Annotated in this window: 44 protein-coding genes and 2 pseudogenes (1 of these 46 cut by a window edge); 15 read left to right on the top strand and 31 right to left on the bottom strand. The window is 73.3% G+C overall.

Features of this window, described 5'->3' with window-relative positions; genetic code table 11:
* Positions 1-412: the start of an argininosuccinate synthase gene (locus tag ACZ6BG_RS26135; protein ID WP_469005649.1), read on the bottom strand. 782 nt of this gene lie to the left of the window's left edge; only the first 412 of its 1,194 coding nucleotides appear in the window; the start codon lies at positions 410-412; its stop codon lies beyond the left edge, outside the window.
* A gap of 186 nt (positions 413-598) precedes the next feature.
* Between ACZ6BG_RS26135 and ACZ6BG_RS26140 the strand changes: the two genes are divergently transcribed.
* From ACZ6BG_RS26140 to ACZ6BG_RS26165, 6 genes and pseudogenes are all read left to right on the top strand, one after another.
* Positions 599-1,186 (top strand): pyridoxamine 5'-phosphate oxidase family protein, encoded by a 588-nt coding sequence (locus ACZ6BG_RS26140; RefSeq protein ID WP_469005651.1) that lies wholly within the window; start codon positions 599-601, stop codon positions 1,184-1,186.
* A 66-nt stretch (positions 1,187-1,252) separates the two neighbouring features.
* Positions 1,253-6,232: an HD domain-containing protein gene (locus tag ACZ6BG_RS26145; RefSeq protein WP_469005653.1), complete on the top strand. Its 4,980-nt coding sequence runs from the start codon at positions 1,253-1,255 to the stop codon at positions 6,230-6,232.
* Positions 6,229-6,606, top strand: coding sequence for a hypothetical protein (locus ACZ6BG_RS26150; protein ID WP_469005655.1), 378 nt, complete (start codon positions 6,229-6,231; stop codon positions 6,604-6,606). Before ACZ6BG_RS26145 ends, ACZ6BG_RS26150 begins: the two co-directional genes overlap by 4 nt.
* Positions 6,603-7,223, top strand: coding sequence for a hypothetical protein (locus tag ACZ6BG_RS26155; protein WP_469005657.1), 621 nt, complete (start codon positions 6,603-6,605; stop codon positions 7,221-7,223). Before ACZ6BG_RS26150 ends, ACZ6BG_RS26155 begins: the two co-directional genes overlap by 4 nt.
* 48 nt (positions 7,224-7,271) lie before the next feature.
* Positions 7,272-8,190: pseudogene (locus ACZ6BG_RS26160) on the top strand (bile acid:sodium symporter family protein).
* A gap of 138 nt (positions 8,191-8,328) precedes the next feature.
* Positions 8,329-13,431, top strand: a complete 5,103-nt coding sequence (locus ACZ6BG_RS26165; protein ID WP_469005659.1) for an HD domain-containing protein — start codon at positions 8,329-8,331, stop codon at positions 13,429-13,431.
* On the opposite strand, the gene ACZ6BG_RS26170 is transcribed toward ACZ6BG_RS26165, so the two are convergent.
* The 7 genes from ACZ6BG_RS26170 to ACZ6BG_RS26200 all read right to left on the bottom strand — a co-directional run bounded on the left by ACZ6BG_RS26170 (position 13,428) and on the right by ACZ6BG_RS26200 (position 21,584).
* A complete protein-coding gene (locus ACZ6BG_RS26170) occupies positions 13,428-13,973 on the bottom strand; it encodes an arginine repressor (RefSeq protein WP_030356315.1) in 546 nt (181 codons plus the stop codon). The two genes, ACZ6BG_RS26165 and ACZ6BG_RS26170, sit on opposite strands and share 4 nt — an antisense overlap.
* 7 nt (positions 13,974-13,980) lie before the next feature.
* Positions 13,981-15,198, bottom strand: a complete 1,218-nt coding sequence (locus ACZ6BG_RS26175) for an acetylornithine transaminase (protein WP_469005662.1) — start codon at positions 15,196-15,198, stop codon at positions 13,981-13,983.
* A 13-nt stretch (positions 15,199-15,211) separates the two neighbouring features.
* The gene (argB, locus tag ACZ6BG_RS26180; RefSeq protein WP_469005664.1) at positions 15,212-16,120 is read right to left on the bottom strand and encodes an acetylglutamate kinase; all 909 of its coding nucleotides are present in this window, start codon (positions 16,118-16,120) and stop codon (positions 15,212-15,214) included.
* A gap of 63 nt (positions 16,121-16,183) precedes the next feature.
* Complete coding sequence (gene argJ, locus ACZ6BG_RS26185) at positions 16,184-17,335, bottom strand: bifunctional glutamate N-acetyltransferase/amino-acid acetyltransferase ArgJ (RefSeq protein ID WP_469005666.1); 1,152 nt, start codon at positions 17,333-17,335, stop codon at positions 16,184-16,186.
* Positions 17,336-17,390: 55 nt separating this feature from the next.
* Entirely contained in the window at positions 17,391-18,419 is a 1,029-nt protein-coding gene (gene argC, locus ACZ6BG_RS26190) for an N-acetyl-gamma-glutamyl-phosphate reductase (protein WP_469005668.1), read from the bottom strand.
* A gap of 367 nt (positions 18,420-18,786) precedes the next feature.
* A complete protein-coding gene (locus tag ACZ6BG_RS26195; RefSeq protein WP_469005670.1) occupies positions 18,787-21,006 on the bottom strand; it encodes an NADP-dependent isocitrate dehydrogenase in 2,220 nt (739 codons plus the stop codon).
* 122 nt (positions 21,007-21,128) lie between these two features.
* Positions 21,129-21,584 carry a MerR family transcriptional regulator gene (locus ACZ6BG_RS26200; RefSeq protein WP_469005672.1) on the bottom strand — a complete coding sequence of 152 codons (456 nt, stop codon included), beginning with the start codon at positions 21,582-21,584 and terminating at the stop codon, positions 21,129-21,131.
* A 140-nt stretch (positions 21,585-21,724) separates the two neighbouring features.
* Between ACZ6BG_RS26200 and ACZ6BG_RS26205 the strand changes: the two genes are divergently transcribed.
* Positions 21,725-22,693 (top strand): oxidoreductase, encoded by a 969-nt coding sequence (locus ACZ6BG_RS26205; protein ID WP_469005674.1) that lies wholly within the window; start codon positions 21,725-21,727, stop codon positions 22,691-22,693.
* 10 nt (positions 22,694-22,703) lie between these two features.
* Here the strand turns inward: ACZ6BG_RS26205 and ACZ6BG_RS26210 are convergent, their stop codons facing one another.
* Entirely contained in the window at positions 22,704-24,356 is a 1,653-nt protein-coding gene (locus ACZ6BG_RS26210) for an alpha/beta fold hydrolase (protein WP_469005677.1), read from the bottom strand.
* Between the two features lie 234 nt (positions 24,357-24,590).
* Between ACZ6BG_RS26210 and ACZ6BG_RS26215 the strand changes: the two genes are divergently transcribed.
* The gene (locus tag ACZ6BG_RS26215) at positions 24,591-25,580 is read left to right on the top strand and encodes an aldo/keto reductase (RefSeq protein WP_469005679.1); all 990 of its coding nucleotides are present in this window, start codon (positions 24,591-24,593) and stop codon (positions 25,578-25,580) included.
* Between the two features lie 101 nt (positions 25,581-25,681).
* A complete protein-coding gene (locus ACZ6BG_RS26220; RefSeq protein ID WP_469006202.1) occupies positions 25,682-26,164 on the top strand; it encodes a DUF6314 family protein in 483 nt (160 codons plus the stop codon).
* Here the strand turns inward: ACZ6BG_RS26220 and ACZ6BG_RS26225 are convergent.
* The 3 genes and pseudogenes from ACZ6BG_RS26225 to ACZ6BG_RS26235 all read right to left on the bottom strand — a co-directional run bounded on the left by ACZ6BG_RS26225 (position 26,146) and on the right by ACZ6BG_RS26235 (position 28,888).
* Positions 26,146-26,810, bottom strand: a pseudogene (locus ACZ6BG_RS26225) (histidine phosphatase family protein). The gene ACZ6BG_RS26220 and the pseudogene ACZ6BG_RS26225 overlap by 19 nt on opposite strands.
* A 51-nt stretch (positions 26,811-26,861) precedes the next feature.
* Positions 26,862-27,323 (bottom strand): GNAT family N-acetyltransferase, encoded by a 462-nt coding sequence (locus tag ACZ6BG_RS26230; RefSeq protein ID WP_469005681.1) that lies wholly within the window; start codon positions 27,321-27,323, stop codon positions 26,862-26,864.
* A gap of 125 nt (positions 27,324-27,448) precedes the next feature.
* A complete protein-coding gene (locus tag ACZ6BG_RS26235) occupies positions 27,449-28,888 on the bottom strand; it encodes an aminotransferase-like domain-containing protein (RefSeq protein WP_469005683.1) in 1,440 nt (479 codons plus the stop codon).
* Here ACZ6BG_RS26235 and ACZ6BG_RS26240 point away from each other — a divergent pair.
* Together ACZ6BG_RS26240 and ACZ6BG_RS26245 are read left to right on the top strand one after the other, a co-directional pair.
* Complete coding sequence (locus ACZ6BG_RS26240; RefSeq protein ID WP_469005688.1) at positions 28,887-29,936, top strand: DMT family transporter; 1,050 nt, start codon at positions 28,887-28,889, stop codon at positions 29,934-29,936. The two genes, ACZ6BG_RS26235 and ACZ6BG_RS26240, sit on opposite strands and share 2 nt — an antisense overlap.
* Before the next feature lie 79 nt (positions 29,937-30,015).
* The gene (locus tag ACZ6BG_RS26245) at positions 30,016-30,213 is read left to right on the top strand and encodes a DUF1918 domain-containing protein (protein ID WP_469005691.1); all 198 of its coding nucleotides are present in this window, start codon (positions 30,016-30,018) and stop codon (positions 30,211-30,213) included.
* A 74-nt stretch (positions 30,214-30,287) separates the two neighbouring features.
* Here the strand turns inward: ACZ6BG_RS26245 and ACZ6BG_RS26250 are convergent, their stop codons facing one another.
* On the bottom strand, positions 30,288-31,550 hold the full coding sequence (locus tag ACZ6BG_RS26250; protein ID WP_469005693.1) for a glycoside hydrolase family 10-like protein: 1,263 nt from the start codon (positions 31,548-31,550) through the stop codon (positions 30,288-30,290).
* Between the two features lie 182 nt (positions 31,551-31,732).
* Between ACZ6BG_RS26250 and ACZ6BG_RS26255 the strand changes: the two genes are divergently transcribed.
* Both ACZ6BG_RS26255 and ACZ6BG_RS26260 read left to right on the top strand, forming a co-directional pair.
* A complete protein-coding gene (locus ACZ6BG_RS26255; protein WP_469005695.1) occupies positions 31,733-32,593 on the top strand; it encodes a 3-hydroxybutyryl-CoA dehydrogenase in 861 nt (286 codons plus the stop codon).
* A 281-nt stretch (positions 32,594-32,874) separates the two neighbouring features.
* The gene (locus ACZ6BG_RS26260; protein WP_030356297.1) at positions 32,875-33,132 is read left to right on the top strand and encodes a hypothetical protein; all 258 of its coding nucleotides are present in this window, start codon (positions 32,875-32,877) and stop codon (positions 33,130-33,132) included.
* Positions 33,133-33,162: 30 nt separating this feature from the next.
* Here the strand turns inward: ACZ6BG_RS26260 and ACZ6BG_RS26265 are convergent, their stop codons facing one another.
* From ACZ6BG_RS26265 to infC, 10 genes are all read right to left on the bottom strand, one after another.
* Complete coding sequence (locus tag ACZ6BG_RS26265) at positions 33,163-33,705, bottom strand: NUDIX hydrolase (RefSeq protein WP_380852834.1); 543 nt, start codon at positions 33,703-33,705, stop codon at positions 33,163-33,165.
* A 155-nt stretch (positions 33,706-33,860) separates the two neighbouring features.
* Complete coding sequence (locus tag ACZ6BG_RS26270; RefSeq protein ID WP_030356295.1) at positions 33,861-35,210, bottom strand: hypothetical protein; 1,350 nt, start codon at positions 35,208-35,210, stop codon at positions 33,861-33,863.
* A 271-nt stretch (positions 35,211-35,481) separates the two neighbouring features.
* Positions 35,482-36,636: a PP2C family protein-serine/threonine phosphatase gene (locus ACZ6BG_RS26275; protein WP_469005699.1), complete on the bottom strand. Its 1,155-nt coding sequence runs from the start codon at positions 36,634-36,636 to the stop codon at positions 35,482-35,484.
* Between the two features lie 248 nt (positions 36,637-36,884).
* On the bottom strand, positions 36,885-39,461 hold the full coding sequence (pheT, locus tag ACZ6BG_RS26280; RefSeq protein ID WP_469005701.1) for a phenylalanine--tRNA ligase subunit beta: 2,577 nt from the start codon (positions 39,459-39,461) through the stop codon (positions 36,885-36,887).
* On the bottom strand, positions 39,461-40,606 hold the full coding sequence (gene pheS / locus ACZ6BG_RS26285; RefSeq protein WP_469005704.1) for a phenylalanine--tRNA ligase subunit alpha: 1,146 nt from the start codon (positions 40,604-40,606) through the stop codon (positions 39,461-39,463). The genes pheT and pheS overlap by 1 nt, the downstream gene beginning before the upstream one ends.
* 159 nt (positions 40,607-40,765) lie before the next feature.
* Positions 40,766-41,914 carry a sensor histidine kinase gene (locus ACZ6BG_RS26290; protein WP_469005706.1) on the bottom strand — a complete coding sequence of 383 codons (1,149 nt, stop codon included), beginning with the start codon at positions 41,912-41,914 and terminating at the stop codon, positions 40,766-40,768.
* A 57-nt stretch (positions 41,915-41,971) separates the two neighbouring features.
* On the bottom strand, positions 41,972-42,829 hold the full coding sequence (locus ACZ6BG_RS26295; protein ID WP_469005709.1) for a TrmH family RNA methyltransferase: 858 nt from the start codon (positions 42,827-42,829) through the stop codon (positions 41,972-41,974).
* A gap of 165 nt (positions 42,830-42,994) precedes the next feature.
* Positions 42,995-43,378: a 50S ribosomal protein L20 gene (gene rplT / locus ACZ6BG_RS26300; RefSeq protein ID WP_016642495.1), complete on the bottom strand. Its 384-nt coding sequence runs from the start codon at positions 43,376-43,378 to the stop codon at positions 42,995-42,997.
* A gap of 101 nt (positions 43,379-43,479) precedes the next feature.
* Positions 43,480-43,674 (bottom strand): 50S ribosomal protein L35, encoded by a 195-nt coding sequence (gene rpmI, locus ACZ6BG_RS26305; RefSeq protein ID WP_018848956.1) that lies wholly within the window; start codon positions 43,672-43,674, stop codon positions 43,480-43,482.
* A gap of 105 nt (positions 43,675-43,779) precedes the next feature.
* Positions 43,780-44,439: a translation initiation factor IF-3 gene (infC, locus tag ACZ6BG_RS26310; protein ID WP_469006204.1), complete on the bottom strand. Its 660-nt coding sequence runs from the start codon at positions 44,437-44,439 to the stop codon at positions 43,780-43,782.
* 360 nt (positions 44,440-44,799) lie between these two features.
* Here infC and ACZ6BG_RS26315 point away from each other — a divergent pair, with 360 nt between their 5' ends.
* Entirely contained in the window at positions 44,800-45,186 is a 387-nt protein-coding gene (locus ACZ6BG_RS26315; RefSeq protein WP_469005712.1) for a DUF1844 domain-containing protein, read from the top strand.
* A 25-nt stretch (positions 45,187-45,211) separates the two neighbouring features.
* Here ACZ6BG_RS26315 and ACZ6BG_RS26320 read toward each other — a convergent pair whose 3' ends face one another.
* From ACZ6BG_RS26320 to ACZ6BG_RS26330, 3 genes are all read right to left on the bottom strand, one after another.
* Positions 45,212-45,937 carry an SseB family protein gene (locus ACZ6BG_RS26320; RefSeq protein WP_469005714.1) on the bottom strand — a complete coding sequence of 242 codons (726 nt, stop codon included), beginning with the start codon at positions 45,935-45,937 and terminating at the stop codon, positions 45,212-45,214.
* A gap of 326 nt (positions 45,938-46,263) precedes the next feature.
* Positions 46,264-47,439 (bottom strand): type VII secretion-associated serine protease mycosin, encoded by a 1,176-nt coding sequence (mycP, locus tag ACZ6BG_RS26325; RefSeq protein ID WP_469005717.1) that lies wholly within the window; start codon positions 47,437-47,439, stop codon positions 46,264-46,266.
* Positions 47,436-48,803 (bottom strand): hypothetical protein, encoded by a 1,368-nt coding sequence (locus ACZ6BG_RS26330; protein WP_469005719.1) that lies wholly within the window; start codon positions 48,801-48,803, stop codon positions 47,436-47,438. Before ACZ6BG_RS26330 ends, mycP begins: the two co-directional genes overlap by 4 nt.
* A 1,706-nt stretch (positions 48,804-50,509) precedes the next feature.
* Here ACZ6BG_RS26330 and ACZ6BG_RS26335 point away from each other — a divergent pair.
* Positions 50,510-51,712 (top strand): amino acid deaminase/aldolase, encoded by a 1,203-nt coding sequence (locus ACZ6BG_RS26335; RefSeq protein ID WP_469005722.1) that lies wholly within the window; start codon positions 50,510-50,512, stop codon positions 51,710-51,712.
* A gap of 37 nt (positions 51,713-51,749) precedes the next feature.
* On the opposite strand, the gene ACZ6BG_RS26340 is transcribed toward ACZ6BG_RS26335, so the two are convergent.
* The 5 genes from ACZ6BG_RS26340 to ACZ6BG_RS26360 all read right to left on the bottom strand — a co-directional run bounded on the left by ACZ6BG_RS26340 (position 51,750) and on the right by ACZ6BG_RS26360 (position 57,670).
* The gene (locus ACZ6BG_RS26340) at positions 51,750-52,697 is read right to left on the bottom strand and encodes a DUF2510 domain-containing protein (RefSeq protein ID WP_469005724.1); all 948 of its coding nucleotides are present in this window, start codon (positions 52,695-52,697) and stop codon (positions 51,750-51,752) included.
* Positions 52,698-52,787: 90 nt separating this feature from the next.
* The gene (locus tag ACZ6BG_RS26345; protein ID WP_469005726.1) at positions 52,788-54,095 is read right to left on the bottom strand and encodes a haloacid dehalogenase-like hydrolase; all 1,308 of its coding nucleotides are present in this window, start codon (positions 54,093-54,095) and stop codon (positions 52,788-52,790) included.
* A gap of 22 nt (positions 54,096-54,117) precedes the next feature.
* Positions 54,118-55,410, bottom strand: a complete 1,293-nt coding sequence (locus ACZ6BG_RS26350; protein ID WP_469005729.1) for an HAD family hydrolase — start codon at positions 55,408-55,410, stop codon at positions 54,118-54,120.
* Positions 55,411-55,487: 77 nt separating this feature from the next.
* The gene (locus ACZ6BG_RS26355) at positions 55,488-56,303 is read right to left on the bottom strand and encodes a 3-oxoacyl-ACP reductase (protein ID WP_469005731.1); all 816 of its coding nucleotides are present in this window, start codon (positions 56,301-56,303) and stop codon (positions 55,488-55,490) included.
* Complete coding sequence (locus tag ACZ6BG_RS26360; protein ID WP_469005733.1) at positions 56,300-57,670, bottom strand: aldehyde dehydrogenase family protein; 1,371 nt, start codon at positions 57,668-57,670, stop codon at positions 56,300-56,302. The genes ACZ6BG_RS26355 and ACZ6BG_RS26360 overlap by 4 nt, the downstream gene beginning before the upstream one ends.
* Between the last annotated feature and the right edge of the window lies 1 nt (position 57,671).

Raw genomic sequence — 57,671 nt, forward strand, 5'->3', positions numbered from 1 at the left:
CGGGGCCGAGGGCCTGGATGCCGGCCTCGAACCGCACCTGGTCGTTGCCCTTGCCGGTGCAGCCGTGGGCCACGATGCCGGCGCCGTGCTTGTTCGCGGCGGCGACGAGGTGCTTGACGATGGTGGGCCGGGAGAGGGCCGAGACCAGCGGATACCGGTCCATGTACAGGGCGTTGGCCTTGATCGCCGGGAGGCAGTACCCCTCGGCGAACTCGTCCTTGGCGTCGGCGACCTCCGCCTCCACGGCACCGCAGGCGAGCGCGCGCTTGCGGATGACGTCCAGGTCCTCGCCGCCCTGGCCGACGTCCACGGCAACGGCGATGACCTCGGCGCCCGTCTCCTCGGCGATCCAGCCGATGGCGACGGAGGTGTCCAGGCCGCCCGAGTAGGCGAGTACGACGCGCTCGGTCACGGGTTTCTCCTCACAGTGCATTCGCTCGCTCAGTGCAGTGCAGTCACTGACATGCATGAGTATGCATTGCTCTGCATGCTTCGTCAATCCAGCCCCGGAGTGAACTGGAGGGCGACCGCCCGACAGGGCGGGGCTGCGCCCGGAATAGTTAGACAGGCGAACTAAAGGAGTCCATAATCCTTAGCCATGGGAAAGACCTATGAGCGCATCGACGGCAGACTCCGCACCTTCATCGAGTCCCAGCCGATCTTCTTCACCGCCACGTCCCCCCTCGCCGAGGACGGCACGATCAACCTCTCCCCCAAGGGCGTCACCGGCTCCTTCGCCGTACTCGACGACCTCACCCTCGCCTACCTGGACTTCGCGGGCAGCAACGCGGAAACCGTCGCCCACCTGCGAGAGAACGGCCGCATCACGCTCATGTGGTGCGCCTTCCAGGGCCCGCCCAACATCGTCCGCGTGCACGGCCGCGGCGAGCCCGTCTTCCGCGACGACCCGCGCTTCCCCGAACTCCTCGCCCGCTTCCCCGGCGTCGACACGTCCCGGCACGGCCTGCGCGCGATCATCGTCGTGAGCGCCGAACTGATCCGCGACACCTGCGGCTACGCGGTGCCCTTCATGACGTACGACGAGGACCGCGATCTGCACGCCAAGCGGTTCGCGCGCGAGGACGACGCCTCGCTGGACGCGTACTTCACGAAGAAGGAGCACGTGGCGACGAGCATCGACGGGCTGCCGGGGCTGCCGCTGCCGTTGCCTCCGACGCCCGCCTGAGCGGGCTCGCGCGGTGCCAGAATGGTGCTCCGGCCCGGAGGCGCGGCCGGTGGGAGGGACCACGACATGGCACCGGCGCGCACGGCGCTGCTGATCGGAGTCGGGCACGTGCCCGCGGCGGACGGGCTGCTGGAGCCCCTCGACGACGCGGTCGACGCCGACCTGCGGCTGATGAACTCGGCGCTCGCGGCGGCGCGTTACGACGTCACCACCCTGCACAACGCCGGGATCAGCCAGATCAGGGCACGCATACACGAGACCGCGTGCGCCGTCCCCGAGGGCGGGACGCTGCTGCTCTACTTCAGCGGGCACGGCGTCCGCGTCCGCGGCACCGACTACCTGGTGCCGTTCGACGCCGTGCCGCCGCCCGACGGCGACTGGCAGGAGCCGTACCTGGACTCCCTGCTGCCCACCGCCATCAGTCCCTGGCTGAAGTCGTCCAGGGCGGGCACCGTGCTGTGGGCCATCGACGCCTGCCGCACCGAACTCCCCGGCGACGGCGTGCCGTTCGGCAACAGCGTCGACAACGGCCCGCCCGGCGGCGGCTTCGCCGTCCTCACGGGCTGCAAGGAGGGCGAGCGCAGCGGCTACACCGGCGAGGGCAGCTTCTTCACCCGCGGCCTCGCCGAGGCACTCGGCCCGCTGGCGCCCGCCCGCACGGTCGAGGACGTGTTCGCCAAGGCCGCCGCGCGGGCCAAGGCGGTGGCGCACCGGCAGGGGCACACGCAGAACGCGCACATCCGCTACGGCACCAACTTCGAGGAGCGGACCAGGGCCACGGAGATCTGCGAGGGGCGGCCGCTCCTTGAGGCCTGGCAGGACGCCGTGCGGACCACGCCCCTGTGGGAGCGCGTGGAGCCCCGCGACGAGGACGGCGTCCAGCGCTTCCAGGACTGCCTGAGCGCGTTCGTGGAGCGCTGCGCCCACACGCTGCACCTCGCCCAGATCCGCCTGCCGTTCGAGGACCCGTGGGCCGACGACACCTACCCGGTGCGGCTGCTCTGCGACCGGCTGCCGTCGCTGCTGCCGGACGGGGCGAAGCTGTCCGCGGTGGAGGTGGCCGCGCTCGTGGCGGCGCCGTTCCTGCGGGAGGCGGCCTGGGCGGAGCGGCTGAGCCAGGCGGCCGAGTTCGGCCCCGAGTCGCTGGAGCGCGTGCCGGGCGCGGACGCCCACCGCAGGCACTACGAACAGGTCGGCGACCAGTACGCGCGCGTGGCGCGGAAGGTCGCGGAGTGCCACGCCCGCGAGCGGCCCCAGGACGCCGTCGCCGTCACGATGTGGCTGGTGCACCGGTGGGTGGCCGACCGGTTCGAGACGGACGACGAGGCGGTGCCCGCCCCGTGCGCGGACGCCCTGGCCACCGCCCTGCTCGGCGGCGCCGCGCCCGCGCAGGACCGGGTCGTCGAGCTGTCCGGCCTGATGCGGACGGCCGCCGCGGGCATCGGCCTCGACGAGCCGCTCGACGACTCCGGCGCCCCGCGCGACGTCGAACGGGGTTCCGCGAAGGTCCTGCTGCCGGGCGGCTACCAACCCCTGCGGACGCGCCCGCTGGCCGCGCTCCTGCGGCTCGCGGGCGTGCTGTCCCTTGACGTGCGCGCCTTCCCGGAGGTCGTGGCCGAGCACCTGGCCGTGTCCGACCCGGTCCTGCCGCAGGAGATCGTCGGCCTCGTCTCGCACCCCGACCTGCTCAGCTGGCAGCCCGAGGGCAGCGCCCTGCACCTGGACGTGCCCTGCCCGCACCAGGCGGTGCACGCCGCGCTCGTCGAAGTGGCGCACCAGGCCGACCAGTTGGCCGCGCAGGTCGCCGACCTGGCGAGCACGCTGCCCGAGGCGGAGGCCTGCCTCCTGTCCGCCGTGCCCACGCGGGTGACCGACCGCGACCTGAGGGCGAGCCAGCGCGGCGGCCAGGCCACGTACGAAGTGCCGCTGCTGCGCTTCCACCTGGCGCAGACCGAGGTCCGTGAACTGCTCATGGGCGAGCAGTTGTACGGCGGCGAACCCCACCTGGCGCTGCGGGAGCTGTACCAGAACGCCATGGACGCCTGCCGGTACCGGCAGATGCGCTGGGACTACCTGGACAGCGCGGGCCCGCAGCCCGCGCCCTGGCGCGGCCGGATCTCGATCACCATGGGCGAGGACGCGCGCGGCCGGTACGTGGAGTGCCGCGACAACGGCGTCGGCATGAGCGCCGAGCAGCTGAAGTACACCTTCACACGGGCCGGCAGCCGGTTCGAGCAGTCCAAGGCGTTCCGGCGCGAGCAGTCCCGCTGGCTGCGGCACGACCAGAAGCTGCGCCTGTTCCCCAACAGCCGCTTCGGCATCGGCGTGTTCAGCTACTTCATGCTCGCCGACGAGATGACGATCGTGACGCGGCAGGTCAGCCCCGACGGCATTCCGGCCGCGCAGGCGCTGAGCGTCGAGATCCCGAGCAGCGGCAGCCTGTTCCGCATCCAGCGGCACGAGGGCGCGGGCGACGGCCTCCCGGAGGGCGGCACGCGCGTGCGCCTCTACCTGCGGGCGGACGGCACGGCCGACGGCCTGTCCTGCGTGGGCACGCTGCGGCCGCTGGTGCGGGTGAGCGAGTTCGAGCTGGAGGTGCGGGACCTGGTGGGGCCTCCGCACGAGTGGCGGCCGGGGGTGCTGCAGTCGGGGGCGGGCCTCGACCTCCTCGAACCGCTGGAGGCCGTGCCCGGAGTGCTGTGGTGGGTGGGCGGGAAGGGCGGTGTGCTGTGCGACGGCATCGCCACGAACGTGGCGCCCTACGGCTACGTACTGAACCTGACCGGACTGCACGCGGGCCAGCTGAGCGTCAGCCGCAAGGAGTTGCAGGCGTACGACCGGGGCTGGGAGGAGCACAACTGGCGCGCGGGCGCCGTGCCGCTGGCCCAGTGGCCGGGGCTCTCGATGGAGTGGCTCTGGGAGCTGGAGCGGCAGAACCTGCCGGTGGCGCGGGTGCTGTGGCAGGAGTGGCGGGGCAAGGGTGTCACTCCGGTGCGCGAGGTGGACGGGCGGCACCCACTCGACTCCGAGGGCTGGTTCCACCCCGACCAGGGCATCGCGACCCGCAGGAGCCACAGCTCCGACGCCGGGCTCCTCGCCCCCTGGCGGGCGGCCGCGCTGCGCCTCGCGCGCAGCGTCCACACGGAGTCGTCCCCCAAGAGCCTCGTGGGTCATCCCGTGCCCGAACCGGGAGACGCCGCGCTGCACGGCTCCAACAGGAGGTGGTGGCACACCGTCGACCAGGCCGCCGCGCTGGGCATGCCCGTGACCGAGGCGCTGCGGCGCAAGCGGCGGCTGCGCATCGCGCACCCCACCGGGGCCCCTCCGGCGGTGCTCGATGGCGATCTCGACCGGGTGCCCGACGCCCAGGACAGGAACCTGGCGCAGATCCTGGCGGGCGCCGGCCGATTCATCGCCGTGGAGGGCAACAGCAAGGTCAGTCACGGCCGCGGCAGCCTGGTCCTGGCGTCCGAGGCGTTCGGCGAACCGCTCGGTGACGTCGTCGCCCGCCATGCGCGCTGGATGCCGCTCCACGGTGAGCCCCTGCCCCCGGTCCCCCCGCACCACCAGCACTATGTGTGCACTCAAGAGGACGTCGATGTGCTCTTCCTGCGCTCCAACAACGTGTACGAGGACAAGCTCAGGCCCGTGACGGACCCGTCGCAGGTCCTCCGGGTGCAGCGGACCACCGACAGACAACCGGCGGACATCCTGCGGGTACTGGCCGACTTCGCCTGGCTCGGCTGGACGGTACCCGCCACGGACGTGGTCAAGGCCTGGGCGGACCTCGACAGGGAACTCCGGCTCGTCCTGCCCGAGTTCGCTCCTCCGGCCCCGGACGGCAGCCGGACGCTGCGCTGGGGTGCGACCGTGGCCATGGCCGCGCATTGGGAGACCGATCTCGCGGACGCGTCGGAGCACCTGGCGCGCGCGGCGGCGGCGACGGGTCTCTCGTACGAGCGACGGTACGCGGACGGCGACGGCCGCGTCGTGCCCTGCGCCGACACGGGCGCGCTCGTGCGCAAGCTGAACCGCTTCGGCGCCCACCTCGAGGACGGCATCGGGTACGAGGCACTGGGGCGGGCCGCCAAGGCCCTGCAGCACCGGGCCGACGTCGTCCAGGTCGCGGCCGACCTGCGGGCCGCCGGGGTGCGCCTGCCCGACCGGGTGGACCTCGTCGCCGAGTGGCCCACGCTGCCGCTGCGCAGCCGCATCGCGCTCTCGGGCAAGGAGGCCGTCTACGCCAGGGAGGACGACCCGGCCGACGAACTGACCGGCTCCGGGCTGTACTACACCGCGGAGCGCCTCCGCGAGACCCTGGCCGACATGTGGTCGCTCGCCCGCCAGGACGCCGACCGGTTCGGTCTGACGGTGCCGCCCCTGCCCGACGACCTCGCCTCCCACCGGCCCGGTTCACGCGAAGTCTCGGCCCTCGTCGAGCAGCACGCCCTCGACTTCACCCACGACATGGACATCGAGACGCAGTACTCGGCCGCCGTCTGGAAACACCTGACGCCCTGCGCCCTCGCGGAATACGCCGACAGCCTGGAGATCACCCCCGCCGCCGCCTACGCCGCGCTCGCGGCCCTTCGCCCCCTCGGCGCCCTGGTGCCCGAACTCACCGAGGCCGCCCAGGAGTCCCTGCCGGCCACCCCCCTCTCCGCCCGCGACCTGGTGGCCCTCAACACGGACCAGTGGCTGTCCCCGGCCGACGAGGCCTTCGGCCCCCTCGACCTGGTGAGCATCGCGGGCCGCCTCGGCGAGCCCGTCCCCCGCACGCTCGCCCGCGTCGCCCCCTTCCTCCCCCTGCTCCCCGAATCGCCGCCCCTGCCCGCCCCGCCGGACACCGTCCCCCTCTGGCAGGACCTGGCGCTCCTCTCCGTGGGCCTCGACGGCCGGCTCCCCGCGCTCACCGGCAAGGTGGGCGCCCGGCACATCGGACGGGCCGCCGACGCCACCGGCGAGTCCGAGGCCTGGGTCACCGAGCGCCTGCGCCTGTACGCCACCCTCTTCGACCTCGATCTCGACCTGGACGACGCCTCATGACGCAGCCCCCGCCGCCCTCGCACCAGTTCGACACCGCCTACGCGGACGCGGACCTGGGCGAGGTGAGCGACACGTTCACAGTGAGCCCCTCGCCCGAAGGGCACACCCTGGTGCGGGGGCACTGCCCTCGCTGCCGCGGCCTGACGGCCACCGAGTACCGGCACGGCGTGCCCGGGACCGGGACGGGCGCCGGGACCAAGGGGCCGCTTGCCGGGGACGCCGCGCTGCTCGCCCAGGAGCGGCACTTCTGCGAGTGCGGGCACCCGCATCCGCAGCTCCCGGCGAACGCCGTGTTCGTCGGGTGCGGAGCCAGCTGGCGCGTACAGGCGCTGGTGACGCCCGCCCCGAGCGGCACGTCGAACGGCACGCCGTGACCGCCCAGTCCGACCGCCGCTGGGCGGAACTGGCGCGTGAGCTGGAGTTCACGCAGCTCGACGAGTTGCGGCGGCAGGCGGAGGGCTGGCGCACGGGCCTGACCGGTCTGACGGCACTCCTTGCCGTACTGGTCGTGCTCAAGGGCCGCGATGATCTGAACGGCCTGCCGGACACCGCCCGACTGGTGGCGTCCGGCCTGGTCGCCGTCGCGTTCCTGCTGCTCGTCGCCGGGTCCGTGCTCGCCGTGCGGGCGGCGCACGGGCGGCTCGGCGACCGCACCCTGCTCGCCGGGCAGGCGCTGCGGCGCTGGACGGAGGACGAGGTCCGGCGCGTCGTCAGGTCGCTGTGGTGGGCGTCGGTGTGCTGCTTGGCCGGCGTCGTGTGCGCCGCCCTCGCCGTCGGGGTCGCCTGGGTCGAGACGGAGTCCCCGAAGGACCATCTGGTGCGGGTGAGCACGACGTCCGGGGAGCGGTGCGGGGAGTTCCTGGGATCGGGGCGGGACGGGGTGTCGCTGCGGGCCGAGAGCGGGGAGGGCGCGAAGGAGAAGCGGGTGACGCTGCCCGCCCGTACCGTCATCTCCGTGACGCCGGTGGGGAGTTGCGACGCCGCCAAATGAGGGCGGCGCCACCGACGCGCCGCCCGCCGCGCCGTCACCGTCTTCCCCGTGCTCGTCCTCGCCGCGGGTGCCGTCGGCCTCGCGACGCCCGGCACCTTCGGGGGCTGGAAGGAGAGCGTGCCGTACCTGCTCGGCGTGGTCATGTTCTGCATGGGCCTGACGATGACGCCGCAGGACTTCCAGGGCGTCGCGCGCCGCCCCTGGGCCGTGGCGCTCGGCCTGGTCGCCTTCCCCAAGCCCTTGATGAGCAGGGGAGACCCCATCCGTGATCATGTCGGGCCTCGGCTGGCTGATCACCCACGCCCTGGACCTCTCGCCCCAGTTGGCCGCCGGAGTGATCCTCGTAGGGTGCGCGCCGAGCGGCACCGCCTCCAACGTCGTCACCTACCTCACGCGCGGCGACGTGACCCTTTCCGTGTCCGTCGCCACCGTGTCGACCGTGCTCGCGCCGCTCGTGACGCCGCCGCTCACCCTGCTGCTCGCCGGTGAGTACCTGCCGGTGGACGCGGGCTCGATGGTGACGGACATCCTCAAGACCGTGCTCCTGCCCGTCATCGGCGGCCTCGCCGTACGGCTGCTCTTCGGCCGCTACGTCGATCGCGTGCTCGGCGCGCTGCCGTGGCTGTCGGCCGTGACCATCGCCGTCATCGTGGCCGTGGTCGTCGCAGGCAGCGCGGCGGCCATCAAGTCGGCGGCGGCGCCCGTGCTCGTCACGGTCGTCCCGCACAACGGGCTCGGGCTCGCGCTCGGTTACGGCGCGGGGAAGCCGGCCCGGCTCGGCCCGCCCGCCTCCCGGGCGATGGCCTTCGAGGTCGGCACGCAGAACTCCGGGCTCGCCGCGTCCCTCGCGACCGCCCACTTCAGCCCGCTGGCCGCGCTGCCCGCCGTCGTGTTCTCCGTGTGGCACAACGTGTCGGGGGCGGCGGTGGCGGCGTGGATGGCGCATCGGGCGCGACGGGCGGAGTGACGGGGTGGCGGGGGCGAGGTCCACGTCCACAAGGCCGATGCCAAGTCCGGCTCCGCGCCGTCCCGTTCACCGTCGGGGTTCCGTCCGCCACCCTCGCCCGGAAATGCGACGATAAGGCCTCGCACAGAGGGAGAGGGCATGGCACAAGCACGTACCGCACTGCTCATCGGCGTCGGTGACACGCCGGACGCCGCGCACCGCTTCGACTCGCTCGACGCCCCGGTCACCGCCGACCTGCGGGCCCTCGGCGCCGCGCTCAAGGCCGCCGGGTACGACGTGCGGACGGTGCCGGGTGCCACCCGCGCCCAGATCATCACGACCGTCGACGAGGTCTCGCGGGACGTCCCGGCGGACGGCACCCTCCTGATCCACTTCACCGGGCACGGCATCCGCGTCGGCGACACCGACCACCTGGTCCCGGCCGACGCGCGCGCCCCGCACGCCCCCGACACCGAGTGGACCCAGCCGTACCTGGACACGCTCGTGCCCGCCGACATCAGCCCTTACCTCACCCACTGCCGGGCGGGCACCGTGCTGTGGCTCATCGACGCCTGCCGGGGCGAGTCGGCCGACGGAGTGTTCGGCAGCAGCGTCCTGAAGGGGCAGCCCTCGGGGCGGTTCGCGCTGATGACGGCCTGCGCGGCCGGGCAGCGGTCGGGGTACTCGGCGGAGGGCAGCTTCTTCACGCTCGGGCTCGCGGAGGCCTTCCGGCCGCTGACGCGGGCGCGGACCGTGCGGGAGGTCTTCGAGACGGCGCGGCAGCACACCCTGCGCGCCGCCCGCCTGCACGGCGCCGCGGCGCAGGAGCCCAGGCTCCAGTGCGGCGCGGAGCTCGACGCCGAGGCCAGGTCGGCGGTCGTGTGCGAGGGCCGACGGCTCCTGGAGGCCTGGCGGGAGGCCGTCGCCGACACCGCGCTGTGGGAGCGGGTCGCCGAGGACGACGCGGGGAGCGTGCCCCGGCTCCGGGACTGCCTGGGGGACCTGGTCGAGACGTGCGCGCAGGTCGTGCATCTGGCCCAGGAGCGGATGCCCGACCCGTGGGCCGACGACGACTTCGTGGTCCGGGTCGTCCGCGACCAGTTGCCCCGCCTCGTCCCCAAGACCCAGACCCTGTCGGCGCTCGAAGCCGCCGCGCTGGTCGCCGCGCCGCTGCTGCACGAGGCCGCGTGGGCGCGGCGCCTGAGCCACGCGCGCGACATCAGGCCGTACACCGTCTGGCACCAGAAGGACGGCGACGCGTGGCGCCGCCACTACGAACAGGTCGCCGAGCACCACCCGCACATCAAGAAGAAGCTCTCCGACTGCTGGCGGACCGCCCGCCCCCACGAGGCGCGCTGGGTCGCCCTGTGGCTCGTGCACCGCTGGATCGCGGAGCGGTTCGTGACGGACGAGCGGCCGGTGCCCGAGACCGAGTCGACGGCGCTCGCGGACGCCCTGTGCCCCGGCCCGCGCGCCCGCGAGCTGTCCGCCGCGCTCGCCGCCCTGACCGCGGCCATCACGCTCGGCCCACCGGCGCAGGACCGCGGCCCCCGCCCCGACCTGGCCTTCCCGCTGCCCGGCGGCGCCCGGCAGCCCCTGCGCGCCGACGAGTTGGCGGGCGTACTGCACCTGGCCTGCGTGCTCGCCCTGGACGTCCGCACCCTCCCCGACGTCCTCGCCGAGCACCTGGCCGTCCGCGACGCCCTGCTCCCCCAGGACGCCGTCAACGCGGTGCGCGACGCGGACTGGCACGCCGCCGACGGCGACCTCCACCTGGACGCGGCCTGCCCGCACCCCGCGCTGCACGCCGCGTTCGCGGGCGTCGTCGAGCAGGCCGACGAACTCGCGGGCGCGCTGCGGGACACCGCCCGCAGGCTGCCCGCGCCCCGGGCTGCGTTGCTCTCGGGCCTGCCCGCCCGCGTGACCGACCGCGGCCTGCGCCCGGTCGAGGACGGCGGCCGCAGGGCCTACGACGTGCCGCTGCTGCGCTTCCAGCTCGCCCAGACCGAGGTCCGCGATCTGCTCATGGGCGAGCGCATCTACGACGGCGAGCCGGAACTGGCGCTGCGCGAGCTGTACCAGAACGCGATGGACGCCTGCCGCCACCGCGCGATGCGCCACCGCTACCTGGAGAGCCGGGGCGCGCGTCCGGCGCCCTGGGAAGGCCGTATCGCCTTCGTCGAGGGCGAGGACGACCGCGGCCGCTACGTCGAGTGCCGCGACAACGGCGTCGGCATGGGCCTCGACCAGCTCAAGAACACCTTCACCAAGGCGGGCCGCCGCTTCGAGCAGTCCCGCGCCTTCCGCCAGGAACAGGCGACCTGGCACCGCCACGACCCGGCCCTGTGCCTCTACCCCAACAGCCGTTTCGGCATCGGCGTGTTCAGCTACTTCATGCTGGCCGACGAGATGACGGTGGTGACCCGCCCCGTCGGCACGGACGGCATCCCGGCACGCTCGGCGCTGCGCGTGGACATCCCGGGCAGCGCGAACCTGTTCCGCGTCCAGGAGCACGACGACGCGTGCGCGGGGGACGGGGACGGGCTCCTTGAGGGCGGTACGCGGGTGCGGCTGTATCTGCGGGACTCGGCCGCCGTGTCCGCGATTTCGGCAGGGGAGACGCTGGAGCGCCTTGTCATGGTGAGTGAGTTCGCGGTGGAGGTGCGGGACGCGGCAGGGCGAGGGCGGGAGTGGGAGCCGGGGTCGTTGCGCTACGCGGCGACGGACGACGGGCAACCGAGGTGCGTCGAGGCCGTTCCCGGGGTGCTGTGGTGGGTGACCGGCAAGGGCGCGATCCTGTGCGACGGCATCACTACCGACAAGAAGCCCTTCGGCTACGTACTCAATCTGACCGGCCCGCAGGCGGGCACGCTCAGCCTGAACCGCAAGAAGCTCCAGTCGTACGACGCGGATTGGGAGGCGGAGCAGTGGGCGCGGGGCGCGGGGGCGCTCGCCGACTGGGCGGGACTGAGCATGGCGTGGCTGTGGCGTCTGGAGCGGGACAATCTCGCGGCGGCCCGCGCGGTGTGGGAGCGGTGGCGCGGGCAGGGTGTGCGGGTGCGCGACACCAAACCCTGGGGTACGTCCCTGGACCTCGACTCCACGGGCTGGTTCCACCTGGACGAGTTCATCGAGAACCCCAAGAGATCCGACGCCCGCACGCGGGACTGGACCGACAGCACGTGTCCGTGGCGGAGCGCTGCGCTCGGGCGCGTGCCGCCGCCGCGAGAGGCGCCGCCCCTCTCGACCGCAGGGCACCCGGTACCGGAGCCCGGCTGGGCGGGCATCACCCAAGGAGTGCCCAGAGGTTGGGACAGAGACCTTGTCGACCGGAAGCCGCTCGACTGGCGGGTGGCCGTGGCGCTCGCGAACGGGATGGACACGACGGTCCGCGATGTGGTCCGCACGGCGCGCGCCCTGCGGGTCGTTCACCCACTCCTGAAGCCGCCCCGAGTCCTGCAGGACGCCGCCGGGGACGGCCTGGACTGGACACCCGAGTGGCGCGACGTCAGGATCGTCCAAGGCCTGCTGCCTCACCGGTACTGGGACACGACAGCCTGGGACGAGAACGACTACGAACACGCACCGGACGACCTCGGCGGCCTCGTCCGTGCCTCGCACACGCTGCGGGAGCCGCTGGGCCGCCTGGCCGAGCGGTGCGTCCGGTTCACGCCGTTCCTCACCTCCGCGCCGCCCACCGCACCCGATCACCACGCCGACCACGTGTGCGACCCGTCGGATCTGGCGCTGCTCTACCGGAAGGGCCCGCGGGGCTGGCGCCGCGTCCAGCAGCCGTGGGACGTCGTCGCCATCGCGGACACGCGGGGGCTTCCGCCCGAGGATGTGCGCCAACGGCTCGCGCGGTTCGCGTGGCTCGGCTGGTCGGCTCCGGACGCGGAGTCCGTGCGGCGGTGGACCGACGTGCCCTGGGAGATCTCCGGGATGCTGCAGGGCTACTGCGCGCCGGGCCCGGACGGCCGCCTCGCACTCCCCTGGGCGGCCACGTTCGCGCTCGCCGCCGAGTGGGAGATCCCGCTGCGCAAGGCGGAGAAGGAGATCGCGCGCTGGGCGGACCACCTCGGCATCGCGTACACCCGGCACCACCGGGAGAAGTCGCCGGCGGGCCGAGTGATCCCGGTCCCGGAGACCGCGGGCATGCTCGGTGCCGCGCACGCTGCGGGGCTCCCGCTCGAAGCCGGTCTGACGCTGCGCGACCTCGCGTTCGCCCGGCCGCACGAGGTGTCCTGGGACGACCTCGCCGTCGTGGTGGAGGACCTGCGGGAGGCGGGAGCGGACGTGCCCGCGGCGAGCGAGCTGCTGCGGGCGTGGGAGGAGCTGCCGGTGCCGAGCAAGTACGTGTTCTCCGGCACCGATCCTTCATTCGTGGGCGCCGACTACCCGGTCCTGCCGACCGCCGACATCCTCTTCGCGTCGTGCGTCAACCTGAAGACGCCCCTGTCGACCATGTGGAAGACGGCCCGCCGCGAGGCCAAGCGCGTGGGCTTGGCGGTGCCCGGGCTTCCGGCCGCGCTGGCCGGGTTCCGTCCCGAGCGGGAGGAGAGCCAGGCGCTGCTCGACTGGGGTGACGACGAGGAGTACGACGAGTGGTTCGAGTCCCCGCGCTGGACCGCGCTGACCGCGGAGCGGCTCGTCACGTACGCCCGACACCGCCACATCGGAGCCCGGTCGGCGTACGAACGCCTCGCGCCCCTGCGGGAGCTGGGCGCGCTGGTCGCCGAGCTGGGCCCGGCCGACATCGCGGGCCTGCCCGCCGACGAGCCCGACGCGTGGGACGCCGTCGCCGTCGGCACGGAGCACCGCGTGTCCGCCCCCGGCACTCCCCTCGTCCCCCTGGACCTCCTGAGTCTCGCCGGGCGTCTGGGCGAGCCGGTCGTCCGCACCTGGGAGCGCATCGTCCCGTACCTCCCCCTGGAGGCCGCGCCCCCGGCCCTCGACCCGGCGACCGTCCCCGACGAACTCCCGCTCTGGCAGGACCTGATCGTCCTGTCCGTCCACGCGGACGGCGCGCTCCCGGCGCTCGGCGGGCGGGTCGCCCAGGAGCAGATCCGGTTCGCCGCCGACGCGGTGGGCGAGAGCGCGGAGTGGGTCGAGGACCGCCTCGGACGCTACGCGGCGCTGTTCGGCCTCGAGCTGCCCGAGGGGTCGCACGACCTGGAGCCGCCGGGGGAACCGCACGGCCCGCGGCTCCCCGGGGAACCGTCCGCCGAGACCCCCGGCGCCGACCCACCGGGCAGGCCCTAGTGCTCGTTGGAAGCCAGCCGCAGCAAGTGATCCGCCAGCGCCTGCCCCCCGCTCGGCTCCCTGCTGATCAGCATCACCGTGTCGTCGCCCGCGATCGTGCCGAGGATGTCGTGGAGTTCGGCCTGGTCGATGGCGGAGGCGAGGAACTGGGCGGCGCCGGGCGGGGTGCGCAGGACGACGAGGTTGGCCGAGGCCTCCGCGGAGATGAGGAGTTCCACGGAGAGGCGCCGCATGCGCTGCTCCTTGGCCGACTCGCCGAGCGGCGCACGCGGGGTGCGGAAGCCGCCCTCGCTGGGCACGGCGTAGATCAGGTCGCCCTCGGTGTTGCGGATCTTGACGGCGTTCAGCTCGTCGAGGTCCCGGGAGAGGGTGGCCTGGGTGACGGTCAGACCGTCGTCGGCCAGGAGCTTGGCCAGCTGGCTCTGGGAGCGCACCGGCTGCCGGTTGAGGATGTCCACGATCCGGCGGTGGCGTGCGGTGCGGGTCTGCGGCACGGCGGGTCCCGCGTGCTCGGCCGGCCCGTTGTCCTGCGCGTGGCTCATCGTCGTCTCATTCCCCGGATCGTCCGTCCCCGTTGGCCGCGTTGGCCGCGGCAGCCTGGTCGAGGACGCCGGGCAGGGCCCTGAGGAAGGCGTCCACCTCGTTGTCGCGCACGTTCAGCGGCGGCATCAGCCGTACGACATCGGAGGCGGGCGCGTTGACCAGGAAGCCGGCGTCCTGAGCCGCCTGCTGCACCTGGACTGCCAGCGGCTCGGTGAGCACGATACCCAGCAGCAGGCCCGCACCCCTGACATGGTCGACCAACGCGTGCCCCGCTGACTCGATTCCGTCCCGCAGCTTCTCCCCGGCGCGCTTGGTGTTCTCAAGGAGGCCCTCGGCCACGACGGTGTCGATGACGGCGAGTCCGGCGGCGCAGGCGACGGGGTTGCCGCCGAACGTCGTGCCGTGGTGGCCGGGCTTCAGGAGGTCGGCCGTCGGACCGAACGCCACGGTCACGCCGAGCGGCAGGCCGCCGCCGAGTCCCTTGGCGAGCGTGACGACGTCCGGGTCCACGCCCTCCTGCGCGAGATGCGCGAACCAGTGGCCGGTACGGCCGATTCCGGTCTGCACCTCGTCGAGGACGAGCAGCGTCCCGGTGGCGCGGGTGATCTCGCGGGCCGCCCTCAGGTATCCGGCGGGCGGGACGACGGCGCCGTTCTCGCCCTGGATCGGTTCGATGATCACGAAGGCGGTGTCCTCGGTGACGGCGGCGCGCAGGGCGTCCACGTCGCCGTACGGTACGTGCGTGACGTCGCCGGGCAGCGGCAGGAACGGCTCCTGCTTGCCGGGCTGGCCGGTGAGGGCGAGGGCGCCCATGGTGCGGCCGTGGAAACCGCCGTCGGTGGCGACCATGTGCGGGCGGCCCGTGAGGCGGCCGATCTTGAAGGCCCCCTCGTTGGCCTCCGCGCCCGAGTTGCAGAAGAACACCCGGCCGTCGCGGCCGAAGAGGTCGAGCAGCCGCTCGGCGAGCGCGACGGGCGGCTCGGCGACGAAGAGGTTGGAGACATGGCCGAGCGCGGCGATCTGCCGGGACACGGCCTCCACGATCGCCGGGTGGCCGTGGCCGAGCGCGTTGACGGCGATGCCGCCGACGAAGTCGGTGTACTCCTTGCCGTCGGCGTCCCACAGCGTGCTGCCGGCGCCGCGCACCAGCGGGACGCGGGGCGTGCCGTAGTTGTCCATCAGCGCGCCCTGCCAGCGCCGGGTCAGCTCCTGATTGGTGGTCATACCGGTCCCCCTCTTACGGCTCGCTCAGTTCGTCCGGCACGACCATCGTGCCGATTCCCTCGTCGGTGAAGATCTCCAGCAGGATCGAGTGCTGGACGCGCCCGTCGATGACGCGCGCGGTGTGCACGCCGTTGCGCACGGCGTGCAGGCAGCCCCGCATCTTCGGCACCATGCCGCTGGACAGCTCGGGGATGAGCTTCTCCAGCTCGGTGGCGGTCAGACGGCTGATGACGTCGTCGCTGTGCGGCCAGTCCTCGTACAGGCCCTCCACATCGGTGAGCACCATCAGCGTCTCGGCACCAAGCGCCGCAGCGAGTGCCGCAGCCGCCGTATCAGCATTGACGTTGTAGACATGCCCCTTGCCGCCTTCGTCCTGGGAGCGGGCGATCGAGGAGACGACCGGGATGCGGCCGTCCGCGAGCAGCGCCTCGATGGCGCCGGTGTCGATCTCGGTGACCTCGCCGACCTGGCCGATGTCGACCAGCTCGCCGTCGATCAGCGGCCGGTGCCTGGTCGCGGTGATGGTGTGCGCGTCCTCGCCGGTGAGGCCCACGGCGAGGGGTCCGTGTTCGTTGAGCAGCCCCACGAGCTCGCGCTGCACCTGCCCGGCGAGGACCATCCGGACGACGTCCATGGCCTCGGGCGTCGTCACCCGCAGGCCCGCCTTGAACTCGCTGACCAGGCCCTGTCTGTCGAGCTGGGCGCTGATCTGCGGGCCGCCGCCGTGCACCACGACCGGGCGCAGTCCGGCGTGGTGCAGGAACACGACGTCCTGGGCGAACGCGGCCTTCAGGTCCTTGTCCACCATGGCGTTGCCGCCGAATTTGATGACGACGGTCTTGCCGCGGTGGCGGGTCAGCCAGGGCAGCGCCTCGATCAGGATCTGTGCCTTGGGCAGTGCGGTGTGCTTGCGGGTGTTCATCGGGCTTTCCAGGTGGAGAGGGCCTGCCGCGCGGGTGGAGTCGAGCGGGCTGCGGGGCACGCGCTACGAGGAGTACGCGCTGTTCTCGTGGACGTAGTCGGCGGTGAGGTCGTTGGCCCAGATGACGGCGGACGCGGACCCGGCGGCGAGGTCGGCGGTGATCCGCACCTCGCGGTAGCGCATGTCGACCAGGTCGCGGTCCTCGCCCACCGAGCCGTTCTTGCAGACCCAGACGTCGTTGATGGCGACGTTGAGGCGGTCCGGCTCGAAGGTCGCGGACGTGGTGCCGATGGCGGAGAGCACACGGCCCCAGTTGGGGTCCTCGCCGTGGATGGCGCACTTGAGGAGGTTGTTGCGGGCGATGGAGCGGCCCACCTCGACGGCGTCGTCCTCGTCGGCCGCGCCGATCACCTCGATGCGGATGTCCTTGCTCGCGCCCTCGGCGTCGCCGATGAGCTGGCGCGCGAGGTCGTCGCAGACCTGCCGGACGGCGCCGGCGAACTCCGCGTACTCCGGGGTCACTCCGGCGGCGCCGGACGCGAGCAGGAGCACCGTGTCGTTGGTCGACATGCAGCCGTCGGAGTCGACCCGGTCGAAGGTGAGGCGGGTCGCCTCGCGCAGGGCCTTGTCGAGGTCGGGGGCCGGGATGTCGGCGTCGGTGGTGAGGACGACGAGCATCGTCGCGAGGCCGGGGGCGAGCATGCCCGCGCCCTTGGCCATGCCGCCGACCGTCCATCCCTCGCCCTCGGCCACGGCCGTCTTGTGCACGCTGTCGGTGGTCTTGATGGCGATGGCGGCCTTCTCGCCGCCGTGCGCGGACAGGGCCCCCGCCGCCGTCTCGACGCCCGGCAGGAGCTTGTCCATGGGGAGCGTCACGCCGATGAGTCCGGTGGACGCGACGGCGACCTCGCCCGCGTTCAGGCCGAGCGTGGCGGCGACCTTCTCGGCCGTGGCGTGCGTGTCCTGGAAGCCCCGCGGGCCCGTGCAGGCGTTGGCACCACCGGAGTTGAGGACGACCGCCGACACCTGTCCGCCCTTGACGACCTGCTCGGACCACAGGACGGGCGCGGCCTTCACGCGGTTGGACGTGAAGACGCCCGCGGCGGCCAGGCGGGGGCCGTCGTTGACCACGAGGGCCAGGTCCGGGTTGCCGCTCTCCTTGATTCCGGCGGCGATGCCCGCCGCCCGGAATCCCTTGGCTGCCGTGACACTCACTGCGTCTCCTTGTCGGCGGATCTCGGATGCGGCCCGGCGGCCGCGGGCGCGCCGCTCACGGCGCGACTCCGATGGTGGGAAGCCCCAGCTCCTCCGGGAGTCCCAGGGCGATGTTCATGCTCTGCACCGCGCCACCCGCGGTGCCCTTGGTGAGGTTGTCGATGGCGCTGATCACGATCACACGGCCGGACGCCGGGTCGTGGGCGGCCTGGACGTGCACGGCGTTGGAGCCGTACACGGACGCGGTGGCCGGCCACTGGCCCTCGGGGAGCAGGTGCACGAACGGTTCTTCGGCGAAGGCCTTCTCGTACGCCGCGCGGACGCTCTCCGCGGTCACGCCCGGCTTGGCCTTGGCGCTGCACGTGGCGAGGATGCCGCGCGGCATGGGGGCCAGCGTCGGGGTGAAGGAGACCGTGACTCGGGCGTCCGCGGCGGCGCTCAGGTTCTGGATCATCTCGGGCGTGTGCCGGTGCGCCCCGCCCACGCCGTACGGCGACATGGAGCCCATGACCTCGGAGCCGAGCAGATGCGCCTTGGGCGCCTTGCCCGCGCCGGAGGTCCCGGACGCCGCGACGATCACCGCCTCGTCCTCGACGAGCCCGGCGGCGTACGCGGGGAAGAGCGCGAGCGAGACCGCCGTGGGGTAGCACCCCGGGACCGCGATGCGCTTGCTGCCCGCGAGGGCGGCGCGGGCGCCGGGCAGCTCGGGCAGTCCGTACGGCCAGGTGCCCGCGTGGGCGCTGCCGTAGAACTTCTCCCAGTCGGCCGCGTCCTTGAGGCGGAAGTCCGCGCCCATGTCGACGACGAGCACGTCCGGGCCGAGCTGTTCGGCGACGGCGGCGGACTGGCCGTGCGGCAGGGCGAGGAAGACGACGTCGTGGCCGGCCAGGCTCTCGGCCGTGGTCGGCTCCAGGACGCGCTCGGCGAGCGGGGCCAGGTGCGGCTGGAGCGCGCCCAGGCGCTCGCCCGCGTTCGAGTGGGCGGTGAGGGTGCCGATCTCGACCTCGGGGTGCACGGCGAGGAGCCTCAGCAGCTCGCCGCCCGCGTATCCGCTCGCTCCCGCGACCGCTGCGCGTACCGTCATGGATTCCTCCTGCGTGGATGGCATGAATATACATTGCGCCGCACGTTTATACAATGGGGATCCGCGCCGCCCGCTGACACCGGCTGTCGGTGAGGCGCCGCCCCGGCCCGCCTCGCGGGCCGCTTCCCGTCCCCCTGGGTGATCGGCGCCCGCCCATCATGGCACCGGGGCGGCGCGGACCGGCAGGAACGGCTGACAGTTCAGACGCCTGAAGGAACGGCGCGGGCGGGGCCGGGCGCGGCACGGCCTGGCCGCGCCGACGGGCACGCGCACGACCGCCCGGGCACGCGCACGACCGCCCCGGTCGGCGGCTGCCGACCGGGGCGGTGATCACGCGGTGCGTCGGGCGCCCAGGGCGCCGGGCGCGTCAGGCGAGCGAGGCGATCGCCTGGTTGAAGGTGGCCGACGGGCGCATGACCGCCGAGGCCTTGGCCGGGTCGGGCTGGTAGTAGCCGCCGATGTCGGCGGGCTTGCCCTGGGCGGCGATCAGCTCGTCGACGATCGTCTGCTCCTGCTCGGCCAGCGTCTTGGCGAGCGGCCCGAACGCCTCGGCGAGCTGGGCGTCGTCGGTCTGCTTGGCCAGCTCCTGCGCCCAGTACAGGGACAGGTAGAAGTGGCTGCCGCGGTTGTCGATGCCGCCCAGCTTGCGGCTCGGCGACTTGTTCTCCTCGAGGAAGGTCGCCGTCGCGCGGTCCAGGGTGTCCGCGAGGATCTGGGCGCGCGCGTTGCCCGTGGTCTGCGCGAGGTGCTCGAAGGACACCGCGAGCGCGAGGAACTCGCCGAGGCTGTCCCAGCGCAGGTAGTCCTCCTTGACGAGCTGCTGCACGTGCTTGGGCGCGGAGCCGCCGGCGCCGGTCTCGAACAGGCCGCCGCCGTTCATCAGCGGGACCACCGAGAGCATCTTGGCGCTGGTGCCGAGCTCCAGGATCGGGAACAGGTCGGTCAGGTAGTCACGCAGGACGTTGCCGGTGACGGAGATCGTGTTCTCGCCGCGGCGGATGCGCTCCAGGGAGAACTCGATCGCCTCGACCGGGGACAGGATCTTGATGTCCAGGCCCTCGGTGTCGTGCTCCGGGAGGTACCGCTTGACCTTCTCGATGAGCCGCGCGTCGTGGGCGCGGCCCTCGTCCAGCCAGAAGACGGCCGGGTCGCCGGTGGCGCGGGCGCGCGAGACGGCGAGCTTGACCCAGTCCTTGATCGGGGCGTCCTTGGTCTGGCACATCCGGAAGATGTCGCCCTCGGCGACGGCCTGCTCCAGGACGACGTTCCCGGCCTCGTCGACGACGCGGACCGTGCCCGCGGCGGCGATCTCGAAGGTCTTGTCGTGGCTGCCGTACTCCTCGGCCTTCTGCGCCATCAGGCCGACGTTGGGCACCGAGCCCATGGTGGCCGGGTCGTAGGCGCCGTGGGCGCGGCAGTCGTCGATGACGACCTGGTAGATGCCCGCGTAGGAGCTGTCGGGCAGCACCGCGAGGGTGTCGTGCTCGGCGCCGTCCGGGCCCCACATGTGGCCGGAGGTGCGGATCATCGCCGGCATGGAGGCGTCGACGATGACATCGCTCGGTACGTGCAGGTTGGTGATGCCTCGGTCGGAGTCGACCATGGCCAGCTCCGGGCCCTCGGCCAGCTCGGCGTCGAAGGACGCCTTGATCTCGGCGCCGTTCGGCAGCGCCTCCAGGCCCTTGTAGATGCCGCCCAGGCCGTCGTTCGGGGTGAGGCCGGCGCCCGTGAGGGTCTCGCCGTACTTCTCGAAGGTCTTCGGGAAGAAGGCGCGCACCACGTGACCGAAGATGATCGGGTCCGAGACCTTCATCATCGTGGCCTTCAGGTGCACGGAGAACAGCACGCCCTCGGCCTTGGCGCGGGCGATCTGCGCGGTCAGGAACGCGCGCAGCTCGGCGACGTGCAGGACGGAGGCGTCCACGACCTCGTCCGCGAGGACCGGCACCGACTCGCGCAGGACGGTGGTGGCGCCGTCCGCGGCGGCCAGCTCGATGCGCAGGGAGCCCGCGGCGCCGATGACGGCGGACTTCTCCGTGGAGCGGAAGTCGTGCTCGCCCATGGTGGCGACGTTCGTCTTGGAGTCGGCCGTCCAGGCGCCCATGCGGTGCGGGTGCGCCTTGGCGTAGTTCTTGACCGACGCGGGGGCGCGGCGGTCGGAGTTGCCCTCGCGCAGGACCGGGTTGACGGCGGAGCCCTTGACCTTGTCGTAGCGGGCGCGGATGTCGCGCTCCTCGTCGGTCTTCGGGTCGTCCGGGTAGTCCGGCAGCGCGTAGCCCTGCTCCTGCAGTTCGGCGACGGCGGCCTTGAGCTGCGGGATGGACGCCGAGATGTTCGGCAGCTTGATGATGTTCGCCTGCGGCGTCTTGGCCAGCTCACCCAGCTCGGCGAGCGCGTCGTCGATGCGCTGGCCCGCCTCCAGGTGCTCCGGGAAGCTCGCGATGATCCGGCCCGCCAGGGAGATGTCACGGGTCTCGACGCTCACACCGGCGGTCGAGGCGTACGCCTGGATCACCGGCAGGAAGGAATGCGTCGCGAGGGCGGGGGCCTCGTCAGTGTGTGTGTAGATGATGGTCGAGTCAGTCACCGGGTGCTCCGCTCCACGTCTGCAACATTGCTCGACATCAAGATATCTCGTGCGGGCCGGGGTGCTGACAGGGCCCTCGTCCCGGTTCCGGACACGGCGCGGAGCCGCGCGGCGGCGTCCGGTCACCGGGACGCCGTGGGCGCCCACACCCCCGCCGCCGTGCCCTCGCGCACATGCTTCTCGTACGCGACGACCTTGCCGTGGATGATCTCCAGGCTCGCGTTCAGCTCGGTGATCCGCGCGCGGACGGCCCGTTCGTGCTCCTGGAGCAGGGCGAGCCGTTCGGCCTCGTTCCCCGGCCCCGAACGGACAAGTCCGGCAAATCGCCTCAGCTCGGCGATCGGCATGCCGGACTCCCGCAGCCGGTTGCACAGGGTGAGCCACTCCACGTCGGCGGGCGCGTACACGCGCCGCCCGCCGCCGGTCCGGGGAATGGGCCGCAGGAACAGCTCCTCGCGCTCGAAGAAGCGGAGGGCGTGCACGCTGAGGCCGGTGGCGTCGGCGACCTCGCCGATGGAGAGTCCGGCGGGCCTGCCGTCGGGCGGACCGCCGGGCCTGCCCTCGTCTGCGTTCCCCACGCGCACGTCCCCTCCCAGGCCGCTCCGGACCCCACCCCGGAACTCCGGGCGCCGATCCCGATCCAGTCCGGGCACCGGGCCCGATCAGTCCGTGCGCCGAGCTTGATCTAGATCGCAGTCTAGGTTCTAGCGTCCTGCGCATGACGAACAGCACCACCGCCCAGCGCCCCCTCGGCTCCGGACACGACGCCCGCAGCACCGCCGACGACGTGCTGAAGGGCACCGACCTGACCGGCAGGACCGCCGTGGTCACCGGCGGCTACTCCGGGCTCGGCCTCGAAGCCACCCGCGCCCTGACCCGCGCCGGAGCCCATGTGATCGTCCCGGCGCGCAGGCCGCAGACGGCGGCGGCCGCCCTGGGCGCCACCCCCGGCGCGGAGGTCGCCGCGCTCGACCTCGCGGACCTCGACAGCGTCCGCTCCTTCGCCGACGGCGTCCTCGCGAGCGGCCGCCCCGTCGACCTCCTCATCGCGGGCGCGGGCATCATGGCCTGCCCCGAGACCCGGGTCGGCCCCGGCTGGGAGGCCCACTTCGCGGTGAACCACCTCGGCCACTACGCCCTGGTCAACCGCCTGGCCCCCGCCCTGACGCCCGGCCGCGCCCGCGTCGTTTCGGTGGCGTCCTCGGGCCACTTCCTGTCGGACATCCGCTGGGACGACCCGCACTTCCGCCGCTCCCCCTACGACCCGTGGCTCGCCTACGCCCAGTCCAAGACGGCGAACGCCCTGTTCGCCCGGCATCTGGACACCCTCGCCGGCGACCGGGGCCCGCGCGCCTTCGCCGTGCACCCGGGCAGCATCCTCACCCCGCTCCAGCGCCACATCCCGCGCGCGGAGCAGATCGCGCAGGGCTGGATGGACCACGACGGCAGGCCCGCCGACGGCTTCAAGTCCCCGGCGCAGGGCGCGGCGACGGCCGTGTGGGCGGCGACGGCCCCCCTCCTGGAGGGTCACGGCGGCGCCTACTGCCAGGACTGCGACATCGCGGGGCCCGCCACGACCGACGACATGCTGATCGGCGGCGTCAAGCCCTGGGCGGTCGACCCGACCGCGGCGGCCAGGCTGTGGGAACTGTCCGCCGGACTCACCGGGCTCGACGCCTTCGCGTGACCCCGCGGGGTCAGCCGACGCGTGGCGCCGGGCATTCCCGGTCGCGGCCGGGCAGATCCCCGCCCCCGAGGTAGTCGTTGACGGCGCGCTCGGCACACGGCACGGGGGTCAGACCGTCGACCTCGCGGGCGTACACGCCGTGACCGCGGATGTCGGTGGCCACCAGGCGGGAGCCGCGCAGCGCGCGGTGCATGGCGAGCGCGTCCGCGAAGCGGGTGTGGTCGCGTCTCGCCTGGAGCATCAGGACGGGCACGTCGTTGTCGACGGTCACGGCGGGCTCGCGCGGCGGCTCGGCGAAGAACGGGCACGGTGCCGTGATCCCGTTCACGAACGGGCCGAAGACGGGCTCGGTGGCACGGCTGCGCACGCTGTTGCGCCAGTACGTCTCCGTGGCCATGGGCCAGCCCCCGGCGGGCCAGCCGCCGTCGCCGCACATGAAGAACATGCCGCCGAGCATGCTGTCCGCGGCCTCGGGCGAGTTCAGCATCTTCAGCATCGCGGCGAGTTCGGGGCCCGGTTCGGTCAGTTCGCCGCGGTCGGCGGCGACGAGATCGCGTACGAGGGAGGCCACCGTCGCGTCGTTCTCCCCTTGCGTCAGCGGCTGCTTGAGGATCATCCGCAGCAGCGGCGCGGTCAGGCGCTGCCCGGCCACGGGCAGCGGCCGCCGCTCGGCGTGGTCGAGCACTTCTTCGACGTGTGCGCGCACGCGGTCGGCGCCGCGGCCGAGCCGGTACGTCGTGTGGTGCCGCGCCGTCCAGGCGGCCCACTCGTCCAGGGCCCGTTCGGCGGGTGCCCCCGAGCGCTGGAACTGCTCGTACTGCGTGGCGGCCGGGTCGGTGACGGAGTCGATGACGAGGCGGTCGACGCGGCCCGGGAACAACTGCGCGTACGCGGCGCCCAGGTCGGCGCCGTAGGACACGCCGTAGTAGGAGAGGGTGCGCTGCCCGAGGGCCGCCCGGATCACGTCCATGTCGCGGGCCACGTTGCGCGACGAGGCGTGCGGCAGCAGGGCGGCGTTGTCGCCGCGCGCGTGGCAGCGGCGCGCGTCCTCGCGGGCGTCGCGGACCGCCGCGTCGAAGTCCGCGCGCGGGCTCGTCGTCGCGGGCGGTGCGGGTTTGCGGGCGGGGTCGCAGGTGATCGGGGAGCTCTCCCCGAGGAAGCGCGGGTCGAAGCCGATCAGGTCGTAGCGGCCCGCGACGTCCTTGAGGGCGGAGCGCAGCGCGAGGGTGTACGCGAGTCCGGTGCCGCCGGGTCCGCCCGGGTTGGAGAGGAGGACGCCGCGGCGCTCGCCCTTGGGCGCGGTCGCCTTGATCCGGGACACGGCGATGGTGAGGGTGCGGCCGTCCGGGTCGGCGTGGTCGAGCGGGACGGTGACGTCGGCGCAGCGCGCGCCCGCCGCGTTCAGTTCCTTGTGGGCGGCCGGGCAGCGGCTCCATGTCAGGTGCTGGTCGCGGTACTTGGCGAGGGCGGCGGACCGGGTGGAATCCGCCGCGGACGGTCCGGAAGGGCCAGCCGGTCCGGCCGGTCCGGCCGACGCGGCGCGACCGGCGTGGGCCGGTGGCGGGGGCCGCTCCACCAGGGCCTGCGCGGGCAGGGCACCCGTGAGGACGGCGGCCAGGCCGAGCCCGGCGAGCCCGGCGGTGGTCGTGGTGGTGGCGCGCATCGTGCTCCTCGGGGCGGCGTGCGGGCGGTGCTCACGATCCGGTCGGCGGTCCGGCTTGCGGTCCGCTCAGGACGCTACGAAGCCGCGCCCCGGACGACCATCCGGCGAGCCGCAGCCCCGGCCCTGGGGACAGCCCCCGTACGCCTGCCGCCACCACGGAAATCTGTTTGCGGTGAAGCGCACTCCAGCTCCTAGGGTCACGCCCAAGAACACCGCTTCACCAGGAGGTACGACATGACCGGCATGCCCACCCGCAGGCTCGGCGCCCTCACGGTCTCCGCCCAGGGGCTCGGCTGTATGGGGATGAGCGACGCCTACGGCACCTCGGACGACACCACGTCGACCGCCACCGTCCACCGCGCGCTCGACCTCGGCGTCACCCTGCTCGACACCTCCGACTACTACGGCAACGGGCACAACGAGGAGCTGCTCGGCCGCGCCCTCGCTGGCCACCGGCGCGAACAGGCCGTCCTCGCCACGAAGTTCGGCTTCGCCAACCGTCTCGGCGAGCCCATGCGGATCCGGGGCGACGCCGCGTACGTACGCGAGGCCTGCGACGCCTCGCTGCGCCGCCTCGGCGTCGACCACATCGACCTCTACTACGTGCACCGCGTCGACCCGGACGTGCCGATCGAGGAGACCGTCGGCGCGATGGCCGAGCTGGTCGCCGCCGGGAAGGTGCGCCATCTCGGCCTGTCGGAGGCGAGCGCGCGCACGATCCGGCGTGCCCACGCCGTGCACCCGATCGCGGCGCTGCAGAGCGAGTGGTCGCTGTGGACGCGGGGCCTGCAGGACGAGATCGTGCCGGTCTGCCGGGAGCTCGGCATCGGCATCGTGCCGTTCTCGCCGCTCGGCCGGGGCTTCCTGACCGGCCGGGTCACCTCGGTCGACAGCCTGGAGGAGGGCGACATACGGCGCACCCAGCCGCGGTTCGCGGACGGCAACCTGGAGCGCAACCTCGCGATCGTCGACGCCCTCAACGGCCTCGCGGCCCGGCGCGGCGTCACGGCCGGGCAGCTCGCGCTCGCCTGGGTGCAGCACCGCGGCGACGACGTGGTGCCGATCCCGGGCACGCGCCGCCAGAAGTACCTGGAGGAGAACCTGGCCGCCGCCACCCTCGAACTCTCCGCCGACGAGCTGGCCGCGATCGAGGCGGCGGCCCCGGCGGACCGCGTCGCGGGGACCCGCTACGACGAGAACAGCCTGGCGGTCGTCGACAAGTAGACCGGAGCGGACCGGAGTAACCTGCGGGCATGCCCCCTTTCCCCGGCCCCGCCTCCCGGTCCGACGAGCGCGCCGGCACCGTGACGGCTCCGGCGCACGCGGTGCCGGACGCGCTGGCGTATCTGGCCGGGGGCTGGCGGGTCGAGCGGACGGTGCGGGACTTCGCGGTGGCCGCGGCGGGCGGCGCGGGCGAGCCGGTGGAGTCGGTGGAGGGGCGGTTCGAGGGGACCACCCTGTTCACGCCGCTCGCGGACGCGGGGCCCGGGTCCGGACCGGCCGCTGGCCTGCTCCACCACGAGTCCGGCACCTTCACCTGGCACGGCGTCGCCCGCCCCGCCGAGCGCACGCTCCGCTTCCTGCCGGGCACCCCCGCGGGCACCGCGGTCGTCCGCTTCGCCGACGGCCGCTTCTTCCACGACCTGGACCTGCGCTCCGGTCGGCACACCACCGACCATCCGTGCGCGGCGGACCTGTACCGGGGCGAGTTCGAGGTGTACGACGCGTCGCGCTGGCGCACCCGGTGGCGGGTGGCGGGCCCCGCCAAGGACCTGCTCCTGACGACGGACTACACCCGGCTGCCCTGACCCCGGCCGCCCCGGTACCGGTCGCCCCGGTCCCGGCAGCGGGAGAACCAGCGGCCCGCGTGCGGCAGGACGCCTACACCGGCACCCCGATCCGCGGGCTCCAGGCGGCCGTCCCCGGCGAGGCCGACCGTCGGCAGCGGGCCGACGTCGATGTTCCCGTACGTCGACGGGGGCGCCTTCAGGGCGTGCACGAGCGCCGCCCGCACCACCGCGGGCTCGGCCACCGCGACGACGCGGACGCCGTCCCCGGCGGGCCGGGTGTCGAGCCGGCCGCCGACGCGCGAGATGAACGCGAGCAGCGACTCACCGCCGTGCGGCGCCGACCGCGGACCGCGCAGCCAGGCGTCGGCCCCGCCCGGCTCGGCCGCGGTCACCTCGGCCAGCGTGTACCCGCGCCGGCGCCCCGTGTCGCAGTCGCTCAGGGCGGGTTGGGCGAGCGGCGCGAGTCCCAGGGCGTCGCCGGTGGCGCGGCTGCGCGGGGTCGGCGAGCAGTAGCGCGGCTCGGCCACGCCCAGCGGGAGCGGCGCGGGCGTGGCGCGCCGCTCCTCGTGCCGGCCCGTCTCGTCGAGGGGCGGTCGTCGTCGAACCGCTCGGCGAGCAGGGCGGTGCCGCGCGCGGCGGCTCTGAGCGTCACGCCAACGTGCATGCGGTGATCGTGGGGCGCGTGGTGCCCGCGGTCGAGAGGGGGCGGGCGCCGTCACTGCTCGCCGAGGACCATCCACTGCCTCGGGTTGTCGATCGCCGTGAAGCCCACCTTCTCGTACACGCCGTGCGCGTCCCCGGTCGCGAGCAGGATCCTGCGCACCCCGTACGGGGAGAGGTGGTCGCGGACCCCGGCGGCGAGCGCGACGCCGATGCCCTTGCCGCGCACCGCGCGGTCGACGTACACGTCGCAGAGGTAGGCGAATGTCGCGTGGTCGGTCACCACGCGCGCGTAGGCGACCTGTCTGCCCGATGCCTCCTCGTACACGCCGAAGTTGAGCGATCCGGCGATGGCGGCGTCCTGCTTGGCGCGGGGCCTGCCGATGGACCAGTAGGCGTCCGTGGAGAGCCACTCGTGGATGCGGACGAGGTCGAGGCGGGCCGGGTCGGTGGACAGCTGATACCCGTCGGGGAGGGCGCACTCGCTGCCGTCAGGGGCAACGTACTCGTTGGTCATGACGTGAGACTCGCAGGGACGACGGCTCGCGTCGAGCGTCTTTCCCCGCTCGTTCGCCACTCCCCCACGCGTCGTCCCCCTCTCGTTCGCGTCCCGCCCGTGGCTCCACGGGCTCGCGCCCCCTGTCACACCAGCACCTCGTCGCACGCCTGTCGCAGCCTGCGGACCCCCTCTGTGATCTCCCCGACGCCCGCGAGCGCCGCGAAGCTCAGCCGGATGTGGGCGGCCGGCGGCTCCGCCGCGAAGTAGGGCCGCCCGGGCGCGACCGCGACTCCGGCGCGCAACCCCGCCGCCGCGAAGGCGAGTTCGTCGGTGCCGTCGGGCAGCCGCAGCCACAGGTGGTAGCCGCCGACCGGGATGTGCGGCAGCGTGAGCTCGGGCAGGCGCAGCCGCAGCGCAGCCGTCATCGCGTCCCTGCGGCCCTTCAACTCGACCGCCACGGTCCGCAGATGACGCGGCCAGGCCGGTGACCCGACGAGTTCGAGCGCGGCCTCCTGGAGGGGGCGCGGTACGAAGAAGTGGTCGACGACCTGGATGGCGCGCAGCCGTTCGAGGACGGGCCCGCGCGCGGCGAGCGCACTCACCCGGAAACTCGGCGACGTCGCCTTGGTGAGCGAGCAGACGTGCACGACCACGCCGTCCCGGTCGTCGGACGCGAGGGGCCGGGGCAGCGGGCCCGCGTCCTCGTGCACGAGACGGCGTACGAAGTCGTCCTCGACGACGAACGCGCCCGCCTCCCGGGCGATCCGCAGCACCTCCGGGCGGCGTTCGGCGGACAGCACGGCGCCGGTGGGGTTCTGGAACAGCGGCTGGCACACGAACACCCGCGCCCCGGTCGCCCGGAACGCGGCGGCGAGCAGCTCCGGGCGCACGCCGTCGGTGTCCACGGGCACCGGCACCGGGCGCAGCCCGGCGGCCCGCGCGATGGCCAGCAGGCCCGGGTAGGTGGGCGATTCGAGCAGGACGGGGGCGCCGGGCGGGGCGAGCGCCCGCAGGGTCGTCGTCAGGGCGCTCTGCCCGCCCGAGGTGATCAGGACCTCCGCGGCCGTGATCGCGCCGCCGATGCCGCGCGCGAACCACTCGCGCAGCTCGGGCAGGCCCTCGACCGGGGGCCGGTCCCAGGCGCCGGGGCGGCGGCCCGCCCGGGCGAGCGCGGCGGCCATCGCCCGCTCCGGCTGGAGCGCAGGGTGCAGATAGCCGCTGTTGAACTCGATGACGCCGGGCGGGGGCGCGGCGAGCGTGGCGAGGACTCCGGAGGCGTCGACGGACCGCGGCACGACGTCCGTCAGGGCGTCCGCGCTGAGCGTCACCTCCTGCCAGGAGGTGTCACCGACGACGGCCTCGCCCGCGCGGGGCGGCCGCGCCCGGAACGCCCCGGCGCCGGGCCGGGTCACGACAAGCCCCTCCGCGGCGAGCTGCGCGAGGGCCCGCGACACGGTCACCGGACTCACCCGGAACCGCTCGACCAACGCCCGACTTGACGGCAGCTTCTCACCCGGAGAGTAGCGGTCCAGCTCCCCGCGCAGCTTCTGCGCCAACTCACCCACACTGCTACGCTCATGCATGAGAGCACAGGATAGCGCTACTGCCCCCGGACGGATAGCGGTCGAAACGCGGGACACCCTCGGCGCCGGGCCCGACGGAGCGGTCGCACCCCGCACACCCAGCGACAGCACGAAGGCCATCGGCACCGCCGGACCCGCTGCCGCCACCACGGCCTCCCCCACCACCCCCGCGGCAGCCCCCGCCCGCGACCGCCGCCGCGCCGGCACCCTTCAGGCCGCCCTCGGCGTCATCGCCTTCTCCCTCACGTTCCCCGCCACCGCCTGGGGGCTGGAAGGCATCGGGCCCTGGAGTCTGGTGGCGCTGCGCTGCGCGCTCAGTGCCGTCGTCGCGGGCGGCTGCCTCCTCGCGCTCCGGGTGCCGCTGCCGGCCCGGGCCCACTGGGCCGGACTCGCGGTCGTCGGCGGCGGCGTCGTGGTCGGCTTTCCGCTCCTGACGTCCCTGGCGCTGCAGACGTCGAGCACCGCGCACGCGGCGGTCGTCGTCGGACTGCTCCCGCTCACCACCGCCGCGCTGTCCGCGCTGCGCACCGGCACACGGCCGTCCCGCACGTTCTGGGCGGCGGCGATCGCCGGGGCGGTGGCGGTGGCCGCGTTCACGGTGCAGCAGAGCGGGGGCGCCCTGTCGACCGCCGACCTGTACCTGTTCGGCGCGCTCCTGGTGTGCGCCGCCGGGTACACCGAGGGCGGCCGACTCGCCCGCCACATGCCGGGCTGGCAGGTCATCGGCTGGGCGCTCGTCCTGTGCCTGCCGCTGAACGTCGTCTGGGCGGTGATCGCGCTGCGCCACGAGCCGTTCCAGCTCACCTGGCACAGCACGGCGGGCCTGCTCTACCTCGCGATCGGCTCCCAGTTCCTCGGCCTGCTCGTCTGGTACCGGGGCATGGCCGCCATCGGCATCCCCAAGGCCAGCCAACTGCAGCTGGCCCAGCCGCTGCTCACCCTCGTCTGGTCGCTGTTCCTGCTCGGCGAGCACCTGACGCCCGCGGCGCCGCTGACCGCGGTGGCGGTCCTCGTCTGCATCGCCGTCACTCAACGGGCACGCGGGTAGGGCCAGTCGGCCACCACCGGTCGTACACTGACGGCCACGCACCGCCACCACTGTGATCAGGACGAGGAGGGCACTCCCCATGCATGCATCCGTGGGCGACCGGCTGCTGATCCACGGCAGGATCGTCGGACAGCAGGACCGGACGGCGGAGGTCATCGAGATCCTCGGCGAGAACGGCACCCCGCCCTACCGCGTGCGGTTCGAGGACGGGCACGAGGCCCTCATGTCGCCGGGCCCCGACACCGTCGTGCGCCCCCTCGCCGCAGACGACGAGTGAGCCCCGGACCCGGGCCGACCAGGCCCGGGTCCACCACCCCGGCCCGGCGGACCGGGGCACGGGGCCAGCGCCGCTCAGCCGTCGGCGCGGTACGTGTAGTGGTCGTCGACGACGCGCTGCATCGCGCCGATCCGGTCGGCGACGACATGCTTCGCCGAGTAGAAGACGTGCCCGCGCACACGCGGGAAGCCCTTGGCGTACGTGAGGTGCCGGGACAGTTCGGCCGGGTCCTGCCACGGGGCGGGCTGCGCCGGGTCCCCCGCCTTGTACAGGGCCTCCCCCACATACAGCCGCACGCCGGTGCCGCGCGCCACCTCGTCCCACCAGGGCACGAGCTTGGCGTAGTCGGCGGCAGCAAGCCCGATATTCCAGTACAACTGCGGACAGATGTAGTCGATCCACCCTTTCCGCACCCAGCCGCGTGTGTCCGCGTACAGGTCGTCGTAGGTCTGCACGCCCGCGCGCGTGTCCGATCCGGTCGGGTCGGTCGCGATGTTGCGCCACACCCCGAAGGGGCTGATCCCGAACTGGGTGCCGGGGCGGATCCGGTGCACCCGGCGACCCATCTCCCGCACCAGGCGGTCGATGTTGTCGCGCCGCCACGAGGCCCGGTCGGGGAAGTCGCCGCCGTACCGCGCGAACGCGTCGTCGTCGTCGAAGGTCTGGCCCGCGACGGGATAGGGGTAGAAGTAGTCGTCCCAGTGCACCGCGTCCAGGCGGTAGCGGCGGACGGCGTCGAGCATCGCGTCCTGCATGAACCGGCGCACCTCGGGCAGGCCCGGGTTGTAGTAGAGCTTCCCGCCGTAGGGCACGACCCACTCGGGGTGCAGGCGGGCGGGATGGGTGGGGATGAGGCGGCTGGGGTCGGTGTGCATGGCGATCCGGAACGGGTTGAACCAGGCGTGCAGCTCAAGGCCCCTGCGGTGGGCCTCGCGCACGGCGGTGCCCAGCGGGTCCCAGCCCGGGTCCTTGCCCTGGGTGCCGGTGAGCCACTCCGACCACGGCTCGTACCGCGAGGGCCAGAACGCGTCGGCCGTCGGACGCACCTGGAGCACCACCGCGTTCAGCCGTCTGCGGACCGCCTCGTCGAGATAGGCGATCAGCTCGGCGCGCTGGTCCTTGGCGGACAGGCCCGGCTTGGACGGCCAGTCGATGTTCACGACCGTCGCCACCCACATGCCGCGCATCTCACGCCCCCGGCGCCCGGCCGACGGCCGCGCCGCCACGTCCCCCGCCATCGCGAGCCCCGCGGCCACCGAGGCCGCCGCCATCGTGAACGCCCGGCGCGACACCCGGCGCGACCCCTGACGTGACCCCTGACGTGACAAATGCCTCATGAAGTCGCCCCTCGAGTCCGGATTCCACCGACAACCGCTGGTCGTTCGGGGACAGCATGCCCGACCCGGCCCGTATCGCACCGCAGGTTGCGGAGTAACGTTCACCGGCGAGGCAGGCACCGGCTCGTACGGGGGACCCTGCCAGTCCGTTGATCAGCGAAAGGCACGAGGTGACCGACTCTATGGCCGACATTGCGCGCGTCGGAGTGGTGGGCTGTGGCCAGATGGGCGCGGGTATCGCGGAGGTCTGCGCCCGCTCCGGCCTGGACGTGAAGGTCGCGGAGACCACCGGCGAGGCGCTGGAGATCGGCCGTACCCGGCTGTACAACTCCCTGGCCAAGGCGGCCGAGCGCGGCAAGATCTCCGAGGCGGAGCGGGACGAGGCCATCGCCCGGCTCAGCTTCACCACCGACCTGGGCGAGTTCGCCGACCGTGACCTCGTCATCGAGGCGGTCGTGGAGAACGAGCAGGTCAAGACCGAGATCTTCCAGGTGCTCGACCAAGTGGTGACGCGGCAGGACGCGATCCTCGCCTCCAACACCTCCTCCATCCCGCTGGTGAAGCTGGCCGTGGCGACCTCCCGCCCGGACCAGGTCATCGGCATCCACTTCTTCAACCCGGCCCCCGTGCAGCAGCTCGTCGAGCTGATCCCGGCGCTGACCACGTCGGAGGGCACGATCAGCCGGGCGCAGACCCTGGTGGAGAAGGTGTTCGGCAAGCACGCGATCCGCGCCCAGGACCGCTCGGGCTTCGTGGTGAACGCGCTGCTCATTCCGTATCTGCTCTCCGCGATCCGGATGTTCGAGTCGGGCATCGCCTCCCGCGAGGACATCGACAACGGCATGGAGATGGGCTGCGCCCACCCGATGGGGCCGCTGAAGCTGTCCGACCTGATCGGCCTGGACACCGTGGCATCGGTGGCGGACAGCATGTACGAGGAGTACAAGGAGCCGCTGTACGCCGCTCCCCCGCTGCTCCAGCGGATGGTCGACGCGGGCCGCCTCGGCCGTAAGACCGGATCGGGCTTCTACACGTACGCCTGATTCACGCCATCTCCGCACGACCCGCGTCCAGGTACGCGTGATCGCCTTCCGCTTCACCGCTGGCGAGCCGGGAGTGATTACTCTCCGCACCTGAACTCGAGTCAATTTTCGGCCAGTTCACGGACCCGGCGCTCTCCGAGCGCCGGGTCCGCGCCGTTCACACACCGTGTGCGCGGGGGGCTCGCATATGCCCTTCGCACACGCTCCCGCCCCGACCACCAGGCGAGTTGACTTTCCGTGCGCACAGGGGGGATGTGACGACTACCGAAAGGAGCGGACTCGTGACCACCGACCCCGAGCGTCCCGTGGTCCCGGAAGAACTCGCAGAGTTACGTCGCAGCCTGGACGTGGGCCTCGCCCGCGTCGACGGACGGCTCGCGTTACTCACCCAGAGCGACACACAGCACACCAAGGACCAGGACGACCTGTCCCTCCGGATCACGGCCCTCGAGCACAACCGGTGGCCACTGCCAGCCCTCGCCGCCCTCACCTCCATCGGGGCACTCGTGGTGGCGGTGTGGCAGGCCCTCGGGCGCTAGCCCGGGGGCGGAACAGGCGGGACAGGCCGGTCAACGCGCGTCCTGGCCAAGACGCAGATGGTGCAGCAGAAGGAGTGCCGCCGCCATATTGGCGGCCGGGACCTCGCCCCGCGCCACCATGTCGGGGACGAGCTTCAGCGGGACCCACTCACGGCGGTCCGACTCGAAGTCGTCCACGGGGTGGCCGATGTAGGTCCCCTCGTCCGACCAGTAGATGTGGTGCCGGGCGTCGGTGAGACCGTTGGACGGCTCCACGCTCATCAGGTGCCGCAAGGGTCCCGGCCGCCAGCCGGTCTCCTCCTCCATCTCGCGGGCCGCCGCGTACGCGATGTCCTCGCCGTCCTCGACGACTCCGGCAGCCAGCTCCCAGCCCCAGCTGTCGGTGATGAAGCGGTGCCGCCAAAGGAGCAGCACCTCGTTGGCCTCGTTCACGACCGTGGCGATCGCGACGGGCCGCAGGCGTATCAGGAAGTGATCGAGGTGCCGCCCGTCAGGAAGCTCGACATCTGCGAGATTGACGGTGAACCATCGGTTTCCATACACAGTTTGTTCGCTCTGTTTCGTCCACTGCACGGTTCTGCCACCTTTCGACGAATAGATGGCAATATCGCAGCAGAAGAGTGTCCAGAGCACTCCGCGCACGGCAGAGCGAAGTAGCACGTGTCACGCGTGGCTTCGCCCCCGCTCCCCGCGGCGGCACAGAGGTCGCGCGTCGGCGCGCCGCGCTCCTACAGCGGGACCCGCAGTGCGCCGTCGATGAGTTCGGCGGCCTCGGCCGTGCCCGCGCAGTCGCTGCGCACCAGGTGCTCACGCACCGCCCGCAGCCGGTCGCGCAGTCGCTGTGACTCCATTCCGCGCGCCTGTTCGGCCATTTCCACCGCCGTGGCCACCGCCTCGTCGGTGTTCCCCTGGCGCAGTTCGATCTGGCTCAGCATGGCGAGCCGGTGCACCCGGCCCCGGTCGTGCGCCGGGGTGTCCACGGCCGCCGCGGCGTGCTCGTGCGCTCCGGTCAGATCGCCGAGGCTGAGCAGCGCCTCCGCCACCTGTACGTTCACCAGGCCGGGCTGGACATAGCCCGTCTCGTCCGGCTCGCGCCCCCGCCGGATCCGGTCGGCCGCGGCCTCGGCACGCCGGATGCAGGACAGCGCGCTGCTGCCGTCGCCCAGGTGCGCGTACGCCTTGGCCTGCATCGCGTACAGGTCGGACGCGAGCGCCGGGGTGATGTCGCGGCCCGCGGCGCGCAGCGCGGCCTCCGCGAAGGCGACCGCCTGGCGGTACTCCCGCATGAACAGCGACTGGTTGACGAGCAGCGCGATGACGTACGCGCCGAGTCCCCGGTCCCCGCTGGCCTTCGCCAGGCGCAGCGCCTGGTGGAAGTAGCGCTGGGCCAGACCGTGCGCGTCCGAGTCGTACGCGCAGATGCCCGCGATGGCCACCAGGCCGCCGGTCGCGCGGTGCAGCTGACGGCCCATCGCGTCGGTGTAGCTGCCCCGGAGCAGCGGCGCCGCCTCGGCGTTGAGGAATCCGACTATGCGGGTGCGCATCGCCACGCCGCCCGTCTTGCGATACATCTGCTCGTAGTGCGTGCGGGCCGCGCGCATCATCTCCACCTCCGCCATGCTGACCGGGTGGCGTCCGCCGCGGGAGACGTCCACGTCCTCGGGCGGGTTCTCCCACTCCCAGACGGGCATCACCGCGGGCGTGCCGGTGACGGCGGGGGCGCCGAGCAGATGCGGGCGCTGCTGTTCGTCCGAGCGCCACAGCGCGGTGGCCCGCTCGACGAACCCGGAGAGCGTGGAGGCCATCGAGCCCTGCCGCGCGGCCGGGATCCCGGGCACGCCGAGGCCGATGTCGTCGAGCGCGACCGTGCGTTGCAGCCGGGCCGCGAGGACTTCGCAGATCAGGTCGGGCACCTGGCCGCGGGGGCGCTGGCCCTTCAACCAGCGGGCCACGGCGGTGTGTTCGTATCTCAGCGAGAGACCTCTGGCCTTTCCCGCCTGGTTCACATGGGCGGCGAGGCCCGCGTGGGAGATGCCCGCTTCGTCGAGGATCGCGTCGAGCAGGGTGTTGGGCTGCATGGAGGCCCTCCGGAGGCTCGGTGGCGTCAAGCCTAGTGGAGCTGTCTTCACACGGGGTGTGAACGGAGTGCCCGCATCCGGGGAGCGCGCGCTCTGCCGCGCCGGGCGCGTGGTCGGTTGACTGAGAGCCCTCACCAGGAGGCGGCCGGGCCGCCGGCTCCCCCCTCATACAGTGCGGCGGCCCCTCTGTGGCGCCGTCCGATCAGCCGTCGTCTGCCCGGCAGTTCCGCGACGGCCCGGACGGCGCAGGCCGCATCGGGCCGGGCGGTGTTCAGCTCATGGTGCGGGCGCGCCGCCCGGTCTCGGTCGTCTGTGAGGGAACCCGCGAGCGGTCGTTGCGCAGCACCAGCAGCGCGGCGTCGTCGGACGTCAGCCGGCCGATGTGGCGCAGGAGTTCGCCGTACACGGCGTGGATGACGCGGTGCGGTGAGACGGGCGGGGTCCGGGCGGCCTCGCTGAGCACCGACGGCAGCGGAAAGAACCGGCCCGCGGTGTCACGGGCGTCCTCCATCCCGTCGGTGTACAGCACGAGGGCGTCGCCGGGCAGCAGCCGTCCGAGGTGCGCGGGTGGCAGCTCGGCCGGGAGCGGGAAGGGCCCGAGCGGCGGCAGCGGGTCCCCGCCCGACATCGGCTCGGCCCGGCCGCGCAGCCGATAGGGCCAGGGGTGGCCGCAGTTGAGCGCCCACACGTCGCCGTCCGCGCCGATCTCCACGAGCAGTACGGTCACGAACTCCTCGGCGAGCGGACTCTCCGGCGGGGCGGCACCGTTCGCGGGGTGCTCGGCACGGGAGCGCTCCCGCTGGTGCCGGGCGAGCGCACGCTCCAGGCGCCGCAGGACGAGCGGCAGTTCGGGCTCCTCGTGGGCGGCCTCGCGGAAGCTGCCGAGGACCGCGGCGGCGGTGCCGATCGCGGCGAGGCCGTGGCCCCGCACGTCCCCCATCACCAGGCGCACACCGTGGTCGGTGGCCGCGACCTCGTACAGGTCCCCGCCGACGGAGGCGCCGTGTGTGGCGGAGAGCCGTCCCGCGGCGAGCGCGAATCCGTCGACGCGCGGCGGCAGCGGCCTCAGCAGGACGTTCTGCGCGGCGCCCGCGACCTCCCTGAGCTGGCGCAGCTCCCGCAGCAACGCACCGCGCACCTGCAGGACCAGGCCGGTGCCGACGGCGAAGAAGACGGCACTGGTGACGATCCGCGCGCTCAGGCTGTGCTGTTGGGCGAGCGGGCAGGTCAGTTTGTACGTGATGGCGACGGCGCCCCAGACCGTGGGCAGGCCGAGCGCGAGAGCGCGGCGCAGCCGACGGGCGCGGGGTCGCTCGAACGACGTGGTGGCTCCGGGGCAGTCTCCCTGGGGAGTTCGCGCCCGAAGCCTCGCCGTGCGGTGGGCCCCGGCGCTGCGACGGGGCGCGCGAGGCTTGATCCGGATCATGCCGACGGCCCCCTAAGGCCCAGTCCAGCGTGCGGGCCGTGTGCGGGACCGGCCCCTACGGCCGAACTGATTCTGTCCACCGCATGGGCGGATCGGGCCAGATCACCGGAAGTTGTCACCCTAACGAGTGAGGGGCGTATCCGCGTCCACGGATACGCCCCTCAACTGCGCCTTCACACACCGGCGATGCTCTCGCGCCGCCGTTCGACCCCGCCCACCGAGGCGTCGGGGCCCGCGGGCCCTCGGGATTACGCCCCGCGCAGCACCGCGCCCGTCACCTCGGCGGCGCGCGCCACGGCCGCGTCGCGCGCGGCGGTGGCCTCGTCGACGGTCAGCGTGCGGTCGGCGGCACGGAAGCGCAGCGCGTACGCCAGCGACTTCTTGCCCGCGCCGATCTGCTCACCGGTGAAGACGTCGAACAGGCGGATGTCCTCGAGGAGTTCACCGGCGCCGTCGCGCAGGAAGGCCTCGACGACGGCCGCGGGCACGTCGGTGTCCACGACGAGCGCGACGTCCTGCGTGGCCATCGGGAACGCCGAGATGCTCGGCGCCTGCAGGGTGCCCTCGCCGGCCTTGGCGAGCACGTCCAGGTTCAGCTCCATCGCGCAGCTGCGGGCGGGCAGGCCGAGCGCCTTGATGACGCGCGGGTGCAGCTCACCGGCGTGGCCGACGCTGACGATCTCGCCCTCGGTGCCGTCCTCCGCGACGCCGTCGGCGTGCTCGATGAACACGTTCAGCTCGGCGCAGCGGCCCGGGTGCCACGGGCCGTACTGCCCCTGCTGGACGATCAGTTCGGCCCCGGCCGCACGGGCCACGGAGCGCGCCGCCTCGACGGCGTCCGCCCAGTCGGCCGGTCGGCCCTTGCCCCACCAGCCGGCCTGCTCACGGGCGCCCGCGAGGACGACCGCGACGTGCCGGGGCTGGTCGGGCAGCGCCTGGTTCAGCGCCGCGATCTCCTCGTCCGTGGGACGCCGGTCGGCGGGCAGCCGGGCCGGGAGCGCGGCCTCGTCGTCGGCAGCGGTCTCGCGGGGGTGGAAGACCAGGCCGGTCTCGAACAGCGCCAGGTCGTGGCTGCCGCGCCCGTCGTTGCGGCGCAGCGTGGCGAGCAGGCCAGGAAGCAGCGTCGTACGGAGCGCGGGCTCCTCGTCGGACAGCGGGTTGACGAGCTTGACCACGCGGCGGTTCGGGTCGTCCTTGTCGAGGCCGAGCTGGTCGAAGACCTGCTCGCCGACGAACGGGTAGTTCGGCGCCTCGACGAAGCCGTCCCCGGCGAGCGCGCGGCCCACCCGGCGGTGCAGCCGCTGCCGCTCGGTCAGACCGCGCCCGGCGGGCGGCCGGGGCAGGGTCGAGGGCAGGTTCTCGTACCCCTCGAGGCGGATGACCTCCTCGGCGAGGTCGTTGATCTCGGCGAGGTCGGGCCGCCAGGACGGCACGGTGACGGTCAGGGAGTCCTGTCCGTACACGTCGCAGCCGACCTCCTGCAGGCGGCGTACGACGGTCTCGCGGCCGTAGGCCACACCGGCGACGCGGTCCGGGTGGTCGGCGCGCATGGTGATCGTGTGCGGCGCGGAGGGCGCGATGACCTCCGTGACCCCGGCCTCGGCGGTGCCGCCCGCGAGCAGCACGAGGAGGTCGACGGTGCGCTGCGCGGCGGCGGACGCGGCCTGCGGGTCGACGCCGCGCTCGAAGCGCTTGGCCGCCTCGGAGGACAGCTTGTGGCGGCGCGCGGTGCGGGCCACGGAGACCGCGTCGAAGTGCGCGGCCTCGATGACCACGTCGGTGGTGCCCTGCGCCTCGCCGGACTCGGCGTCCACGACGGTGTCGGCGATCTCGGTGTTGGCGCCGCCCATGACGCCCGCGAGGCCGATGGCGCCGCGGTCGTCGGTGATCACCAGGTCCTCGGCGTCGAGCACCCGCCGGGTGCCGTCGAGGGTGGTGAACTTCTCGCCCTGCTCGGCCCGGCGCACACCGATGGTGCCCTGGACGCGGGAGCGGTCGTAGGCGTGCAGGGGCTGGCCGAGCTCCAGCATCACGTAGTTGGTGATGTCGACGGCCAGCGAGATCGGGCGCATGCCCGCCTTCTGCAGGCGGCGGCGCAGCCAGATCGGCGAGCGGGCGTCGGGGCGCAGGCCGGTGACGGTGCGCGCGGTGAAGCGGTCGCAGCCGGCCGGGTCGCTGACGCGCACCGGGTAGCCGAAGGAGTTCGGCGCGGGCACGTCGAGGAGCGCCGGGTCGCGCAGCGGCAGGCCGTAGGCGGTGGCGGTCTCGCGGGCGACGCCGCGCATCGACAGGCAGTAGCCGCGGTCGGGCGTGACGGCGATGTCCAGGACCTCGTCGACGAGTTCGAGCAGCTCGATGGCGTCGGTGCCGACCTCGTGCTCGGGCGGCAGGACGATGATGCCGCCGCTGCCGTCGTCGCCCATGCCCAGTTCGTCGCCGGAGCAGATCATGCCGTGCGAGGTCTTGCCGTACGTCTTCCGCGCGGAGATCGCGAAGTCGCCGGGCAGGACGGCGCCGGGCAGGACCACGACGACCTTGTCGCCGACGGCGAAGTTCCGGGCGCCGCAGACGATCTCCTGCGGCTCACCGGTGCCGTTGGCCGTGCCGACGTCGACGGTGCAGAAGCGGATGGGCTTCTTGAAGCCCTCCAGCTCCTCGATGGTGAGGACCTTGCCGACGACGAGGGGGCCCTTGAGGCCCGCGCCGAGCTGCTCGACGGACTCGACCTCGAGTCCGGCGGCGATCAGCTTGGCCTGCACGTCGCGGCCGGTCTCGGTGGCGGGGAGATCGACATACTCCCGCAGCCAGGAAAGCGGGACCCGCATCAGATCTCCATCCCGAACGGCCGGGTGAAGCGCGCGTCACCCTCGACCATGTCTCGCATGTCTTCTACGTGGTGGCGGAACATCAGCATCCGCTCGATGCCGAACCCGAAGGCGAACCCGCTGTACTTCTCGGGGTCCACGCCACAGGCGGCAAGCACCTTGGGGTTGACCATGCCGCAGCCGCCCAGCTCGATCCAGCCCTCGGAGGAGCAGGTGCGGCAGGGCTGGTCGGGGTTGCCCACGGACTCGCCACGGCACACGTAGCAGACCATGTCCATCTCGGCGGACGGCTCGGTGAAGGGGAAGAAGTGCGGCCGCAGCCGCGTCTTCATGCCCTCGCCGCCGAAGAGCGCCTGCACCATGTGGTCCAGGGTGCCCTTGAGGTCGGCCATGGTCAGGCCCTCGTCCACGGCGAGCAGCTCGACCTGGTGGAAGACGGGGGTGTGGGTGGCGTCCAGCTCGTCGGTGCGGTACACGCGGCCGGGGCAGATCACGTAGACCGGCGGCTCGCGGTCGATGAGCGAGCGGATCTGCACGGGCGAGGTGTGGGTGCGCAGCACCACACCGGACGCGTCGTCGCCGTCGGCCCGGGCCGCGCCGAGCGACGCCGGGTCGACGAAGAACGTGTCCTGCTCACCGCGGGCCGGGTGGTCCGGGCCGATGTTCAGGGCGTCGAAGTTGAACCACTCGGACTCGACCTCGGGGCCCTCGGCGACCGCGTAGCCCATGGCCACGAAGATGTCCTCGATGCGCTCGGACAGCGTGGTCAGCGGGTGCCTGGCCCCGGCCGGTACGCGGTCGTGGGGCAGCGAGACGTCCACGGCCTCCTCGACCAGGACGCGCGCGTCGCGCTCGGCCTCGAGCTCGGCCTGGCGGGCGGCGAGCGCCTTGTTCACGGCGCCGCGGGCCATGCCCACGCGCTTTCCGGCGTCGGCCTTGGCCTGCGGGGGCAGCGCGCCGATCTCACGGTTGGCGAGCGCCAGCGGCGAGGTGCCGCCGGTGTGGGCGGTCTTCGCCTCCTGCAGCTGGTCGAGGTCGGCGGCGGCCGCGAAGGCGGCGAGCGCCTCGTCCCGCATGCGCTCGATCTCTTCAGGTTTCAGTGCCTCGACCTCGACAGGGTCGTACGACTTGTTCGGTGCCGACATCTCTTCCCGTGCTTCCGTTGGCTGGCGGATGGTCCCCGTCGACGAGTCGGAGACGACTGGTCCTGAGATCGTCCCGAGAGTGGGGACACAAAGGTGCCAACGACCGAGTCTAACGGGGGTGCGGTGAACGCATGCGCCCGCGGGCGGCCGCGGCGATGATCACTGGAGATACGCCGGGGCTCCCACGGGCAACGTAAATCGGAACTGGGCGCCGCCGCTCGCCGCGCGGCCCACGGTGATCGTGCCGCCGTGCGCTTCGACGATGCCCTTCACGATGTACAACCCCAGTCCCGTCCCGCCGCGTTTGCTGCCCCGCCAGAAGCGGGTGAAGACGCGGCCCATCGACTCCTCCGGAATGCCGGAGCCCTCGTCGCTGACGGTGACCGCGGTGTCGGCCGCCCCTCGCACCCGGAGGGAGGGCGAGGGCGCCACATCAATGGTGACCGTTCCCTCACCGTGCCGCACCGCATTTTCCAGGAGGTTGCTCAGCACCTGATCGATCTTGTCCGGATCGGCCCACAGGTCGGGCAGCGGTTGCAGCAGCCGTACGAGGAAGCGGTCCGCGTCCTGGCCGGCGGCGACGTGGGCCTGGATGTGCCGTCCGACGGCCGCGCCGATGTCGACGGGCTGGCGCCGCAGTTCGAGCCGCCCGGAGTCGATCCGGGAGATGTCGAGCAGTTCGGCGATCAGCCGCGTGACCCGGTTGGCGTCGGCGTCCACCGTCTCCAGCATCAGCTTCTTCTGGTCGTCGGTGAACCGCTCCCACTTGGCGAGCAGCGTCGCCGTGAAGCCCTTGACGGACGTCAGCGGGGAGCGCAGTTCATGGGCGACGGTGGCGATCAGCTCGGCGTGGCTGCGCTCGGTGCGGCGGCGGGCCTCGGTGTCGCGCAGGGAGACCACGAGGCGGCGCAACGGCCCGGTCGGCCGGGTGCGGACGTACCGGGCGGACACGAGGACTTCGCGGCCGCCGGGGAGCAGCAGGTTCCGCTCGGGCTGGGCGTTCCTCGTGGCGAGGCCGCCGTAGGGGTCGGTGAGCTGCCACCAGCGGCGCCCTTCGAGGTCCTCCAGGGGCAGGGCCCGCTCGATGGCGGCGCCCATGGCATCGCTGGCGCGGACGGCGGTGATCCTGGCCGCGGCGGCGTTGAAGCAGATCACTCGCCCCGTCTCGTCGGCGACGACGAGTCCGTCGGGCAGGTCGTCCGGGTCGATGCCGAGCTCGCCGGGGCCCGGGCCCGCCTGGCCCGACGGGCCCGCGGGAGGGCACAGGATGTCCCGCACTCCCGGTGGTCTGCTCGTGCCGACAGTCATTCCCCGTATCCCCGCCTCTCGGAACCGGCGCAATGGGCCTGTGAGCCCGACACACTACTAGCCGGGGGTGACGGAGCGGCACCCTCCGACGGCGCGCTGTGCACGGGCGGACGCATAGAGGCATACGGCTGCCGCGGTCGCGAGGTTCAAGCTCTCGGCGCTTCCGTGGATCGGAACGCGCACCACCGCGTCGGCGAGTGCGCGGGTCTCCTCCGGCAGGCCCCAGGCCTCGTTGCCGAAGATCCACGCCGTCTCGGTGCCCATGGTCCCCTGGTCCAGCTCGGCGTCCAGGTCGTCCGCCCCGGCCCCGTCGGCGGCGAGCACGCGTACGCCCGCGCCCTTCAGGCCTCGTACGGCCTCCTCGACGGGCACGCCCACGGCCACCGGCAGGTGGAAGTGCGAGCCGACCGAGGCGCGCACGGCCTTGGGGTTGTACAGGTCGACGGAGGCGTCGGTGAGGATCACGGCCTCGGCGCCCGCGGCGTCGGCGCAGCGCAGCACGGTCCCGGCGTTGCCGGGGTCGCGGACGTGGGCGAGCACGGCGACGAGCTTGGGCCGCCCGGCGAGGATCTCCGCCAGCGGCACGTCGAGGAACCGGCACACCCCGACCAGGCCCTGCGGGGTGACGGTGGTGGAGATGTCGGCGATGACGCTCTCGTCGGCGAGGTGCAGGTTCGCCCCGGCGTCCCGGGCGGCGGCGACGATGTCCGCGTACCGCTCGGCGGCCTCGACGGTCGCGAACAGCTCCACGAGCGTGGCCCGCCCGTCCCCCCGGTGCCCTGCGGCCTCCCGCACGGCCTGCGGCCCCTCCGCGAGGAACAGCCGTTCCTTGCCGCGGAAGTTCCGCTTGGCGAGTCGCCGCGCGGCGCTGACGCGCGGCGACCGCGGGGAGATCAGTTCCGGGCTGATGGCCATCAAGTCGCCTTAGGGGGTACGAGGGTGGGACGTCACGCCGCCCGGGAGGGGCGACCGGTCAAGCGCCACGGGGCGGGTGTCGGAGCGGACCGCGGGCCGAACACGACGGGACCCGCAGGCCCGATGGCCTGCGGGTCCCCTCACAGCTCAAGCCACGTGCGAACGTCAGGCGGCCTTGGGGGCGTTGACGTCGCTCGGCAGGGCCTTCTGCGCGACCTCGACCAGCGCGGCGAACGCGTTGGCGTCGTTCACGGCCAGCTCGGCGAGGATCTTGCGGTCCACCTCGATGTTGGCGGCCTTCAGACCCTGGATGAAGCGGTTGTAGGTGATGCCGTTGGCGCGGGCAGCGGCGTTGATGCGCTGGATCCACAGCTGACGGAAGTCGCCCTTGCGCTTCTTGCGGTCGTTGTAGTTGTAGACGAGGGAGTGGGTGACCTGCTCCTTCGCCTTGCGGTACAGGCGCGACCGCTGGCCGCGGTAGCCGCTGGCCTGCTCGAGGATCGCCCGACGCTTCTTGTGGGCGTTGACTGCCCGCTTGACGCGTGCCACTTGTTAACTCCTTGTAGCGGGGCCGCGGGGGAACTCACGCGGCCCGATATCGATTGGGTCCCGGTCCAGACGTACGGCGCTCAGACAGAGCGCCGCGTACGTCACTTGCCGAGAAGCTTCTTGATCTTCGCGGCGTCGCCCGGGGCCATCTCGGCGTTGCCGGTGAGGCGACGCGTCAGACGGGACGACTTGTGCTCGAGCAGGTGGCGCTTGCCGGCGCGCTCGCGGAGCACCTTGCCGGAGCCGGTGATCTTGAAGCGCTTCTTGGCACCGCTGTGCGTCTTGTTCTTCGGCATAGCGCCGTTCTCTCCTCGTCAGTGGCACTCCGATGCCCGGTCGTGAGACCGGGCATCCCGGAGCGTCATGTGTTCGATTGGCATCCCCTGACTCGCGTCCGGGGATCAGGCCTCGGCGGGAGCCTCGGCCGGGGCCTCGACGGGGGCTTCGGAAAGCTCCTCCTCGGCGGCGTTCTGCGACTTGCCCGGATTGGCCTTCGCATCCGCCTTGCGAGCCGCCTGGGCCTCACGGGCCTCGGCCATCGCCTCGGTCTTCTTCTTGTGCGGACCGAGGACCATGATCATGTTCCGGCCGTCCTGCTTCGGGTTCGACTCGATGAACCCGAGCTCCTGGACGTCCTCCGCGAGCCGCTGCAGCAGCCGGAAGCCGAGCTCCGGACGGGACTGCTCGCGACCACGGAACATGATCGTGATCTTGACCTTGTCGCCCTGCTTGAGGAACCGGACGACGTGACCCTTCTTGGTGTCGTAGTCGTGCGGGTCGATCTTCGGCCGGAGCTTCATCTCCTTGATGACCGTGTGCGCCTGGTTCTTGCGCGCCTCACGGGCCTTCATGGCCGACTCGTACTTGAACTTCCCGTAGTCCATGAGCTTGCACACGGGCGGACGGGCGTTCGCCGCGACCTCGACCAGGTCCAGGTCGTACTCCTGCGCAAGCTCCAGGGCCTTGGCAAGCGGGACAATCCCGACCTGCTCGCCGCTGGGACCGACAAGTCGCACCTCGGGAACGCGAATCCGGTCGTTGATGCGGGGCTCGGCGCTGATGGATCCTCCTCGGTAGCACCACGCGACCGTCTGGCGGACAGCCGCGTTACGTCTGTTTTCTCGACCAACCACGCCGGAACACAAAAAATGCCCCGACTGATCACAGAAGGGGCTCCAAACGAATACCGGAGCACCTCCGTGCTGATCACGGGGCGCATCGGGCGGTGCATCACGCGCTGCGCGGTGTCCGCCTGACCGGTGACCCGCCGCTCCGGGGAGCGACCAGGTGGGAGATCGGAGCCTCCACTTGTGGGCCGGACGCTTGCGTTGGCACGCGGGTGTCCAGCCGGTCGTTACACAAGGTTAGCAGGTCCCGGGGGGTGGGGCTAACCGCCGGGGCGCGGCTCTAGGGTGAGGGGCATGAGTGACACGAGTCCCGCGGCCAGCACCGCACCCCACGACGCACCCCAGAGCCCCGGCTTCGACGCCATGACCCGCGACATCGCGGACGTTCCCGCGGTCGAGGTGATCACGACGGTCGCGGTGCACCTGATGAGCGCGGCGGCGGTGAACCTGGGCCTCGCCGAGGAGGGCGAGGCCCACAAGGACCTGGACGAGGCCCGCAAGCTGATCCAGGCGCTCGCCGGACTGATGGACGCGAGCGCGACGGAGATCAGCTCCTTCCACGCGGCGCCGCTGCGGGACGGCCTGAAGTCGCTGCAGCTGGCGTTCCGCGAGGCGTCCCTGGTGCCGGACGAGCCCGGTCAGGGCCCCGGCGAGAAGTACACGGGCCCCGTCTTCGGCTGACGGCCCGCCGCACCACCCACGCGCGTCAGCGCACGTAGAGGGGCTCGCCCGGTGGCGTCGCCTCGGCCGGCAGGAGTGCCAGGTCGAGGCCGCGCACCAGGCGGGCCCGCAGTGTTTCGTCGGCCGCGAGCGCTTCGGCGACGCGCTGGGCCGCGGCCTGCGGGGCGGTGGGGTCCAGGACCAGGGCGAGGGTGCCGTCGGCGGCGCCGGGGCCGAGGTGGGCACGGAGCACGGCGGGCTCGGCGGCGACGACGGCGCGCACGGCGTCGACGACGGCCGGGTCCGTGAGCGCGTCGGCGCTGCGGCGGCCCTCGGCGAGGGCGATCAGGGCGGGCCGGTTCAGCTCGTACGGGACGGGGCCCGCGAGGTCGAGCACGATCGTGTCGGCCTTCTCGTGCGCGGCGGCCTGCAGCGCCTGGTGCAGCGGCACGGCGACGGGGCGGGCCTCGGGGTCCCACAGGGCCAGGGCCTCGGTGGAGGTGAAGGCGGGCAGCGCGGTGCGGTGCCCCGCCTTCAGGGTGGGCACGGCCATGTCACTGGTCTTCTCGCGCCGCAGCCCGTTCTCGTCCTCCTCGACCTCGCCGAGCACGGCGACGACGGGCACGAGCAGCCGGGCCCCCGCGAGCGCTTCGAGCACCGGTCCGTGCGCGCTCCGGTCCTCCGCCCAGGCGCCGAGCGCCGCCCGCAGCACGGGGTCGGCCGAACCGTCGTCGTCGGAGAAGCCGGGGTCGGGAATGTTCTTGTTCACCACGGTCTCGACCCTAGCCCGCCGTCGGGCGGCGATCGCGGGCCGCCCTCCCGTGGCCGGAGGCTTGCCCGCCCGGTGCCGTCGGGTGACGGGGTGCGGGGCGTCCTCTCCGACGCGGGACGGGGGCCCCGGCGGCCGTCCGCTGCACCCCCGACGACATCCCCCCACCGGGGGCCGCCGACGGTCGCGCGAGCGAAGCCCGCCGGTTCGGGGACCGCGAGCGAAGCCCGCCGGTTCGGGGACCGCGAGCGAGACCCGCCGCATTGGGGACCGCGAGCGAGACCCGCCGCGTTGGGACCCCTACCGACGGCCGCCGTGTTCGTGCCCCCCTACCGACGCCCCGAAGCCGCCCGCCCCCGCCAGAGCCAGACCCCCGCCGCCAGCAGGGCCACTCCCAGGCCTCCGGCCGTGGGGCCGACCCAGCCGGCGGGGCCGTCGTCCTCGGGGGACTTGTCCGGGCCGGGGCCGAAGTACTTGTCGGTGCGGGCCGTCGTCCGCAGGGACTGGGGCTTGATCCTGTCGGCGCGGGCGAGGGCCGCGACCGGGTCGATGAGGCCGAAGCCGCGGGAGTCGTCGCGGCCGCCGACCGGGGCGTCGCGTGCGGTGTCCCGGAGGAGCTGTTTGATCTCGGCGGGGCCGAGGCCGGGGTGGGCGGCGCGGATGAGGGCGACGGCGCCGGAGACGAACGCGGCCGCCGCGCTCGTGCCCCAGCCCTCGTAGTACCTGCGGTTGGGGTCGGCGATCACGACGTCGTCGCCGGGCGCGGCGACGGTGGCGTACCAGCGGCGGGTGGAGAAGGGGGCGCGCACGCCGTTGCTGTCGACGGCTGTCGCGGCGATGACCCCGGGGTACGCGGCCGGGTACGAGATGTGGTCGCCGCGTTCGCCGCCGTTGCCCGCGGAGGCGACGACGACGGCGCCCTTGCGCAGCGCGTACTGGACGGCGGCGTCCTCCGTCGGCTCCGGGTGGGCGGACTTGGAGTCGTCGCCGAGGGAGAGGTTGATGACGTCGGCGCCGTGGTCGGCGGCCCAGCGGATGCCTTCGGCGAGGGCGTTGCCGCGGGTGGAGCGGGCCTTCTTGCGGGCGGGGTCGCCGTCTTCGAGGATCACCCGGACCGGCAGGATCCGTGCCTCGGGCGCGATGCCGAGCACGCCGTCGCGGCGGCCCGCGCCATGCCCGTGACCGGCGACGATCCCGGCCATGGCGGTGCCGTGCCTGGCCCAGGACTTGTCGCCGCGGCGGGCACCGAAGCCGACCATGTCGTTGCCGGTCAGGACGTTGCCGACGAGGTCGGGGTGGGAGGCGTCCACGCCGGTGTCGAGCACGGCGACGGTGACGCCCTCGCCCTTGGTGGTGCGCCAGGCCTGGTCGGTGCGCATCACGTCGAGGGCCCACTGCTGGGCGCGGATGCCGTCGTCGGCGTACGCGGTGGTGCTGGCGGGCAGCAGCACGCAGGTCGTGGCGAGGGCGGTGACCGCCGCTTGGCGCAGTCCGCGCAGGGTCATGAGGACTTCTCCGTGGCGGCGGTGACGGTCTTGCGCAGGCCGCGCTCGACGCGGTCGGCGATGCCCTTCGCGTCGTTGCCGAGCCCCGCCTGGGCGGGGGCGGAGGTGGCGCCCGCCTTCATGGCGTCGGCGGCGGGCTCCGGGTCGGTGACGGCGCGGCCGTCGGCGAAGCCGGAGACGGCGTAGGCGACGACGGGGGCGTCGGGCAGGACGGACAGGGTCCAGGTGGCGCGCTGGAGGTCACCGAAGTCGGCGGCGAGGGTGCCTGCGGCCGCGTACGGACGGGGCATCAGGTCCGGCCGGGAGTCGAGGCCTTCCTCGGTGAACCGGGTGCGCAGGGCCCGCATCGCCTCGGCGTCCGCCTTCGTGAACAGCAGGCCGACGGTGGTGACGTGGCTGCGGGTCGCGTCCGCGTAGGTGGCGCGCAGCAGGCGCAGGCAGCCCGCCGGGGCGAGGGCCTTGCGCAGCAGCGGGTCGAAGGCGTCCTTGCAGGTGCTGTCGGGAGCGACGGCGACGCGGTTCCAGGTGCGGTCGGCGCCGCCGGGGCCCGCGCCCTCGCCCTTGATCGAGGGCGGGAACAGTTCGTCGACGGGCACGCTGTGCCACAGCTCGCCCGCCTCGACGTACGCGTTCCGCGAGCTGCCCGCCGCGTCCGACTCCCCCGTCAGCCAACTCCCCGTGGCCGCCCCGCCGATGAGCCCGAGCCCGAGCACGACACAGGCCGCGGCGGCCGCCGCCCGGGGCCGCACCCAGGCGCCGACGGGGCGCAGCCGGGTGGTGGTGTCGTCGTACAGTGCGGGTCGCGCGAGAAACACGAAGGGCCGACCCGTGTCGGGCCCCGGCGTCAGATCCACGGCCCCGACGGCCCGTCGAGCGGCGGCGGTCCGCCGCGCGAACGCACGCACGGCACCGGTTCCGGCGGCCGTGACACCACTGGCACCGCGGCTTCGGGCTGCCGGGCCACCGCCGTTCGGCGACTGCGGACCGACACCACGCGGCGCGGGGAACGACTGCGGGGCGGTGGGAGCGGCGTTGGGGTTCGTGGTGTCCGTGCCCGCGGAGGGCACGGGGCTGCCGGGCTTCGGCTGGGCACGCCCCGCTGACGCGGGGGGAGGACCCAACGACGGGGCGGGCGTGTCCAGTTGGGAGGCGGCGGAGGCGACGCGGGCGTCTCCAGGCAGGGTGGTGGTCTCGGTGCGTCGGTCGTGCGCACCCCGGGCGCCATTCGGGGCGGCGTCTTCGGCACGCGGGGCCCTCATGTCCGGGGCGGTGGTGGCGCGCGGGTCGCTCGCGCTCGGGGCGGGGACGGTACGCAGGTCGCTCGCGTCCGGGTCCGGGGTGGCGGCGGTGGGGCGGTCCTGCACGCCCGGCGCGGTACCGGCAGCGCCTCCGGCACGCGGGCCCCCCGCCTCCGCGGCCGGGGCAGTAGCAGCACCCAGCCCCCTCGCACCCAGGTCCGCGGCGGCAGCACCACGCCCGTCCCGCACGCCGGAAGCGGGGGCGCTAGCGGCTTCGCCACGCCGACCCCCCACGCCCGGATCCGGGACGGCGGCGGTACGCCCGCCCTGCGCGCCCGGCGCGGTACCGGCAGCGCCTCCGGCACGCGGATTCCCCGCCTCCGGGGCAGGAGCGGGGGCGGCACGCAGATCCCTCGCGCCCGGAGCAGGACCAGAGGCGCTACGTCGGCCCTGCGCACCCGGCGACGGAGCGGCACTCCGGTCGCGGGCGTCCGGCACGGGCGCGGGCGGGCCCGTCGGGCGTGCGGGCATCCCCGGCGCCGTGGTCGGCATGGCGGGGACGGCGGCAGCCAGGGCTTCCGCTGGGCGCGGACGCGAAGTCGGCACAGCGGGGAGCGGGTTGGGGACGCTCGACGGCGGCGCTACCGGCGGGGTAGCGCTCGTGCCCCCGGCACCCGAGGCCGGGCCCGCGGCGGGCGGCGACACGGGCGGAGGTGCGTCCGGCAGGCGCGCCGAGGCGGGCGGAGCTGTGTTCGGCAGACGCACCGAGGCCGGCGGAGGCGGCGGTGTGTCCGGCAGGCGCGCCGAGGCAGGCGGGGGCGGCGGTGTGTCCGGCGTCCGCTCGCCGACGGCGTCCTCCCGAGAGGGCTTCGGCAGCCGCACCCGGTCGAACGGCGCCAACAAGTCCGCGACCAGCGAGTCCTGGTCATCCACCGGCGGCTCCTCGTCGAGGCCGACACCGTCACCGGCCTCGACCGCGCCACCCACACCGAACGTGCCCGCGGCGCCGGGCGCACCCGCGCCGTCCCCCATGCCCCGCAGAGACGTATCGCCATGGGACGGGCCACGGAACGAGCCACCGGCCGGACCCTCACCCGACCCGCGCGTCAGGTCGCCACGAGCCATCGGCGGACGGACGTCGGGAAAGCGCGCGGTCGCGGCAGGGGGCGGCGGCTCCGCCGGGACGGGCGGAGCGGACGGCACAGGCGGAACAGTCTGAGCGGGGCCGCTGCCGACCGTGCCCGCGTCCGCACCGGAGCCAGAACGCACAGCATCAGCGCCGGACAGGGCCGAGGGAGGGCTGGAAGGAGCCGCGCCGGAACCTGAAGCAGCCGCCCCGGAGCCGGAGGCCGTCGTCGCGGAGGCGGGGCCTGAGGCTGCCGTCGCGGATCCGGAGCCCGAGGCCGTCGTCGCGGAGCCGGAGCCGGAGGCCGATTCGTCCGGGCCGCAAGCCGTCCCTGCCGGACCAGAAGTCGTCCCTGCCGGACCAGAAGTTGTCCCCGCCGGACCAGAAGTCGTCCCCGCCGGGGCGGAAGCCGTCCCCCCTGGGCCAGATGGAGCAGTCGTCGAGCCCGGCGAGTCAGGCTCAGGCGGAGGGGCGGTCGCGTCGCGCGAGGGGGGCGGCACCCGTGGTGGGGTGCCGGGACGTGGGGGGACGGGGGGCCGTCGCGCCTCCGTGCTCATGCACCCCCCGTTCCATCGCGTCGCGCGCTCCCTGCGTGCGCGTCACTCTACGGGCTGACCCGACACCCACGGGCACAAGGCCGTGGCCCCGGGTGATCTGCCCGGATCATCCCCTACCCTCCGGTAGCCACGTCTGGCAGGCTGCGTTCATGAGAGGCCGAGCCGCAGACCGGGCCCGCTACGACCGGGCCACCGCGCACCTCGACGCGCCGCTCGCCGTCGTCGACCTGGAGGCGTTCGACGCCAACGCCGACGACTTGGTGCGGCGGGCCGGGGGCAAGCCGATCCGGGTGGCGAGCAAGTCCGTGCGGTGCCGGGCGCTGCTTGAGCGGGTGCTGGCCCGGGACGGGTTCGCGGGCATCATGTCGTACACCCTGGCGGAGTCCTTGTGGCTCGCCCGTTCCGGCTTCGGCGACGTCCTGCTCGCCTACCCCTCCGCCGACCGCGCCGCCTTCGCGGAGCTGACCGGCGACCCCAAGCTCGCCGCCGCCGTCACCGTCATGGTCGACGACCCGGCGCAACTGCGGCTCATCGACGGCGCGCGCGACGGCGGCCGCGAAGAGGTCCGGGTCTGCCTGGAGTTGGACACCTCCCTGAAGCTGCTCGGCGGCCGCGTGCGGATCGGGGCGCGGCGCTCGCCGCTGCACGAGCCCGCGCAGGTCGCCGCCCTGGCCCGGGCGATCAGCCGGAAGCCGGGGTTCCGGCTCGTCGGCGTGATGGCGTACGAGGGCCATGTGGCGGGGGTCGGGGACGCCGTCGAGGGGCATCCGGCCAAGTCGCGTGCCGTGCGCATGATGCAGGCCACCGCCCGCAAGGAGCTGGCGGACCGCCGTGCCGCGACGATTCGCGCGGTCCGCGCCGCCACGCCCGGCCTGGAGTTCGTGAACGGCGGTGGCACGGGCAGCGTCCAGCACACCGCTGCCGAGGCCGCGGTGACGGAGATCGCCGCGGGTTCGGGGCTGTACGTGCCGCGTCTCTTCGACAACTACACCTCGTTCAGCGGGCGTCCGGCCGCCCTGTTCGCCCAGCCGGTCGTGCGCAGGCCGGGGCCCGGCGTGGTCACGGTGCTCGGCGGCGGCTATCCGGCGTCGGGCGTCGCGGGCGCCGACCGCTCCCCGGTGCCGTATCTGCCGGAGGGGCTGCGGTACGACCCGCAGGAGGGCGCGGGCGAGGTGCAGACCCCGCTGCTCGGGCCGCCCGCGGACGATCTGCGCATCGGCGACAAGGTGTGGTTCCGGCACGCCAAGGCCGGTGAGCTGTGCGAGCGGTTCGAGAAGCTGTACCTGGTGGAGGGCGACCGGGTGACGGGCAGCGTGCCGACGTACCGCGGCGAGGGCCACACCTTCCTCTAGCCCTTCCGTAGTACGGCACCCTGTCGCTGACCACGGCTCACGGCGACGGCTCCACGCTGTTGCCCACTCCCCCGCCCGTCTCGCTGTCCCCCACCGGCCTGATGCCCTCGATGACCTCGTCGATGTCGGAGAGCGGCGGCGCGCCCTTCGCCGCGTCGATGGCGAAGCGGACGATGACCATCGCCTCGGAGCCGGTGCTCGACGGGAACGCGAGGGACTGGACGTACCCGCCGGGGCCCTTCTCGGTGTGGACGCGCCAGCGCACGAAGTAGCCGCTGCGGCCGCCGACCGCGACGGTGCCCGCCTTGACCTGCTGGTGCCGGGCCATGCCGCCGAACGGTTCGCGGCCGATGGAGTCCTCGTCGTACGCGGCGTCGACCGCGTCCTCGATGTCCTTCTTGGCTAGCTTCTCCGGCGAGCGCTCGTCGGTGCCCGTGGCCGTGCTCGACGTGATCTTCCCCTGGCGGCACAGGCCGGGGTCGCCCGGGCAGTCGTAGGTGTCGGGGGTCTGCAGGGTGACTTCGTCGCCGACGGTGTTCTCGGCCTTCTCCCAGCCGGCCGGAACCGGCAGCGTGATGCCGTTGAGCTGGTCGACGAGGGTGTCGGGGTCCTCGTCGGGCGCGGAGGTCTCCGGCGCGGGGGTGGACCGCGTCGGGCTCGGGTCGTCGACCGCCGAGGTCGTGGGCGCGGTGCTGCCCTGCGGGTCGCCGTCGTCGCCCTGGAGCACGACGACGCCGGTGACGATGGACGCGACGAGGACGGCGCCCGCGGCGCAGAGGGCGACGGTCTTGGCACGGTTGCCGCCATTCCCGCCGCCCGCGGACGCCGGCTGGATCACGGTGGTAGCGAAGCCCGGCTGCGGCTGCGGCGATTGGTACGCGGCGGGCGCCCGCCGGTGCTCGGTCCACGCGGATCCGTCCCACCAGCGCTCGGTGCCGGGCGTCGACGGGTCCGGGTACCAGCCGGGAGGAGGCGTCATGCTCATCCCGGCACTCTAGGACGTGGCTCGGAGCCACGACCAACCCGAGCGGGCCGGGCTCCGTGCGGAACCCGGCCCGTCACCCGCGGTTCCGTGTCAGTACACCGAGTCCACCTGGTCGGGCACCACGGAGCCGTCTCCGCGCAGCACGGGCGTCTTGCCGCCGTCCGGCGCGTTGTAGGCGGACGTGGAGCACGGGTAGGTGCCGCTCTTCTGCGGCAGCGGCTCGATGAACATGGGGTTCACGACCCAGCGCCCGTCGGCGTTGTCGTAAGCCCGGCACATGAACTCGCCCTTGTTGCGGTTGAGCACGAGGTGCGCGCCGGTGGCGTCGCCGACGAACGTCACGTCGGTGTCGGCGTCGCCGCCGCCGATCGCGATGCGCTTGCTCCAGCGCTGCTTGTCCCAGGCCTTTTTGCCCTTGATCTTGTAGATCTCCTGGTTGACGAAGCAGCGCTTGCCGTCGATGTACGGGATGGCCTCGCCCTTGTTGACGCCGACGCCGCCGCAGCCCTGGTTCCAGGTGGTGATGCGGCCCTTGCCGTCGAGGACGGAGCGGATGGCGACGGTGTGCTCGCGGTCGATGCCGACGCCGCCCTTGCCTGCGGCCCACACCTCGGCGACCGGCTCGGAGCCCGCGGAGACGATGTAGACGTCGAATCCGGCCTTCTTCAGGGTGCGGACCAGGTCGCGCTGCTGGTCGTAGTAGCGCACGTATCCCGGCACGGTGTGGCTGCCGATGGTGCGGGTGGTGCCGATCGGCGCGGCGAGGGCCTCCTTGCGGGCCTTCTTCGCGTACGACTCCAGTTCCTTGACGGTGTGTCCGGCGAAGAGCTGGGGCACCCAGGCGTACTGCGGGACCGTGCGGCGGTGGTTCCAGGTCCCGGCGAAGGCGGCGGCGCCGCTCATCGTGGTGCCGTCCTCGCGGATCTGGAGGATCTCGTCGGCGCAGGCGCCGTTGGTGGAGGTGGGCAGCGGCCTGCCGACGGGCACCTTGGTGCCGCAGGCCTTGGTGAGGGCGCGATGGCCCGCGGCCGTCATCCACTTGCTGGAGGACTTCCAGCTCTTGGGGCGCAGGATCTTGTCGTGGCGCAGCGCCCAGCTGATGGTGGCGTCGGTGATGTCGTTCTTGGTGATGGTGTTGTCCCAGTCGAAGGCGGCGACGGGGCGCTTGGTGCCGTGACCGAGGTGCGGGTTGGAGCAGGTGCCCCGCTCGTCGATGACCTTCTGGAGACGGGCGCGGTTGTCCCCGTACCAGGAGAGCTTCTTCGACAGCTGGGGGCAGTGGGCGCCGGGGTGCGACGCGGGCGCGGCCGTGGCGGCGGCAGCGGGAAGCGTGACGGGCCCGGCCACCAGGGCGGCGGCCGAGGCCAGCGTCAACGCCAGAACGTTTCTGTTGCGCATGTGCGTGGACGCTACAGCAGTCCTACGAGGTCGTTGAACCCCCGTACACCGTGTCCTGTTGGTCCGCGATGACCGACCCGTCCGCGCGGCGCACCGGACCCTTCGCGCCGTCACGTCCTGTGTAGCCGGTGGTGGCGCACGGGTAGGGCGCGGACTGCTTGCCCTTGGGCTCGATGAACATGGGGTTGACCAGCCAGCGCCGGTCGCGGTTGTCGTAGGCGCGGCACATCAGCTCGGCCTTGTTGCGGTTCAGGACGAGCCGGAGGCCGGTGGCGTCGCGCAGGAAGGACACGTCGGTGTCGGAGTCGCCCGCGGCGAACACCTGGCGCTTCGCCGCCGGTTGGACCTTCTCGGCGGCCTTGCCGCGCACGCCGAGGATCCGCTCGTTGATGGCGCAGCGCTTGCCGTCGATGTACGTGATCATCGAGTCGGCGCCGTCCTCGACGGAGCCGCAGCCCTTGAGGCGGGCGGTGAGGCGCCCGTCGCGCTGTACGTTGCGGATGCCGATGGTGTGCCGGGCGTCGAGGCCGACGCCCTTCGCCCAGACCTCGGCGACGGGCTCGGGCGAGGCGGAGACGACGTACACGTCGAACCCGGCCTTCTTCAGGGTGCGGATCAGGTCCCGCTGCTGGTCGTAGTAGCGCGCCCAGCCGGTGACCTTGCCGGTGCCGACGCGCTGTTCGGCGCCGATCGGCGAGGCGAGGTTCTCCTTGCGGGCGGCGGCCGCGAAGTCCTTGACGCGGTCGGTGCTCCAGCCGCGCAGGAGCTGGGCGAGCCAGGCGTACTGCGGCTCCATGCGGCGGTGGTCGAATCCGGCGAAGGCCCCCTTGCCGGTGGTGGTGGCGCCCTCGCCGTACACGGCGGCGATCTCGTCGGCGCAGGCCGCGTGCGTGCGGGTGGGCAGGGTGCGGCCGGTGGCCGGGCAGGCCTTCGCGAGGGCCCTGGCGGCGGGGGCGGTCAGATAGCGGCTGGTGGTGCGCCAGTCGCCGCGCTCGGGGGTGCGTATCTTGCCGTGGCGCAGCATCCAGAACATGGTGGCGTCGCCCACGTCGTTCCTGATGACCGTGTTGTCCCAGTCGAAGACGGCGAGGGGCTTGTGGTGCTTGTCGTACGTGTCCCCGCAGCGGCCGTAGGTGTCGAGGAGGCGCTGGAGCTGGTTCTTGTTGTCCGCGTACCAGCCCTTGGAGATGGTGAGGGCGGGGCACTTCGCGGCGGCCCGGTGGGGGGCCGGGGCGGCCTGGGCGGTGGCGGCGAGGCCGGTTCCGGCAACGGCGAGGGCCGCCGCCGCGGCCGCCAGGGGGCGCTTGATCTTCATGAACACGGTGCCTGTCTACGCAGGTCAGCCGGGCGCCTCACGACGCCCGGCTGACAGGTCGGTGGCCTCTGGGTGAACTACAGGGGCGTGACGTACGCCCCGGAGATGCCGCCGTCGACCAGGAAGTCCGTGGCGTTGACGAACGACGAGTCGTCACTGGCGAGGAAGGCGACCGCGGCGGCCAGCTCCTCGGCCTCGGCGAAGCGGCCCACGGGGATGTGCACGAGGCGGCGGGCTGCGCGCTCGGGGTCCTTGGCGAACAGTTCCTGGAGGAGGGGGGTGTTCACCGGGCCGGGGCACAGCGCGTTCACGCGGATGCCCTCGCGGGCGAACTGAACGCCGAGTTCGCGGGACATGGCGAGGACGCCGCCCTTGGACGCGGTGTACGAGATCTGCGAGGTGGCCGCACCCATCCGGGCCACGAACGAGGCCGTGTTGATGATGGAGCCCTTGCCCTGGCGCCGCATGTAGGGGATGGCGGCCTTGCAGCACAGGTAGACGGAGGTGAGGTTGACCTCCTGGACGCGCTTCCAGGCCTCCAGGCCGGTGTCCAGGATGGAGTCGTCGTCGGGCGGCGAGATGCCCGCGTTGTTGAAGGCGACGTCGACGGAGCCATAGGTGTCGTACGCCGTCTTGAACAGCGCCTCGACCTGCTCGGCGTCGGTGACGTCGACCTTCACGAAGGTGCCGCCGACCTCCTCGGCGGCCTTCTTGCCCGCGGTCTCGTCGATGTCGCCGCACACGACGTTCGCGCCCTCGGCGGCGAGGCGGCGGGCGGTGGCGAGGCCGATGCCGCTGCCGGCGCCGGTGATGACGGCGGTACGTCCGACGAGGCGGCGGCAGACGGGGGTCTGGGGGGAACCCCCAGGAGATGTCACAGTCTCTTCGGTCACTGTGCGGGCCCTTCCGTGCTGATGAAGACGTTCTTCGTTTCGGTGAAGGCGGTGAGGGCGTCGGGGCCGAGCTCACGCCCGAGGCCGGACTGCCCGTAGCCCCCGAAGGGGGTCCAATAGCGCACGCTGGAGTGCGAGTTGACGGACAGGTTCCCGGCCCGTACCGCCTGCGAGACGCGCAGCGCACGGCCCACGTCCCGCGTCCAGATCGAGCCGGACAGGCCGTACTCGGTGGCGTTGGCGAGGCGGATCGCGTCGGCCTCGTCGTCGAAGGGCAGGACCACCGCGACCGGACCGAAGACCTCCTCGACGGCGACCGCCGAGGTCGGCCCGGCGTCGGTGAGCACGGTCGGCGGGAACCAGAAGCCCGGCCCCTCGGGGGCGCTGCCGCGGATGCCGGTGCCCGCGGGCACGTAGGACCGCACCCGCTCCAGCTGGGCCCTGGAGATCAGCGGCCCCATCTGCGTCTTCTCGTCGGCCGGGTCCCCGACGACGTACGACTCGACCGCGGGCGCCAGGACCTCGATGAAGCGGTCGTACGCGGAGCGCTGCACGAGGATGCGGGTGCGGGCGCAGCAGTCCTGGCCGGAGTTGTCGAGGAAGGAGCCGGGCGCGGCGAGGGCGGCGGCCTCCACGTCGGCGTCGGCGAAGACGATGTTGGGGCTCTTGCCGCCGAGTTCGAGGGTCAGGCGCTTCACGCGGTCGGCGCACTTGGCCATGATCTGCTTGCCGACGCGGGTGGAGCCGGTGAACACGATCTTGGCGACGCCCGGGTGCTCGACGAGCGCGTTCCCGGCGACGGCGCCCTCCCCGGGCAGGACCTGGAACAGGCCCTCGGGAAGGCCCGCCTCCAGGGCGAGTTCGGCCAGGCGCAGGGCGGTCAGCGGGGTGGTCTCGGCGGGCTTGAGGACGACCGCGTTGCCCGCCGCGAGGGCCGGGGCGGTGCCCCAGGCGGCGATGGGCATCGGGAAGTTCCAGGGCGCGATGACGCCGATGACGCCGAGGGGTTCGAGGATCGTGACGTTCAGGCCGCCGGGCACCGGGATCTGGCGGCCGTTGAGCCGCTCGGCGCCGCCGGCCGCGTAGTCGAACAGGTCACGGGCGTTGCCCGCCTCCCAGCGCGCGTTGCCGATGACGTGACCGGCCTCGCGCACCTCCAACTGGGCGAGTTCCTCGATGTGTTCGTCGATGACGACGGCGAAGCGGCGCAGCAGCCGGGCACGGTCGGCGGGGGCCGCGGCGGCCCATGCGACCTGCGCGGCGGCGGCGCGCGCCACGGCCGCGTCGACGTCCTGCGCCGTGGCGGCGGGGACGGTCGCGACGACGTCCTCCGTCGCCGGGTTCAGTACCTGAAGGGACTCAAGCAAG

The organism is Streptomyces sp. NPDC041205, from assembly GCF_055591765.1.

Excerpts from the sequence above, each read along its gene's own strand:
- ACZ6BG_RS26140 (WP_469005651.1), top strand. The coding sequence starts at position 599 with ATGGGAAAGACCTATGAGCGCATCGACGGCAGACTCCGCACCTTCATC.
- ACZ6BG_RS26145 (WP_469005653.1), top strand. The coding sequence starts at position 1,253 with ATGGCACCGGCGCGCACGGCGCTGCTGATCGGAGTCGGGCACGTGCCC.
- ACZ6BG_RS26150 (WP_469005655.1), top strand. The coding sequence starts at position 6,229 with ATGACGCAGCCCCCGCCGCCCTCGCACCAGTTCGACACCGCCTACGCG.
- ACZ6BG_RS26165 (WP_469005659.1), top strand. The coding sequence starts at position 8,329 with ATGGCACAAGCACGTACCGCACTGCTCATCGGCGTCGGTGACACGCCG.
- ACZ6BG_RS26170 (WP_030356315.1), bottom strand. The coding sequence starts at position 13,973 with ATGAGCCACGCGCAGGACAACGGGCCGGCCGAGCACGCGGGACCCGCC.
- ACZ6BG_RS26175 (WP_469005662.1), bottom strand. The coding sequence starts at position 15,198 with ATGACCACCAATCAGGAGCTGACCCGGCGCTGGCAGGGCGCGCTGATG.
- argB (WP_469005664.1), bottom strand. The coding sequence starts at position 16,120 with ATGAACACCCGCAAGCACACCGCACTGCCCAAGGCACAGATCCTGATC.
- argC (WP_469005668.1), bottom strand. The coding sequence starts at position 18,419 with ATGACGGTACGCGCAGCGGTCGCGGGAGCGAGCGGATACGCGGGCGGC.
- ACZ6BG_RS26205 (WP_469005674.1), top strand. The coding sequence starts at position 21,725 with ATGACGAACAGCACCACCGCCCAGCGCCCCCTCGGCTCCGGACACGAC.
- ACZ6BG_RS26210 (WP_469005677.1), bottom strand. The coding sequence starts at position 24,356 with ATGCGCGCCACCACCACGACCACCGCCGGGCTCGCCGGGCTCGGCCTG.
- ACZ6BG_RS26215 (WP_469005679.1), top strand. The coding sequence starts at position 24,591 with ATGACCGGCATGCCCACCCGCAGGCTCGGCGCCCTCACGGTCTCCGCC.
- ACZ6BG_RS26230 (WP_469005681.1), bottom strand. The coding sequence starts at position 27,323 with ATGACCAACGAGTACGTTGCCCCTGACGGCAGCGAGTGCGCCCTCCCC.
- ACZ6BG_RS26240 (WP_469005688.1), top strand. The coding sequence starts at position 28,887 with ATGAGAGCACAGGATAGCGCTACTGCCCCCGGACGGATAGCGGTCGAA.
- ACZ6BG_RS26235 (WP_469005683.1), bottom strand. The coding sequence starts at position 28,888 with ATGCATGAGCGTAGCAGTGTGGGTGAGTTGGCGCAGAAGCTGCGCGGG.
- ACZ6BG_RS26245 (WP_469005691.1), top strand. The coding sequence starts at position 30,016 with ATGCATGCATCCGTGGGCGACCGGCTGCTGATCCACGGCAGGATCGTC.
- ACZ6BG_RS26250 (WP_469005693.1), bottom strand. The coding sequence starts at position 31,550 with ATGAGGCATTTGTCACGTCAGGGGTCACGTCAGGGGTCGCGCCGGGTG.
- ACZ6BG_RS26255 (WP_469005695.1), top strand. The coding sequence starts at position 31,733 with ATGGCCGACATTGCGCGCGTCGGAGTGGTGGGCTGTGGCCAGATGGGC.
- ACZ6BG_RS26270 (WP_030356295.1), bottom strand. The coding sequence starts at position 35,210 with ATGCAGCCCAACACCCTGCTCGACGCGATCCTCGACGAAGCGGGCATC.
- ACZ6BG_RS26275 (WP_469005699.1), bottom strand. The coding sequence starts at position 36,636 with ATGATCCGGATCAAGCCTCGCGCGCCCCGTCGCAGCGCCGGGGCCCAC.
- pheT (WP_469005701.1), bottom strand. The coding sequence starts at position 39,461 with ATGCGGGTCCCGCTTTCCTGGCTGCGGGAGTATGTCGATCTCCCCGCC.
- pheS (WP_469005704.1), bottom strand. The coding sequence starts at position 40,606 with ATGTCGGCACCGAACAAGTCGTACGACCCTGTCGAGGTCGAGGCACTG.
- ACZ6BG_RS26290 (WP_469005706.1), bottom strand. The coding sequence starts at position 41,914 with ATGACTGTCGGCACGAGCAGACCACCGGGAGTGCGGGACATCCTGTGC.
- ACZ6BG_RS26295 (WP_469005709.1), bottom strand. The coding sequence starts at position 42,829 with ATGGCCATCAGCCCGGAACTGATCTCCCCGCGGTCGCCGCGCGTCAGC.
- rpmI (WP_018848956.1), bottom strand. The coding sequence starts at position 43,674 with ATGCCGAAGAACAAGACGCACAGCGGTGCCAAGAAGCGCTTCAAGATC.
- ACZ6BG_RS26315 (WP_469005712.1), top strand. The coding sequence starts at position 44,800 with ATGAGTGACACGAGTCCCGCGGCCAGCACCGCACCCCACGACGCACCC.
- mycP (WP_469005717.1), bottom strand. The coding sequence starts at position 47,439 with ATGACCCTGCGCGGACTGCGCCAAGCGGCGGTCACCGCCCTCGCCACG.
- ACZ6BG_RS26335 (WP_469005722.1), top strand. The coding sequence starts at position 50,510 with ATGAGAGGCCGAGCCGCAGACCGGGCCCGCTACGACCGGGCCACCGCG.
- ACZ6BG_RS26340 (WP_469005724.1), bottom strand. The coding sequence starts at position 52,697 with ATGAGCATGACGCCTCCTCCCGGCTGGTACCCGGACCCGTCGACGCCC.
- ACZ6BG_RS26345 (WP_469005726.1), bottom strand. The coding sequence starts at position 54,095 with ATGCGCAACAGAAACGTTCTGGCGTTGACGCTGGCCTCGGCCGCCGCC.
- ACZ6BG_RS26350 (WP_469005729.1), bottom strand. The coding sequence starts at position 55,410 with ATGAAGATCAAGCGCCCCCTGGCGGCCGCGGCGGCGGCCCTCGCCGTT.